We start from the raw sequence: 44,154 nt of genomic DNA, 5'->3' as shown, positions 1-44,154 counted from the left end.
TTTTTCCCGGGTCCCGGCGGGGGGCCCCCCGGCCCCCCGGTGGGGGGCTGGTTCCACTTACCCCACCATTCCCCCCGGGCCCCCTTCTCACCCGACCCCCGCCCCCACGCGCGTGATGGGCACAGGATCGATACATGCTGTGGTCAGATCCGCCCGATGAGCCTCCTGAGGAGCTGCGCGATGTGCAGGCCAAGCTCCGCCGGATGGGCATCGTGCTGGCCGTGGCCGTGGTGGTGCTGATGGTCCTGCTCGCGGGGCGGTAGCCGTCCCCGTACGCGGGCGCCGCGCAGTTCCCGTATGCGGGCATCGCGCAGTTCCCGCTGCCGGCGAGGCAACGCTCACAGTTCCCGACCGCAACCGCTTCCCCCGATTTCGCTTCTTTCTCTTTTGACAGCGCAATTCGGGCGTTCGGCCGCCCGTGTGGCAGCCGGACGGAGTGGGAGAGCGATGAACAGGCCGCTGAGGCATATAGCCGTCTTCTGCGGGGCACTGGTGCTGGCCCTGCTGGTGCGCGTGACATGGGTCCAGTTCGTCCAGGCCGACGAGCTCGCCAACGACCCGCACAACCGCCGCGTCAAGATCGAGGCGTTCTCCTACCCGCGCGGCAACATCATCGTCGGCGGCAAGCCGGTCACCGGCTCGGTGGCGACCTCCGGTGACTTCAAGTACAAGCGGACGTACACGAACGGCCCGATGTACGCGCCGGTCACCGGCTTCGCCTCCCAGGCCCAGGGAACGACCTTCCTGGAAGGCATCTACAACAAGGTGCTCAGCGGCAAGGACGACCGGCTCGCCCTCAAGAACGCCAAGGACATCCTCACCGGCGAGAAGCCGCGCGGCGGCGATGTGATCACCACCATCGACCCCAAGGCGCAGAAGGCCGCGTACAAGGGCCTGACCGACCTCAACGCCAAGGGCGCGGTGGTCGCGCTGGACCCGCGCAACGGCAGGGTCCTCGCGCTCGCCTCCACCCCCTCCTACGACCCGTCGGTCTTCACCGGCATCTCCAACGCCGAGGGCCAGAAGTTCAAGGCGCTGGACGCCGACAAGTCCAAGCCGCTGAACAACCGGGCGCTGCGCGAGACCTACGCCCCGGGCTCCACCTTCAAGATCCTCACCGCGGCGGCGGCCCTGGAGCACGGCGTGGTCTCCGACATCGACGCGCCCTCCGGGGCACCCGCCCCGTACCAGCTGCCGCAGAGCACCATGAAGGTCGGGAACGATGTCGCGGGCGCGCCCTGTGACAAGGCTTCGCTGAAGACCGGTATGCAGTGGTCGTGCAACAACGTCTTCCTCGACGCCGCGCTCAAGGTCGGCAAGGACAAGATGCGCGAGACCGCCCAGAAGTTCGGTTTCAACGAGAACGTCTACGACGAGGACCTCGGCGACCTGCTGGCCACCAAGAGCCTCTACCCGTCGAAGCTCGACAAGCCGCAGACCGCGCTGACCGGTATGGGCCAGGGCAGCCTCACCAGCACGCCGATGCAGATGGCGATGGTGGCCGCCGGCCTCGCCAATGACGGCAAGGTGATGATGCCGCACCTGGTCGACGAGGTGCGCGGCTCCGACCTGTCGACGCTGGAGAAGGCCGAGCCGAAGATGATGTCCCAGGCCGTCTCCCCCGACACCGCGAAGAAGGTGCAGGAGATGATGGAGTACACCGCCTCGGAGGGCACCGCCGACAAGGCCAAGATCCCCGGCGTGACCGTCGGCGGCAAGACCGGCACCGCCCAGCACGGCGTGAACGTCAACGACGAGCGCCCCTACGCCTGGTTCGTCTCCTACGCCAAGCAGAGCGACGGCTCCTCCCCGGTCGCGGTGGCCGTCTTCGTCGACCCCAAGGACATGGACATCCCCCGCGCCGAGATCGCCGGCGGCAAGCTGGGCGGGCCGATCGCGAAGTCGGTCATGCAGGCGGTGCTCAACAAGTAGTCCGGCGCCGTCGCGGCGGCGGGGGCTCCGTACGATGGCGGGCATGACCGAAGAGTCCCGCCCCCGCCGTCTCGTCCTCGCCTCCCAGTCCCCCGCCCGGCTGGCCCTGCTGCGCCAGGCCGGGCTGGCCCCCGAGGTCATCGTCAGCGGTGTCGACGAGGACGCGCTCACCGCGCCCACGCCCGGTGAGCTGGCCCGCGTGCTGGCCGAGGCCAAGGCCGAGGCGGTGGCCGGCCGCCCGGAGGCCGCCGGCGCCCTGGTCGTCGGCTGTGACTCGGTCCTGGAGCTGGACGGCCGGGCGCTCGGCAAGCCCGTCGACGCCGAGGACGCCACCGCACGCTGGAAGTCCATGCGCGGCCGCTCCGGCATCCTTCAGACCGGCCACTGCGTGATCGACACCGCGACCGGCCGCCGGGTGGCGGCCACCGCCTCGACCACGGTCCGTTTCGGCGAGCCGACCGACGCGGAGATCGCCGCCTACGTGGAGAGCGGCGAGCCGCTGTTCGTCGCCGGCGCCTTCACCCTCGACGGCCGCTCCGCCCCCTTCATCGACGGCATCGACGGCGACCCCGGCAATGTCATCGGCCTCTCCTTGCCGCTGCTGCGCCGCCTGCTCGCCGACCTGGACGTGGCCATCACCGACCTGTGGACCTGAGCGGCGCAGCCCGCGCCGGGCGGCTCACGGCGGGATACGGCCACCCGCGGCAAAAGGCGGGAACGCGCCGGCGTCCGGCGCCTACGCTGCCCCCATGGCAACAGTCGTCGAACTGATCAGCTACCCCGTCAAGGGCTGCGCGGGCGTCCCGGCGGCCGAGGCGGAACTCACCCCGGCCGGCCTCGCCCACGACCGCAGCTTCCTGGTCGTCGGCCCCGGAGGCGTCTTCCGGAGCCAGCGCAAGGACCCCCGGCTGGCGGTGATCCGGCCGGAGGTCAGCGCCGACGGGGCGCTCCTCACCCTGCACGCGCCGGGCAGCGCCCCCCTCCGCCTGGACATCGACCACGGCACCGGCTCGGCGGCCCGGTCCGAGGTCGAGATGTTCGGTGCGCCGTACCGCGCGGTCGACCAGGGGGACGGGGCGGCCGGCTGGCTGTCCGAAGTCCTGGGCGCGGAGAGCCGGCTGGTGCGCGTCCCGCCCGAGCACGACCGGGTGACCGACGGGCTCACCCCCGGCACCTCCGGCTTCGCCGACAGCAGCGCCCTGCACATCCTCTCCCTGGCCTCCTTCGACGACCTCAACCGCCGGATCACCGCCGCCGGGCGCCCACCGGTCCCGATGGACCGTTTCCGGCCGAACCTCGTGGTGGCCGGCTGGGAGACCCCGCAGACCGAGGACCGGGTGCGACGGGTCACGGTCGGCGGCTGCGAGCTGGGGTTCACCAAACTCGCCATCCGCTGCGCGGTCACCCTCGTCGACCAGACGACGGGCGGCAAGGCCGGGCCCGAACCGCTGCGCACGCTCGCCGCGTACCGGCGGGTGCCCGAGGGCGGGGTGGCGTTCGGATCGAAGTTCTCGGTGGTGGCGACCGGCAAGATGGCGGTGGGCGACGCATTCGAGGTCACCGAGTGGGGAACCGATTGATCCGAAACGACTCGATCGCCCCGGTCGGGTCCGTCATGAGGAGTCCGCACCATGCCGAAGATCCTGCTCATCGCCGGTGACGCCACCGAGGACCTGGAGTTCTTCTACCCCTACCAGCGGCTGCTGGAGGAGGGGTACGAGCCCCGGATCGCGGCCCTCACCCGCAAGAAGCTCCAGTTCGTCGTCCATGACTTCGTCGACAACTTCGACACCTACGTCGAACGCGAGGGCCACTCCTGGCCGTCCGACCTCGCGCTGTCCGAGGTCGATCCGGCCGACTACGCGGCGCTGGTGCTCCCCGGCGGCCGGGCACCCGAGTACCTCCGCAACGACGCCGACTACCGCCGCGTCGTCACCCACTTCTTCGACGCCGACAAGCCCGTCGCCCACATCTGCCACGCGGCCCTCTCCCTGGCCCCGCTCGGCGTCCTCAAGGGCCGCCGCACCTCCGCCTACCCGGCCTGCGCACCGGACGTGGAGCTGGGCGGCGGCACCTTCGTCGACGGCGCCGCGGTGGTCGACGGCAAGGTCGTCTCGGCCCGCGCCTGGCCCGACCACCCCGAGTGGATGCGCGCGTTCCTGGAGGTGCTGCGGGAGCATGCGCCGGTGAAGTAGCGGGCGGGGCGGGGAGGGCGGCGATGGGACGGCGGGGTCAGAACACCGGCAGGGCGTAGAGCGAGTCGTCGTTCATGGCGAAGACGCGGTTGCCGTCGGCCACCAGCCACTGGCGGTCGGCCTCGCCCAGTTCGTACTCCGACACCAGCTTGCCGTCCTCCGCGCTCACCGCGTTGACCTTGTACCCGACATACTCCTCGCCTTCGATCGTCCAGAGGCCGTTCCCCTGAACCACCACGGGCGCATCGACGTTGGAACTCAGCCTGAGGTCCATGACCTTGCTGCCGTCGCGGCGACTGAACTTGTCGGGATAGAAGGTGGGGCTGTCGGTGCTCCCCTCGGGTGTGGCATACACGGCGTCCGCAGTGGCGGTCACCGGGCTCCACTTGGCGATCGGCGACTTCTCGCCCTCGACCGGCAGCATGCGCCTCCTGACCGTCCACCGCTCCTTGCCGTCGGTGATCCTGCGGGCCGTCATCGACAGGCCGTTGAGGTAGACGGTGTCGCCGTAGAGGGCCGGTCGGACGAAGGTGTCGGAGAGGTCGCGCAGGTCCCATACGCGACGGCCGTTGGCGGTGTCGACGGCGAGGACACTGCCGTCGAGGGCGCCCATGACCAGACGGCCATGGGCGGCGATGCCGGGCGAACTGACCTTGGTGCGGAACGGCTTGTCGATCGGCGCGGTCCAGCGGATCTTCGCGTCGGAGCGGCCGACGGCGCGCAGCCGCCTGTCCTTGGTCACCAGGTAGACGGCTTCGTCGTCCGCGGCCAACAACTTCTCCGCCCCGGCGTCGGCGGTCCACCGGCGCTCCCCCGTGGAGGGGACGAAGGTGCGCAGCGTCCCCTTGCCGTCGACGGCGACGAGCAGGCGGTCCGAAAGGGAGAGATAACGGCCGGCCCCCTTGATCTCGGGGGCGGCCCAACGCCGTTTGCCGTCCACGACGTTGTGGGCGGCGATCCCGCCGCCGCGGGTGCCGAAGACGACGACGTCCCGGACGGGCAGGGGTGCGGGGGTGTCCTCGGCGAGGTTGTGCACGGCCCACAGCTCCTTCAGCGTCCCGCCGACGATGAAGTCGCCGTCGTCCGCGTTCAGCAGATGCGCCTCGGGCGTCTTGACGGCGGGCGGGTAGGCGAAGAGGTCGACCTTCTTCCTCCGTGGCTTCGGTGGCCGGGGCCACCAGGCGGCGGCCGCCCCGCCGCCCGCGGTGAGCACCACCCCGCCCGCCGCCAGGCCGGTGAGCAGCCGGCGGCGGGAGACCTGACCGGGGGCCGCACCGCCGTCGAGGGCGGTGGTCAGCTCGTGGATGCCGCTCTCCCGCTCCTTGATCGCCTGGCTCACCGGGCCGCGCCGCCAGGCCCGTTCGGCGCCGCGCGGCGGTGCGAAGTCCGCGGCGATCCGCGCGGGCGTGGGGCGGCCGGCCGGATCCTTGGCCAGGAGGGGGAGGATCAGCGGGCGCAGCGCCTCCGGGACGCCGGTCAGATCGGGCTCGTCGTGCACGACCTTGTACTGGAGGGCGGCGATATGGCTGCCGTCGAAGGCCCGCCGTCCACTGGCCGCGTGGACCAGGACGGCGCCCAGGGAGAAGACGTCGGCGGGGGCGGCGACCCGGCGGCCCATGACCTGTTCGGGGGCGCCGTAGCCCGGGGTCACCGGGACCTGTCCGGTGGTGGTCAGGGTCAGGCCGTGTTCGGGGCGGGCGATGCCGAAGTCGATGATGCGCGGACCGTCCGAGGTCAGCACGATGTTCGGCGGTTTGAGGTCGCGGTGGATCAGGCCGGTGGCGTGGATGTCCGCGAGGGTGTGCGCGAGCGAAGCGGCGAGGGCGCGGACGGCGGGCTCGTCGAACGGGCCGTACGCCTCAACGGCCTCGTCCAGGGTCGGGCCGGCCAGGAACTCGGTGGCGATCCACGGGCGTCCGCCCTCGGTGTCCGTGCCCAGCACCCGGGCCACGCCCTTGCCGGTCACGGCGGTCGCCGCCTGCGCCTCGCGGACGAAGCGGCGGGCGAGGTTCTCCTCACCGGTGAGTTCGGGCCGCAGGACCTTGACCGCGGCGACGGTGCCGTCGGTGTCCTGGCCGACGTAGACCTTGCCCATGCCGCCCTCGCCGAGCACGCCGAGCAGGCGGTACGGGCCGAGGCGGAGCGGGTCGCCGGTGCCGAGCGGTTTCATGGGGGGTGTCCTTCATACGAGTTCGCGGCCGGTGCGGGCCTCGGGGCAGGGGTGGCGGCTTCAGCGGAGCGGGAAGCCGGCGAGGAAGTCGGGGCCGGACGCGATGACCATCCGGCTCTTCTCATGGGCGAGGAACTTCTTCCCGCTGGTCTTGTACAGCTGCTCGGTGGTGTGCGAGGTGAGGCCGACGGCCCGGAGGAACTTGCCGGTGAGGCTGTACGAGTAGGCGTACTCGGAGCCGATCACGGGGCGGACGAGGTGGTCCGCCGACGTGCCCTCCCAGCTCTTCTCCGTCCACCGCGGCTTCCCGCCGCCGGTGTCGAACGCGACCAGTCCGAGGTCCTCCTCCACCGCGTACAGCACACCGTCTTTGAGGACCGGCGGCCCGTACGTCTTCCCGGGGCGGGTGCCGGAGGTGTCCCACACCTGGCCGCCGTCGCTCAGCCGCAGCGCCCGCAACGGGCCGTGGCCCAGGTAGAGATGCTTGTCATCGGCTGTCAACGGGTCCCGTACGAGCCGCCGGTCGACGCCCTTCCACGGCTTGTCCCAGACGGTCTTCCCGGTGCGGAGGTCGCGGGCGACGATCCGGACCTTGGCGTCGTTCATCTGCTGGAGGATCACCAGGAGGTTGCCGACGACCTTGGCGGACAGCACGTGGTGCTCATTGCTCTTGGCGGAACGGAACGGCAGTGGGTCCAGCCACTTCCGGCTCCCGTTGGCGAGGTCGAGTGCCATCACGAACCAGGGGAGCTCGCGTTCGTACCTCTTGACCTTGCCGCGGGAGACCGCCAGATAGGCCGTGTCGTCGGCGACGGCCAGCAGCCGGCTGATGAGGCCGTAGTAGTCCTGGTCGTCCGACACCGGGGCGAGGTGTCTGCCTTCCTTGCCCGTGGTCAGGTCGACGCGGGCGAGGAACCACGAGACGGACTGCGGGAAGGCGCTGCCCTCCGCCCCTTCCTCGGCCCGCGCGATCCGGTAGACGTGGGTGCCGTCCGAGGCGACCTCCCAGCTCTCGTCGTAGGACAGCGAGAACGTCCACCGCGTCGCACCGGACTTCGCGTCCACCCCGCGCGCCTCGGCGTCGGACACCATGACGACCTGGTCACCGGCCACCAGGGGCACGTCGGGATTCTGGTCGTCATCGGGACCACTGATCTGCTTCTGCCACAGCGAGTCCAGCTTTTTCTTCTTCACTGCGCTGACGCTCGGCCCCGGCTTCGGCTTGGTGTACCCCGGCCCGGTGGCCGGCCCCGGCGCCGCCTCGCCCCGCCCCAGCCAGGCCCACACCCCCGCCCCGGCGCCCGCGACGCCGAGTACCGAGCCCGCGCCCGCCGTCAGCAGCCCCCGGCGGGACAGCCCGCGGGCGGCGGGGACATCGGCGGACGGCACGGTCACCGGCTGGCCGGGCGGTGCGGGCAGCCGCTGCGGCACCAGCTGCCAGACCTCGCTCGCCCGCCGGCCGATCTCGGCGAGTACCACGTCCGGCAGATGGTCGGCGAACTCCCCGTCACCGTCGTGGAGTTGAGCCGCCAGCTCGGTGGTCGTCGGGCGCTCGGCGGGGTCCTTGGCCAGCGCGCGGGACAGGACCGGGACGAGAGCGGCCGGCAGGCCGGTGAGGTCGGGCTCGCGGTAGCGGACGCGGTAGAGGAGGTCGGCGGGCTGTCCGTCGCCGAACGGGCCGCGGCCGGTGGCGGCGAAGACCAGGACCCCGGCGAGCGCGAAGACATCGCCGGCCGGGGTGTGCTCCTGCCCGGTGGCCTGCTCGGGCGACATGAACGCCGGGGTGCCGATCGCGGCGCCCGTGTGGGTCAGCCGGTCGTCGCCGAGGGCGCGGGCGATACCGAAGTCGATGACCTTCGGGCCGTGCGCCGTGATCATGATGTTCGACGGCTTGAGGTCACGGTGCACGACCTCCGAGTGGTGGAGCTGGCCGAGCGCCCCGCACAGCGCCGCCCCCAGGGCACGCACCGACGCCTCGGGCAGCGGGCCGGCCGGCTCCACCGCCTCGTCGAGCGGCGGGCCGAGCACGTACTCGGTGGCCATCCAGGGGGTTTCGGCGAGCGGATCGGCCTCGACGACCTGGGCGCCGTATTGGCCGCCGAGGACCCGGGCGGCATCGGCCTCCAGCCGGAAGCGGGTGCGGAATTCGGTGGTGGTGGCGATCCGGGCGTGCATCGTCTTGAGTGCGACGGTCCGGCCGCCCGGGGAGCGGGCCAGATAGACGGTGCCCATACCGCCGCTGCCCAGCCGGGCGAGGAGGCGGTAGCCGCCCAGACCGGGCGGGTCGTCATGGGCGAGGGGGAACGGCATGGCGGGTCAGTCCTGTGGGACGGGCGGAACCGGGAGGGTGGCGGCGAGCAGCCCGGCCGACTGGCGGGCGAGCGCGGCGATGATCCGGCCGGGCAGCCAGCCGGGACCGAGCAGCGCGGCGGCACGGCCGGCCGGTTCCGCGGAGCGGAGGAGCACGGTGTCGGGGGACGGTCCGGAAGCAGGGGCGGGTGCGGACGGCGCGGGGGCCGGATCCCCGGAACGCAGGAGCACGGTGTCGGAGGGCAGCGGTCCGGAAGCCGGGGCGGGCGGCTCGGGGGCGGGGCCGCCCGCACCGAGGAGATCAAGCAGTTCGGCGGGGCGCGGGCGGGCCGCCGGGTCCCGGGACAGACAGGCCGTGACGACGGTCCGCAGGCCGGCCGGGAGCTCTTCCCGCTCGGGCACGGTGTAGCCGGTGGCGGCATAGGCGAGCGTCGCGCCGAGCGCGTAGACGTCGCCCGCCGGCTGCGGCCGCCCGCCCGCCGCCTCTTCCGGCGGCAGGCTGCCCGACTCCAGACCGGGCAGCCCGGAGCGCGCCGCGCCGTCCCCGGCGGCGGCCCGTACCGCCCCGAAGCAGGTCAGCCGGGGCCCGTCGGCCGCCAGCAGCACGGCCGCGGGTGACCCGCCGGCATGGGCCAGGCCCTGGCCGTGCCCGATGGCCAGGGTCTCCACGAGGGCGGCGCCGAGGGCCCGTACGGTGCCCTCGGGCAGCGGGCCGCCGTGCACGGTGAGCGCGGCGGGCAGCGGGAGCACGGGCACATACGGGCGGGCGTGCCAGGGCGCGTCACCGGGGGCGGCGACCTCGGTGGCCGGTGAGGACCAGGGGCCGAGCAGATAGCGCGAGGTCTCCGCCTCGGCCAGGAACCGGCCGGGGTCGGCGCCCGGCAGCGGCGCGCCGATCAGGACCGTACGGTCCCCGTCCGCGCTCCGTCCGATGAACCGCCGTTCCGGTACGGGTATGCCGGACGCTTCGTCATCCAGCCCCCTCAACACCGTGTAGGGCCCTATGACGCTCCCGCGCGCCCGGCCCCCCGCACCCGCGACAGATGCAGGCATGCACACCATCCCCCGTGTGTCTACGACATCGCCCGCAGAGCCTACCCGGGCGTGTCGCACGGCCCCGAGGGGAGTCGATCCGCCCCGGAACAAGGGGAGTTCGGGCCCGGCGGGACCGCTCGGCCCGCCGCCGGACGGGAAGCGAGGGGGTCAGGCGGACGTGGGAGCCACCGGCGGTGCGCCGTTCGGGGTGTTTTCGGCGTTTCCGTGCGCATCCCCCGAAAGGCCCTCGCCGTACGCCATCAGCGTCAGCACCAGCAGCCCCAGCACGACCATCATCGCGAGGAAGGCGACCCAGCCGACCAGGCCGACGGCGAAGGCGCCCAGCATGCCGTGCACCACCGCGCAGCTGATGAGGGCGATACGGGTGAAACCGCCGGGGGCGCGGTCGCGCAGCGCGCAGCGGATCAGGACGACCGCGCAGAACAGCAGGTAGAGGCCGAAGAGAATGCCCCCTACCCAGGAGCCGGTGGACATCGCGCGGGGCTGGAGCCCGGCCAGCGACATCTGCTGGCGGTCCACGACGATGCTCAGAATCCAGTTCAGCAGCACGATCCCGAACGCCTCCAGGATCAGTACCACCGCCGCGGCCAAGGCCACCGGCCGTCGTGCCACCCGCACCTCGTCCACCCACTTCCGCCGTTCGCCCCGCCCGATGCGCCATGTGGGCGCCTGTTGCCGCCGTTACCCCTGTTACCCATGGGTACCGAAGGACATCGGGCACGCTACTGGGGGTCCCCCCTGCTCGTGAAGAGCTCGGGGGAGGGTAATCGTGGGGCAAGGGTTGTGCGCGGGCCGGTGTGGACGACTGCGGCAGGAGGCGACGGCGCGCCGACGGACGGAGTCGACCGCAAAGTTTCCTTCGCCCATTCGTAGGGACTCCACAAAGAATTGACGATCCGCTGGACGCCCGAAGTTCGAGACCTAGGCCACACCAGGACCCGAGCCGGAGCCCAGGAATCCGGGCCTACCCTGGGATACCAGGGGACTTAGGTTCCTCACTGGCGCCCCGAGCACACTCCGTGTGGGCAAGCTCACCCCAGGGAACGGGTCGGCACGCGGTGTCGCCAGTCCCTAAAATCGCGGCATCCAATAGATGCGGCGAAGCGCCAAGGAAGGACCCATCGTGCGCAAGGTGCTCATCGCCAACCGTGGCGAAATCGCTGTTCGCGTTGCCCGTGCTTGCCGGGACGCGGGGATCGGCAGCGTAGCCGTCTACGCCGACCCCGACCGGGACGCACTGCACGTACGCGCGGCAGACGAGGCGTACGCCTTGGGCGGTGACACTCCTGCCACCAGTTACCTGGACATCGCCAAGGTCCTGGCGGCCGCCGCCGATTCGGGCGCGGACGCCATCCACCCCGGGTACGGCTTCCTGTCGGAGAACGCCGAGTTCGCGCAGGCCGTCCTGGACGCCGGGCTGACGTGGATCGGCCCGCCCCCGCAGGCCATCCGTGACCTCGGTGACAAGGTCGCCGCGCGGCACATCGCCCAGCGGGCCGGTGCGCCGCTGGTCGCCGGCACGCCCGACCCGGTCTCCGGCTCGGAGGAGGTCGTGGCCTTCGCCAAGGAGCACGGCCTGCCCATCGCGATCAAGGCGGCCTTCGGTGGCGGCGGCCGCGGCCTGAAGGTGGCCCGGACGCTCGAAGAGGTTCCGGAGCTGTATGACTCCGCGGTGCGCGAGGCGGTGGCCGCGTTCGGCCGCGGCGAGTGCTTCGTCGAGCGTTACCTGGACCGTCCGCGGCATGTCGAGACCCAGTGCCTGGCCGACAAGCACGGCAATGTGGTCGTGGTCTCGACCCGTGACTGCTCGCTCCAGCGCCGCCACCAGAAGCTGGTGGAGGAGGCCCCGGCCCCGTTCCTGACGCAGGAGCAGAACGCCGAGCTGTACCGCGCGTCCAAGGCCATCCTCAAGGAGGCCGGCTACGAGGGCGCCGGCACCTGCGAATTCCTGGTCGGTCAGGACGGCACGATCTCCTTCCTGGAGGTCAACACCCGGCTCCAGGTCGAGCACCCGGTCACCGAGGAGGTCACCGGCCTGGACCTGGTCCGCGAGATGTTCCGGATCGCCGACGGCGAGAAGCTCGGCTACGACGACCCGGCGGTCCGCGGCCACTCCTTCGAGTTCCGGATCAACGGCGAGGACCCGGGCCGCAACTTCCTCCCGGCCCCCGGCACGGTCACGAAGTTCGACGGGCCGTCCGGCCCCGGCGTCCGCCTGGACGCGGGCGTGGAGTCCGGCAGCGTCATCGGCCCGGCCTGGGACTCGCTGCTGGCCAAGCTGATCGTCACCGGCGCCACCCGTCAGCAGGCCCTCCAGCGCGCCGCGCGGGCGCTGGCGGAGTTCACCGTCGAGGGCATGGCCACCGCCATCCCCTTCCACCGCACGGTCGTCCAGGACCCGGCGTTCGCCCCCGAACTCACCGGCTCCGCCGACCCGTTCACGGTCCACACCCGCTGGATCGAGACCGAGTTCGTCAACGAGATCCCCCCGTTCGCCGCCCCCGGCGTGGACGAGGGCGAGGCCGACAGCCGCGAGACGGTCGTCGTCGAGGTCGGCGGCAAGCGCCTGGAGGTCTCGCTGCCGTCCTCGCTGGGCATGCCGCTGGCCCGGGCCGCGGTCGCCGGCGGTGCCAAGCCGAAGCGGAAGGCCGCCAAGAAGTCCGGCAGCGCCGCCTCCGGCGATGCGCTCGCCTCCCCGATGCAGGGCACCATCGTCAAGGTCGCCGTCGAGGAGGGCCAGCAGGTCACCGAGGGCGAGCTGGTCGTCGTCCTGGAGGCGATGAAGATGGAGCAGCCGCTCAACGCGCACCGCTCCGGCACCATCAAGGGCCTGACCGCCGAGGTCGGCGCGGCGCTCACGTCCGGCGCGGTGATCTGCGAGATCAAGGACTGACCGACGCCCGACGGCATTCCCCCAGACGGACGAGGGGCTCCCGGCACGCTGCCGGGGGCCCCTCGCGTCCGTTCAGGGCACGCGTCCGTTCAGGGCACACATCCGTCAGGGCACGCATCCGCCAGGGCCCCTACGAGTTCCCCACCACATCGTCCGGAAAGCTCAGCGACCGGCCCATCCATTCGAGCGCGGCGGGCAGTTCGCGTCGCCAGGTGGCGAAGTTGTGGCTGCCGTGGTTGAGGACGACGGATTCCGCCCGCATCGGCGGTTTGACGGCGGCGAGGAACTCCTTGGCCGCCGGATAGTTCTTCTCGCCGGTGCGGCTGGTGCCCACCAGAACGCTCACCCGGGGTGCCGGCAGATGCCGCAGACGCCACATCAGATCGTGCTCCTGGCGGCGGCGCACCCGGTCCCGTCCCTCCCCGAAGAGGTTGCCGGTCGTGGCGTCGTTGCTGACCCGGTAGTCGGGCGACAGGGCGGCCGCCGCGGTGTACGTACGGTCGTGCCGCATGGCGAGCTGGAGGGCGCAGCTGCCCCCCGAGGAGTAGCCCAGCAGGCCCCAGGCGCCGGGGTCGTGGCCGACGCGGTAGTGCGACCGGAGCGCGTCCGGCACATCGCGGGCGAAGAACGTCTCGGCCTGCGGACCGCCCGGCACATCGACGCACTGGGTGTCGCGCGGCGGGGCGATGGTGGGCCGCAGCATCACGATGACCGTCGGCTGCATCGTGCCGGCCCGGATCAGCCGCCCGGCGGTCTGCGGCAGCCGCAGATGCTGGCCCAGCAGGAAGGTGCCGCCGGGGTAGCCGCTGAGCGCGACGACGACCGGGAACCGCTGGCGGGCGTACCCCTGCTGGAAGTACTGCGGCGGCAGATAGACGTACGCCGGGTTCACCGCCCGGGTCCGCTTCCCGACGATCCGTACGGTCTCGACCTTCCCGGCCTGCTCCGGCGCCCCCTTCGGCAGACCGTGCACCTTGTCCAGCCCCTCCGGCCCCGAGGGCTGCACCAGGCCCTTCGACGGGTCGCCGACGGGCCCGGCCGTCCCCTGGTCGCCCCATTTGCCGACGGCGGCCGGGGCGTCGTCGTACAGGCCGAGCAGCTCGTGCCACGACCCGTAGAACTGGAAGTTGGCGTTCACCACGAGGCCGAGCGCCGCCACGATGGCCAGCTGGGTCGTGACGATCGAGCCGAGCCGCCCCAGCAGCGCCCGCGGCCCGCGCCCGGCGAACCGCGGCCACAGCCAGAGCGTGAGACCCACACAGACCACGGCGACCGCGATCATGGCGTACAACAGCGATCGGCTGGTCAGTCCCATGACGTTTTCCTCAGATGTCCCGCGCCGCGCCCGCTTCCCCGGCGGTTCGTCACGGCGTCCTCCCCGGTCCCCCGGAACACCCCGGAAGACCTCATTGCGCCTGGTTTGATGGCGCTTGCCGGCCCGGCGTTGCGGGGCCGCCGAGGTGTTCGGCCGCGTGCCCACCGGAGGATGCCGGGACTTCATCCCAGGTCTGCCGGACGGCCACCGGGCGGGCGCGGCGGGACCGTGCCGGCCATACGGAGGGGCGGTCCGGAAAGCCTTGCCCACCGCACCGGGACAGCCGCCGAGGACGCAATGGCATCCTGGAGCCACCGGGCCGCAACCGGCCGGGTCGAGGGAGGACGGCGATGGCGACCGAGACGGCAGGGCAGCCGCAGACGAGGGGCCCCGCGGCGACCGCACCGGCGCGGACGCCTGACGTACGCCCCATGCGGGCCGATGCCCGCCGCAACTACGAGCGGCTGCTGACCGAGGCCCGTACGGCCTTCACCGAGCACGGCACGGACACCTCGCTGGAGGACATCGCCCGCCGCGCCGGCGTCGGTATCGGCACCCTCTACCGCCACTTCCCCAACCGGACCGCCCTGATGGGCGCGGTCTTCCAGGGCGAGGTGGACGCCCTCTTGGCGCACGCCAGGGAGCTGGCCGACGCGCCGCAGCCGTGCGCCGCGCTGGTCGAGTGGCTGCGCGCGATCATCACCCACGCCACCACCTACCGCGGGCTGTCCCGTGCGCTGATGACGGCATCGGCGGACGACAGCTCGGGCATGGCCCGGTGCAGCGTGCCGATGCGGGAGGCCGGCGGGGCGCTGCTGACCCGGGCCCAGCAGGCCGGGGCCGTACGCCCGGATGTGAGCATCAGCGATCTGATGCAGCTGACCAACGGCATCGCCCTGGCCGCCGAGGAATCCCCGGACGACCCCCAGCTCGCCGACCGGCTGCTGACGCTCACGCTGCGCGGGCTGAAGGCGGACCACCGCTGACCAGCGGTCCGCTGCGCCGGGCCGGCGCGCCACGGTGACGCGCCCCCGACGTCTGCGCTCAGCGCCGCCGTGGTGCCAGATCGGCGACCCGGCCGCCGGCAGCCTCACTCAGGGACGGGGCCGAGCGGAGCTGTGGACCGCCGGCCCCGCCGCCCGGCGCATGGCTGCGCCGCTGGCCCGGGAGCGGGACGTCCCGCCGGGGCCCTCTGCGGTCCCCCTGGCCGGCGTCCCGCCCCGGCTGCCCGGGCCCGTGGCCCACGCCCGAGCCGTTGGCGACGGCGATCTGGACGCCCTGATCGGCCAGCGCCTGGAGTTCCGTGGCGGCGCGGTCGTCATGGCCCGGCGGCTCGTCCGTGACCAGCCGCGTGATCACATCCGTGGGCACGGTCTGGAACATGGTGTCGGAGCCGAGCTTGGTGTGGTCGGTGAGCACCACCACCTCCCCCGCCGCCTGCACCAGCGCCCGGTCGACGCTGGCGGAGAGCATGTTGGACGTGGACAGCCCGCGCTCGGCGGTCAGCCCACTGCCCGACAGGAAGGCGCGGGAGACCCGCAGACCCTGGAGGGACTGTTCGGCACCGCTGCCGACCAGCGCGTAGTTGGAGCCGCGCAGGGTGCCGCCGGTCATCACGACCTCGACGCGGTTGGCATGGGCCAACGCCTGGGCGACCAGCAGCGAGTTGGTGACGACGGTCAGGCCGGGGACCCGCGCGAGCCGGCGGGCCAGCTCCTGCGTGGTCGTTCCGGCGCCGACGACGATGGCCTCGCCCTCTTCGACGAAGCCGGCCGCGAGATCGGCGATGGCCGTCTTCTCCGCGGTCGCTAGATGGGATTTCTGTGGGAATCCTGATTCGCGGGTAAAGCCTCCCGGCAGGACCGCACCGCCGTGCCGGCGGTCGAGCAGTCCTTCTGCCTCCAGCGCCCGCACGTCCCGCCGTACGGTTACTTCGGAGGTCTGGACGACGCGGGCGAGCTCCCGGAGCGATACGGCTCCATTGGCGCGCACCATTTCAAGGATCAATTGGCGACGTTCTGCAGCGAACACGAAACTGACAGTAACGCCAACGACCGTCTGTTTTCAGCAGGTTGCACCAATTAACGGAAGTTGTACGCACCGCGGAGCGTGACGTGGTATGCGGTCTGCATATGTCGTGCGGATGTCGAACTACCGGGCGGGACGAGCCGCTTGACCGCTGGTCAGTCGCCTTGCCGGGGCCCGCGGCGGCCGGGACCGGAGCAGCCCGGTCCCGGTCCGATGCAGGGACGTTTCATCCCCAGTGCGCACGGCGGGCACGAACATTCGAATCGGCCGCCGCCGGTCCGGCACCCTCGGTTACTCGCTGGCGGCCTTGCGCGTGTGCAGCTGGCGGGCGACCTCGGCGATCGAGCCGGACAGCGACGGGTAGACCGTGAAGGCGTTGGCGATCTGCTCGACGGTCAGATTGTTGTCGACCGCGATCGAGATGGGATGGATCAGCTCACTGGCGCGCGGGGACACGACCACACCGCCGACGACGATGCCCGTACCGGGGCGGCAGAACAGCTTCACGAAGCCGTCGCGGATGCCCTGCATCTTGGCGCGCGGGTTGCGCAGCAGCGGAAGCTTGACGACCCGGGCGTCGATCCGGCCGCTGTCGACGTCGGCCTGGGAGTAACCGACGGTGGCGATCTCCGGGTCGGTGAAGACGTTGGCGGAGACCGTCTTGAGGTTCAGCGGGGTGACCGCGTCACCGAGGAAGTGGTACATCGCGATCCGGCCCTGCATCGCGGCGACGGACGCCAGCGCGAAGACGCCGGTGCAGTCGCCGGCCGCGTACACGCCCTGGGCGCTGGTGCGGGAGACCTTGTCGGTCCAGATGTGGCCGGAGTCGGTGAGCTTGACGCCGGCCGCTTCCAGGCCGATCCCGTCGGTGTTGGGGATGGAGCCGACCGCCATCAGGCAGTGCGTACCGGAGATCATGCGGCCGTCGGCCAGGGTGACCTCGACGCGGTCGCCGACCCGTTTGGCGGACTGGGCCCGGGAGCGCGACATGACGTTCATGCCGCGGCGGCGGAAGACGTCCTCCAGGACGGCGGCGGCGTCCGGGTCCTCGCCCGGCAGCACGCGGTCCCGGGAGGAGACGAGGGTGACGCGGGAACCGAGCGCCTGGTAGGCACCGGCGAACTCGGCACCGGTGACACCGGAACCCACCACGATCAGCTCTTCGGGCAGCTCGTCGAGGTCGTAGACCTGCGTCCAGTTCAGGATGCGCTCGCCGTCGGGGAGCGCGTCCGGGATCTCGCGGGGGTGCGCGCCGGTGGCGATCAGCACCGCGTCCGCGATCAGCCCCTCCGAGGTGCCGTCGGCGGCGGTGACCGTCACCTTGCGGGAGCCGTCCGGCGCTTGGCCCGGCTCCAGCCGCCCGCGGCCGCGCATGACCCGGCCGCCGGCGCGGGTCACGGACGCGGTGATGTCATGCGACTGGGCGAGTGCGAGGCGCTTGACCCGTCGGTTGACCTTGCCGAGGTCGACGCCGACGACCCGGGCGGGCCGGTCCACGTGCGGAGTGTCGTCCTCGACGATGATGCCGAGCTCCTCATAGGAGGAGTCGAAGGTGGTCATCACCTCGGCCGTGGCGATCAGAGTCTTCGACGGCACGCAGTCGGTCAGCACCGATGCCCCGCCCAGACCGTCGCAGTCGACGACGGTCACCTCCGCGCCGAGAGAAGCCGCCACCAGGGCCGCTTCGTATCCGCCGGGTCCGCCACCGATGATCACGATCCGAGTCACGTACTCCATTGTCCCGCACGCCGGTACGTCACTCTCGTCCGGGGGCATCCTCCGTGCCTGAGGGGCTCCGGAGCGCGCTCCACCTGGGCTACCGTCCGGACCTCCGCCACCACGAGCCCGAAGGGCAACCTCCCGTACCCTCGGAACCATGTCGCTCTACGCCGCGTACGCCGGCAACCTCGACGCGCGGCTGATGTCCCGCCGCGCACCGCACTCGCCGCTGCGCGGCACCGGCTGGCTCAGCGGCTGGCGGCTCACCTTCGGCGGCGAGCAGATGGGCTGGGAGGGCGCGCTGGCGACGGTCGTCGAATCCCCCGGCTCCCAGCTCTTCGTCGCGCTCTACGACATCGCGCCCATGGACGAGGAGTCCATGGACCGCTGGGAGGGCGTCGGCATGGACATCTACCGCCGGATGCGGGTGCGGGCGCACACCCTCGAAGGCGACGAGGCGGCGTGGATCTATGTCCTCAACGGCTATGAGGGCGGTCTGCCGTCGGCCCGCTATCTGGGCGAGATCGCCGATGCCGCGGAGTCGGCGGGCGCGCCGCACGACTATGTGATGGAGCTGCGCAAGCGGCCCTGCTGACGGGCGCCGGCGCGCCGACCGGGGCGGGCACGCCGCCGTACGGGTGCCGCGACGCGCCCGGGAACCTGCTTTTGGCAGATGCCACAACGATTCGATCCCAGCACCGTGAGCAGCGACATCTACGCGCGTAGGGGATTACCGGCTACCCTCGTCCGCGTGAACGCATCTGTTACTCCGGACATCGCGCGCGACCCCCAGGGTGCCGCCGCCGACGCCGCCGCCCGTCTGCGTGAGCTGACCGGCGCCGAGACCCATGACGTCGCCCTGGTGATGGGCTCCGGCTGGGCGCCGGCCGCCGAGGCCCTGGGCGCGCCCGAGCACGAATTCCCCATCACCGAGCTGCCCGGCTTCCCGGCGCCGGCCGTCGCCGGGCACGGCGGCAAGATCCGCTCGTACCAGGTCGGCGCGAAGCGGGCGCTGGTCTTCCTGGGCCGTACCCACTACTACGAAGGGCGCGGGGTCGCCGCGGTCGCGCACGGCGTCCGCACCGCCGCCGCGGCCGGCTGCAAGACCATCGTGCTCACCAACGGGTGCGGCGGTCTGCGCGAGGGCATGCGCCCCGGCCAGCCGGTCCTCATCAGCGACCACCTCAACCTGACCGCCACCTCCCCGATCGTCGGCGCGAACTTCGTCGACCTGACGGATCTGTACTCGCCGCGGCTGCGCGCGCTGTGCAAGGAGGTCGACCCGAGCCTGGAGGAGGGCGTCTACGCCCAGTTCCCCGGCCCGCACTACGAGACCCCGGCCGAGATCAAGATGATCCGGACCCTGGGCGCCGACCTGGTCGGCATGTCCACCGTCCTGGAGGCCATCGCGGCGCGCGAGGCCGGCGCCGAGGTGCTCGGGCTGTCGCTGGTGACGAACCTCGCCGCCGGCATGACGGGCGAGCCGCTCAACCACGAAGAGGTGCTTCAGGCCGGCCGCGACTCCGCGACCCGGATGGGCAGCCTGCTCGCCCAGGTGCTCGGCAAGCTCTGAGCCACCGCGGCGCCACGGCGCCGCGCCGGACGACGACGGCTGACGGCCACGGCGGGTGACCCACCCGCCGGGCCGCCCCGTCCGCACCGCACCGGGCCCGCCGGTCCACCCCACCGCGCGGCGCGGCCCTCCCCCGCGCGCTGCCATCCAGTGGCATTGGCCGGTTTCGCGGCTCCCCGTACCCGCGTACCGGGTATGCGTGACGAGCCGAGAGGGCCTGCCTCCTCAGCCGTCCTCAGCGCGCCCCACCCCCATCCACCGTCAGGAGCATCACGTGGCTACCGATCCCGCGGAGCTGACCCACCGGGCCCAGGCATGGCTGGCCGAGGACCCCGACCCGGAGACCCGGGACGAGCTCGCCAAGCTCATCGCAGCCGAGGACACCGCCGAGCTGGCCGCCCGCTTCGCCGGCACCCTCCAGTTCGGCACCGCCGGGCTGCGCGGTGAACTGGGCGCGGGCCCGATGCGGATGAACCGCTCGGTGGTCATCCGGGCCGCGGCCGGCCTCGCCGCGTACCTCAAGGCCCAGGGCAACGGCTCCGGCCTGGTGGTCATCGGCTACGACGCCCGCCACAAGAGCGCCGACTTCGCCCGTGACACGGCGGCCGTGATGGTCGGCGCGGGCCTGCGCGCCGCGGTGCTGCCGCGCCCGCTGCCCACTCCGGTCCTGGCCTTCGCGATAAGGCACCTGGGCGCGGTGGCCGGGGTCGAGGTCACCGCCAGCCACAACCCGCCGCGCGACAACGGCTACAAGGTCTACCTGGGCGACGGCTCCCAGATCGTGCCGCCCGCGGACGGTGAGATCGCCGCCGAGATCGACGCGGTCCGCTCGCTGGCCGACGTCCCGCGCCCGGAGGCCGGCTGGGAAACCCTCGACGAGACGGTCCTGGACGCCTATCTGGCGCGTACGGACGCGGTCCTGACGCCCGGCTCCCCCCGGGACACGAAGGTCGTTTACACGCCCATGCACGGCGTCGGCCGGGACACCCTCGTCGCCGCCTTCGCCCGGGCCGGATTCCCGGCGCCGACGGTCGTCGCGGAACAGGCCGAGCCGGACCCGGACTTCCCGACGGTCGCCTTCCCCAACCCGGAGGAGCCGGGCGCGATGGACCTCGCGTTCGCCACCGCCCGGAACACCGCCGGCGTCGACATCGTGATCGCCAACGACCCGGACGCGGACCGCTGCGCCGTCGCCGTCCCCGCCCCCGGCACGCCGGACGGCTGGCGGATGCTGCGCGGCGACGAGGTCGGCGCGCTGCTCGCCGCCCACCTGGTGCGCAAGCGGGCGGCCGGCACGTTCGCGACGACCATCGTCTCCTCCCAGCTGCTGTCCCGTATTGCGTCCGCCGCCTCGCTCCCGTACGAGGAGACGCTGACCGGCTTCAAGTGGCTGGCCCGGGTGGACGGTCTGCGGTACGCCTTCGAGGAGGCGCTCGGCTACTGCGTCGATCCGGCGGGCGTCCGCGACAAGGACGGCATCACCGCGGCGCTGCTGATCACCGAGCTGGCCGCGGAACTCAAGCAGTCCGGGCGCACCCTCGGCGACCTCCTCGACGACCTCGCGCTGGACCACGGGCTGCACGCCACCGACCAGCTCTCGGTCCGCGTCGAGGACCTGTCGCTGATCGCCGACGCCATGCGCAGGCTGCGCGCGCAGCCGCCGACCGCGCTGGCGGGCCTGACCGTGACCCGAGCCGACGATCTGAACCAGGGCACGGAGACGCTGCCGCCGACCGACGGGCTGCGCTACTACCTGTCCGGTTCGCCGGCGGCCGGGATCGAGGCCGCCCGCGTGGTGGTCCGTCCCAGCGGCACCGAGCCCAAGCTCAAGTGCTACCTGGAGGTCGTGGTCCCGGTGCCCTCGGCCGAAGCCCTGCCCGAGGCCCACACGAAGGCCACCACGGCGCTGGCGTCCATCAAGCGGGACCTGGCGGAGGCGGCGGGGATCTGAACCCTCCCGTACCCGCCCACCCCACCCTCCCGTACCCGCCCACCCCCCGAAGGGGGGTGGGCGGCGGGGAAACAACAACACCGGGGTGGGCGGCGGGGAAACAACAACACCGGGGTGGGCGGCGGGGAAACAACAACACCGGGGTGGGCGGCGGGGAAACAACCCTGGGGTGCGCTCAACTCCCCGGTCCCCACTACGGGCCGCAGGCCCGGGCCGGCTACAGCACTACGGGCCGCAGGGCCCGGGCCAACTACAGCGCCACCATCACGGCCAGCCCCACCGCGCCCACCACCAACGGCACGAGCACCGCGTACGACCAGCGCACCACCGGCTCGCCCTGGGCGCTCTCGCGGTGGGCGGCGCGCTCCTTGATCTCACGCAGTTCGTCGAGGGTCTGGTCGGCCATGGCGCGCGGTACCGGGCCGGCGTCGGCGTCGAGCCCGAACCGGGGCCGGGGCGCGGCGCCCCGCGCCGCCTGGCGGCTGACCTTCTTGCGCTGCCGCAGCGAGACCGGGACGGCCCACAGCTGGTACTTGCCGCCGCTGGTGAACACCTCCGCGGAGAACCCCGCCCGCAGGTCCTCCACCGCGCCCCACGGCAGCGTGATCGTACGGAACGGGTTACGCACCGTCAGCCGGTCCTCGCCCGCCCTGACCAGCGGCCGCAGGTTGAAGGCGACCACCAGCGGTACCCCGAGGACCAGCGCGAACAGCGCCGTCAGCTTGGTGTGCGCGTCGCCCCGCAGCAGTGCGTCGCCGCCGAGCCAGAGTCCGAGCAGGAGGAGCAGCGCGCCGCCGGCGAGGGCCGCGGGCGAGCGGTAGCTGCGCTCCGCGTACTGCTGCTGGGGCGGGGAGGTCCGGTCCTGGCTCGTCATGGGGCCGATTCTGCCTGACCGTCCGGATGCCGGACATTGCGTTACGGCATCATTCAGGCGCGCGCCGTGGGCAGGTCCGCGCCCCGGTGCGGGCCTCATCCGGCGCCCCCACCGGGCACGTTGCCGGCATCCGGCCCCGTCCGCCCGGCCGGATTCGGACGGCTGAGGGGGATGACATGGTGCTACGCGCGTAGATATGCTCCCCTCGTGACCATGCCCATCACTGTTCCCGCATACGGCAAGGAAGCCGCGGGGCGTCTGGCGTCAATGGCGGACGTGACCGCCGACGACGGTGCGCTGCGCCGCTTCCTGCACGGCCTCCCGGGCGTCGACGCGGTCGGCCTCGAGGCCCGCGCCGCCACCCTCGGCACCCGCTCGATCAAGACGACGGCGAAGGCGTACGCCATCGATCTCGCCATCTCGATGATCGACCTGACGACCCTCGAAGGCGCGGACACCCCGGGCAAGGTCCGGGCGCTGTGCGCCAAGGGTGTCCACCCCGACCCCACCGACCGCACCAGCCCCAAGGTCGCGGCGATCTGTGTCTACCCGGACATGGTCGCGACGGCCAAGGAGGCGCTCGGCGACTCCGGCATCCATGTCGCGTCCGTCGCCACCGCCTTCCCCGCGGGCCGCGCCGCGCTGCCGGTCAAGCTGGCGGACACCCGGGACGCGGTCGCGGCCGGCGCCGACGAGATCGACATGGTGATCGACCGGGGCGCCTTCCTCTCCGGCCGCTACATGGACGTCTTCGAGGAGATCAAGGCCGTGAAGGAGGCGTGCGCCCGGCCCGACGGGAGCGCCGCCCACCTCAAGGTCATCTTCGAGACCGGTGAGCTCCAGACGTACGACAACGTGCGCCGGGTCTCCTGGCTGGCGATGCTCGCGGGCGCCGACTTCATCAAGACGTCCACCGGCAAGGTCGCCGTCAACGCCACCCCGCCGGTCACCCTCCTGATGCTGGAGGCGGTGCGCGACTTCCACGCCGCGACCGGCGTCCAGGTAGGCGTGAAGCCGGCCGGCGGCATCCGGACGACCAAGGACGCGATCAAGTACCTGGTCATGGTCAACGAGACGCTCGGCGAGCCCTGGCTGACCGCCGACTGGTTCCGCTTCGGCGCCTCCAGCCTCCTGAACGACCTGCTGATGCAGCGCCAGAAGCTCAGCACCGGCCGCTACTCCGGCCCCGACTACGTCACGGTGGACTGAGGCTCCCATGACCTTCGATTACGCACCCGCACCCGAGTCCCGCGCGGTCGTCGACATCGCGCCGTCCTACGGCCTGTTCATCGACGGCGAGTTCGCCCCGGCCTCCGACGGCAAGGTCTTCAAGACCGTCTCCCCGTCGTCCGAGGAGGTCCTCTCCGAGGTCGCCCAGGCCACCGGCGACGACGTCGGCCGCGCCGTGACGGCCGCCCGCAAGGCATTCGAGAAGTGGTCCGCGCTGCCCGGCGCCGAGCGCGCCAAGTACCTCTTCCGGATCGCCCGGATCATCCAGGAGCGCTCGCGCGAGCTGGCCGTGCTGGAGTCGTTGGACAACGGCAAGCCGATCCGGGAGTCCCGGGACGCCGATCTGCCGCTGGTCGCCGCGCACTTCTTCTACTACGCGGGCTGGGCCGACAAGCTCGACCACGCCGGCTACGGCGCGAACCCCCGCCCCCTGGGCGTCGCCGGCCAGGTCATCCCCTGGAACTTCCCCCTCCTCATGCTCGCGTGGAAGATCGCCCCGGCGCTGGCGACCGGCAACACGGTCGTCCTCAAGCCCGCCGAGACGACCCCGCTGTCCGCGCTGTTCTTCGCGGACATCTGCCGCCAGGCGGGCCTGCCGAAGGGTGTCGTCAACATCCTGACGGGAGACGGTTCCACGGGCGCCGCGCTGGTCGCGCACCCGGACGTCAACAAGGTCGCCTTCACGGGCTCCACCGAGGTCGGCAAGGCCATCGCCCGTACGGTCGCCGGCACGGACAAGAAGGTGACCCTGGAGCTGGGCGGCAAGGCGGCGAACATCGTCTTCGACGACGCCCCGCTCGACCAGGCCGTCGAGGGCATCGTCAACGGCATCTTCTTCAACCAGGGCCACGTCTGCTGCGCGGGCTCCCGCCTGCTGGTCCAGGAGTCCGTCCAGGACGAGCTGCTGGACGCCCTCAAGCGCCGGATGCGGACCCTGCGGGTGGGCGACCCACTGGACAAGAACACCGACATCGGCGCCATCAACTCCGCCGAGCAGCTGGCCCGGATCACCGCGCTGGCCGACGCGGGCGAGGCCGAGGGCGCCGAGCGCTGGTCGCCGTCCTGTGAACTCCCCACCACGGGCTACTGGTTCGCCCCGACGCTGTTCACCGGCGTCACCCAGGCGCACCGCATCGCCCGCGAGGAGATCTTCGGCCCGGTGCTGTCCGTACTGACCTTCCGCACCCCGGCCGAGGCCGTGGAGAAGGCCAACAACACCCCCTACGGCCTCTCCGCCGGCATCTGGACGGAGAAGGGCTCGCGGATGCTGTGGATGGCGAACAAGCTCCGCGCGGGCGTCATCTGGTCCAACACGTTCAACAAGTTCGACCCGGCCTCGCCCTTCGGCGGCTACCAGGAGTCGGGCTACGGCCGCGAGGGCGGCCGGCACGGTCTGGAGGCGTACCTCAATGTCTGAGCTGACTGGCCGACTCTCCGTCTTCAAGACCTACAAGCTGTACGTCGGGGGCAAGTTCCCCCGGTCCGAGAGCGGGCGGGTGTACGAGGTGACCGACTCCAAGGGCACATGGCTCGCCAACGCCCCGCTGGCCTCCCGTAAGGACGCCCGGGACGCGGTGGTCGCCGCCCGTAAGGCCGTCGGCGGCTGGTCCGGCGCCACGGCCTACAACCGCGGCCAGATCCTCTACCGCATCGCCGAGATGCTGGAGGGCCGCCGCGACCAGTTCGCCGCCGAGGTCGCCGCGGCCGAGGGGCTGTCGAAGGCGAAGGCCACGGCCCAGGTGGACGCCGCGATCGACCGCTGGGTCTGGTACGCGGGCTGGTCCGACAAGGTCGCCCAGATCGCCGGCGGCACCAACCCGGTGGCCGGCCCGTACTTCAACGTGTCGGCCCCCGAGCCGACCGGTGTGGTCGCGGTCCTGGCCCCGCAGGAATCGTCGTTCCTCGGCCTGGTCTCGGTGATCGCCCCGGCGATCGTCACCGGCAACACGGTGGTCGTGGCGGCCGCCGAGAACGCCCCGCTGCCCGCCCTCTCCCTGGCCGAGGTGCTCGCCACCTCCGACCTCCCGGGCGGCGTGGTCAACATCCTCTCCGGCCGCACCGCGGAACTGTCCGCCCCGCTCGCCGCCCACCAGGACGTCAACGCCCTCGATCTCGCGGGCGCGGACGACGAACTGGCAGCGGCCCTGGAAACGGCCGCGGCCGACAACCTCAAGCGCGTCCTCCGCCCGGCCCCGGTCAACTGGACCGCCGACCCTGGCACCGCCCGTCTGCTGGCCTTCCTGGAGACGAAGACGGTCTGGCATCCCATGGGGGTGTAGGGCTCCTGCGACGCCGTTCAGGACTGCTGCGGCGTCCGTACGGCGTCCGTGCAACGACGGTGCGGGGTCTCGCCCATGGGGCGGGGCCCCGCACCGTTGTGGTGTACCGGACAGGGAAGATGAGGGCGTGAAACCTGATCACGTCACCCCCTGCCGCCAGTTCCTGCACCCCGGTGAGGTGTTGTGGGAGGCCAGGGAATACGCCGAGTACCCGGACCTGCCGCTGGTGCCCGCCCAGCTGCGGGCGCCCCGGAAGCGGCCGGCGCGCGAGAAAGGGATCCTGGGGGCGCTGAGCGAGGTGCTCGACAAGGCGTCGCGGCCGCCCAGTGCTACGGCCGGCAGCCGGCCCGGCGGCAGGCCGCTCGACAACCGGCTGGTCGGCAACCCGGTGACGCGCGCGGTCGGCACGGTCGCGGAGAACCTCAACGAGGCGCAGGAGAACCTCGCGGACGCCGTCGACGACGCCGCGAACCGTGCCCTGTTCGGCAGGACCATGGAGGGCGACTGGGCGAGCATGGCCGGCCGGTTCCTCGTTCAGGTCACCAACGCGGGCGGCTCGCCGCGGCACCAGGCACTCACCGACCGCCGGCTGTTCGTGCTGACGGACCATGCCTCCGGCTGGCGGGAGCGCCCGCCGGAGCTGGAGGTCGCCGCCCAGATCCAGCTGTCGAACATCGCGGAACTGCGGCCCAGGCCGCGCACGGTGTTCCCCCGCGGCCGCTTCGACCTGGTCTTCGTCGACGGCTCGTGGCTGGCGTTGTCCTGTTCGTTCCAGGAGGACATGGAGGCGTTGGTCGGGGCCTTCCGGGGGCGCTGATCCCGGGCCTGCCCGGGCCGTTCGAGCGTCGCGGCTCCTGCGGCGGGGCGCGAGCGGTCCGGGCGGTGGGAGCCGCCGAGGCAGCGCCCGCCGCGCCGGACCGCGGGCCGGCCGCGACCGCTCACCCCGGCAGCACCTTCGTCACCGTCCCCACCAGCGGCAGGTCCTTGAGCGCGGCGCCGTTCGAGAGGGCGCCGGTCAGCAGCGAGGTGCCCACCGGCTTGAAGTCGGCGATCTGGGTGCTCACGACGTTGGCGAGCGGGTCGACGGAGGTGTTGGCCAGCGGGTCCAACTGGAGTTTCTTGACCGGGCCGAGGCCGCCGGCCGCGGAGTGCAGCAGGGCGCCGGTCAGCCCTGAGGCCGCGGCACCGGTGTCGGTGGCGAGGTCCGAGGCGGCCGGCGCCGCGCTCGCCGTGGCCGCACCGCCCGCCGCGAGCGCCGCACCGGCGGCGGAGATCACCAGTCCCGCCCGCAGCAAGGCGCGCGGAACGCGGCTGGGCTTGGGACGCGCATGGGAGGGCATGTGCCACCTGCCTGTGGATCGAAGGGTTCGAAGTGCTGTGCGAGCCAGAGCATTCGGGTAATCAATTGACTGCGTAGCGTAGTTGAGGGGCGGGGGTCGATCCACCTCGCGCGCCAGGGGTACCCCACACGGCGCAATACGCGACAATGGGTGCCCGTGAGCTCCCACACCGCCACCCGGCCGTCCGCCGCCCGGCCCCCTGCTGCCCAGGTCGTTCTGCTGACCGGACCCTCGGGTTCCGGCAAGACGTCCCTGGCCGCCCGCAGCGGCCTCCCCGTCCTCAACCTCGACGACTTCTACAAGGAGGGGACGGACCCGACGCTGCCGCAACTGCCCGACGGCGGCGGCGCCGACTGGGACGCGCCGCTGTCCTGGGACGCCGGCGCCGCCGTCGCGGCCATCGACGCGCTGTGCCGTACGGGGCGGGCCGACGTCCCGGTGTACGACATCGCGAGCAGCGCCCGGGTGGGCGCGTCGGGGCTCGACCTCGGCGGCGCCCCGCTGTTCATCGCGGAGGGCATCTTCGCGGCCGAGGTCATCGCGGACTGCCGGGCCGCGGGGCTGCTGGCCGACGCGCTGTGTCTGCGCGGCCGCCCCACCACCACCTTCCGCCGGCGGCTGGCGCGGGATCTGCGCGAGGGCCGCAAGTCCGCCCCGTATCTCGTCCGTCGCGGCCTGCGGCTGCTGCGCGCCGAGCGGTCGGTCGTCGCCCGGCACACCGCCCTGGGCGCGCACGCCTGCGCCAAGCCGGAGGCGCTGGCCCGGATATCGGCCGCGGGGACGCCGGACGCGGTGGGCGCGGCCGTCCGTTCCTGACGGGGCGGAGGCGCGGCCGTCCGTTCCTGACCGGCCGGGCGGTGCCGCGACGGCGCCTGCGCGCACCCGGCGCAGACACGAAGAAGCGGGCTCGGACAGACCCCCCGGCCGTCCGAACCCGCTCTTCTCCCCCTGCTCCCCCGTATCCCCCGATACGCCCGGCCTCCGTGGATCACTCCGCTTCGGCCGGTTCCCCCGTATCCCCGTTCCCCCTCGGGCGTTCCCCCTGCCCCCCGGGCTCCCCCCGGTCCTCAGGCCACCAGCTCGCCGAAGGACTCCTCCTCGTCACGGCCGAAGCTGAGGACCTCGTCCTCACGCAGCCGGCGCAGGGCGCGCCAGATGCTCGACTTCACCGTGCCGACACTGATGTTGAGAATGTCCGCGATCTCCGGGTCCGTACGGCCCTCGTAGTAGCGCAGCACCAGCATCGTGCGCTGCGTCTCGGGCAGCCGGACCAGCGCCTGCCACAGCACGGCCCGCAGCTCGGTGCCGCGCATCGCGTCCACGTCACCGGCCGTCTCCGGCAGCTCCTCGGTCGGGTACTCGTTGAGCTTGCGCCGGCGCCAGGCACTGATGTGCAGATTGGTCATGGTGCGGCGCAGATAGCCGCCGAGCGCCGCCTTGTCACTGATCCGGTCCCACGCCCGGTAGGTCGAGAACAGCGCGCTCTGGAGCAGGTCCTCGGCCTCGTAGCGGTCGCCGGTCAGGTGGTAGGCGGTGGCGTACAGGGAGGCGCGGCGCTCCTGGACGTAGGCGGTGAAGGCCGCTTCGGCCTCGGCCGCCTCCGACGCGGAACGCCGTTCCCCCGTGGCCTCCCCGTACTCCGCTCCCCCGGTGTTTCCCCCGTTTTCTCCCCCGTGGGCGGCCTTGCCCCCGTGCCCCGGGTCGATTTCCACCCTCATCGCGTCGATGGCCACCGTGAAGGGCGGCCGCTGACGCCCGGTGCTGCGGGTACAGCCCCGTACGGCACCGGACTTCTCGCCGGTCCGGACGACATCGTGGAGTCGCGTGATAACTGCGCTGGAAGTGCTGCCGTGCAGTGTGTTCATCTCGCGCCCCCCGTCGTAGAGCCAGCTCGTTCGGTGTCTACCGGGTGTTGATCTCTCCCGGTGCCCAAAAGACTGCCAAGCCAGTTTCATCGCGTTGTCCGCCGACTGTCACAGCCCTGTCACAGGGCTCTGGGCGGCGCGTCGCGGGCGCCTCACGCGGTGGGCCTTGTGTACGAGAGCGCCACTTGTCGATGTCCCGGCGTCCCATGGGCCAGAATGGCTGACGTGCCTTTCCTGTTGCTGATCGAGGACGACGACGCCATCCGCACGGCCCTCGAACTCTCGCTGTCCCGCCAGGGTCACCGTGTGGTGACCGCGGCGACGGGCGAGGACGGCCTGAAGCTGCTGCGTGAGCAGCGCCCGGACCTGATCGTGCTGGATGTGATGCTGCCGGGCATCGACGGTTTCGAGGTGTGCCGGCGGATCAGGCGTACGGACCAGCTGCCCATCATCCTGCTCACCGCGCGTAACGACGACATCGACGTCGTGGTGGGGCTGGAGTCCGGCGCCGACGACTATGTCGTCAAACCGGTCCAGGGGCGGGTGCTGGACGCCCGGATCCGGGCCGTGCTGCGCCGCGGTGAGCGGGAGTCCAGTGATTCGGCGACGTTCGGCTCGCTGGTGATCGACCGGTCGGCGATGACGGTCACCAAGAACGGCGAGGATCTGCAACTGACACCGACCGAGCTGCGGTTGCTGCTGGAGCTGAGCCGCCGGCCCGGTCAGGCGCTGTCCCGCCAGCAGCTGCTGCGGCTGGTGTGGGAGCACGACTACCTCGGCGACTCGCGCCTGGTGGACGCGTGTGTGCAGCGGCTGCGGGCGAAGGTGGAGGACGTGCCGTCCTCGCCGACCCTGATCCGTACGGTCCGTGGCGTCGGCTACCGGCTGGATTCGCCGCAGTGAGGGAACGTTCCGCGGGCGCTACGGCGGACGAGAGCACGGACGACAGCGCGGGCGCCGAGGCCGGGAGCGCGTCCGGGCCCGCGGCGGGCCGGCGGACGCAGCGGGTGCTGCGGGGGCTGCGCCGGGCGTCGGGGCTGCTGCGCTGGACCAGTCTGCGGCTGCGGCTGGTCGTGGTCTTCGGGCTGGTGGCGCTGACGGCGGCGGTCTCGGCGTCGGGCATCGCGTACTGGCTCAACCGCAACACCGTTCTGGAGCGCACCCAGAACGCCGTCCTCAACGACTTCCGCAAGTCGTTGGAGGACAGTACGCGGTCGCTGCCGCTGCGGCCGCGGTGTGCCGAACTCCAGGACGCGGCACGGCAGATGGCGGCCGGTCCGCAGGACTACGCGGTGCTGCTGATCGGGGTCGACCGCGAGGGCAAGGCGTGCGCGGCCACCACGAACAAGAATCTGCTGACGCTCAACAGCGTGCCCCTGGCGCTGCGTACCGCGGTCGACGAGGTGCGCACGGTCGACGAGTCCAACCGCTACGCGCACCACTTGTACTGGCAGCGCAAGGAGGTCGGGGACGCCCCCTATCTCGTCGCCGGGGCGAAGGTGATCGGCGGCGGGCCCACCGGCTACATGATGAAGTCGCTGGCCACCGAGCGGCAGGACCTCAACTCGCTGGCCTGGTCGCTGGGGATCGCGACGGCGCTCGCGCTGGTCGGCTCGGCGCTGCTGGCGCAGGCCGCGGCGACGACCGTGCTGCGGCCCGTACAGCGGCTCGGGCATGCCGCGCGGCAGTTGGGCGAGGGGCGGCTGGACACCCGGCTGCGGGTGACCGGCACGGACGAACTGGCCGATCTGTCCCGGACGTTCAACCGCACGGCGGAGCGTCTGGAGCACCGGGTCGAGGAGCTGAGCGGGCGGGAGGCGGCGTCCCGGCGGTTCGTCGCCGATATGTCGCACGAGCTGCGGACGCCGCTGACCGCGATCACCGCGGTCTCCGAGGTGCTGGAGGAGGAGGCGGACTCCCTCGATCCGATGATCGCGCCGGCGGTGCAGCTGGTGGTCAGCGAGACCCGGCGGCTGAACGATCTCGTGGAGAACCTGATGGAGGTCACCCGCTTCGACGCGGGGACGGCCCGGCTGGTGCTGGACGACGTCGATGTCGCGGACCAGGTGACCGCCTGTGTCGACGCCCGGGCCTGGCTGGACGCGGTCGAGCTGGACGCGGACCGCGGCATCGTGGCCCGTCTGGACCCGCGGCGGCTCGATGTGATCCTGGCGAATCTGATCGGCAACGCCCTCAAGCACGGCGGCTCGCCGGTGCGGGTCTCGGTGCACACCGAGGAGGTGCCGGGTGACGGCGCGGGCGGCAGGACGGGCAGCACGGCGGTGACCGGCGGTCCGGCCGCGCCCCATGGGTCCGGCGGTCCGGAAGCCGGCACGGAGCAGGAGGGTCCGGAGCGGTCCGGGCCGGAGTCGGACGCGGGGCGGCCCGGGGGCGGCGAGCTGGTGATCCGCGTACGGGATCACGGCCCCGGCATCCCGGAAGAAGTCCTTCCGCATGTCTTCGACCGCTTCTACAAGGCGAGCGCGTCCCGGCCGCGGTCGGAGGGCAGCGGTCTGGGCCTGTCGATCGCGCTGGAGAACGCGCATATCCACGGCGGGGAGATCACCGCGGCCAACCTCCCCGAGGGCGGCGCGGTCTTCACGCTGCGGCTGCCGATGGACGCCACGCCGCTGACGGACGGCGAGCGCAGGGACCGCGGCACGGCCCGCGCGGCCGACGAGGGCACGGAGGACGGGCGATGACGCCGATCAGGCGGAGGGGGCGGCGCACCGCCGCCGTGGCGGCGCTCACGCTCGTCGCCGCGGGCTGCGGCATCCGGGGCACGTCGGTACCGGTCGACGCGGGGGGCGCGCCCTCGCGGGTGAGCTGCAAGGCCCCGGCGAGCGAGCCGGCGCCGAACCCGCCCGGCCGGTCCCAGGCCACCGTCTATCTGGTGTGCGGTTCGGCGCTGGCCCAGGTGGAGCGGGCGGTATCGCTGCCCAAGGGCTCGGCGGACACCGATCCACGGCTGCCGACCGCCCGTGCGCTGCTGAAGGAGCTCCAGCGGCAGCCGTCGTCCGACGAGGACCGGGCCGGCTTCAGCACCGCGCTCCCCGAGGACCTGAAGGTCACGGCACCGCGCTCGGGCGATCCCGCGGACACCCTGCGGCTGAGCATCCGGCCGGAGGATCTGCCGTCGTTCGCACTGGCACAGCTGGTGTGCACCTACGGCGCGAGCCCGGCGCTGGGCAAGCAGCACGCGGCCGTGCTCGGCGGACCGGGCGAGACCACCGCGCACCGCTACGACTGCTCGGACGATGTGCTGGCCAATCCGGACATAGCGGAGAACGCCGGGTGGGGCGACCCGTTGGCGGAAGAGGACTGACCCGGCGGACCGAGCCGGGCTCAATTGGGCGGAACCGCAGCCACCGCCGGCCGCGTCCTGGCCTGTGTGCAGCGTCATGGCCCCGGCACCACCGCCGTTCCCCGTATGCGCGTCACCGGACTTCTTCTCCTTGTGGCGCATCTGCTGATCGTCGCCTGGCTGACGTTGCGTCCCCGCACGGTGCCCTGGGTGTCCGCGACGAATCTCGAACCGCTGGCGACGATCCGGGCCGAGCTGGCGCACGGCCTGTCGTGGGAGGCCGTACAGCATCTGGGCGGCTCGGTGCTGCTGCTGGCGCCGCTGGGCGTGCTGCTGCCGCTCTCGGCCGGCCGACTGAACGTTTCGCCACTGGTGTCGCTGACCCGCACGGTGTTCGCCGGCGCGATGATCTCGCTGGCCATCGAGCTGCTCCAGTCAGGGGTACCCGGCCGGGTCCCGGACATCGATGCGGTGCTGCTCGGCTCCCTCGGTGTGGCCCTGGCACACCTGTCGGTCGTCCCCGCGGCCCGGCGCCGGCTGCGTCGCCGGTACGGGGTTCTCAGGGAGGTAACCCCGAGGATCCCCAGGGTTGAACTGGCCCCGCAGGCTGATGTTCTCTCCGGCAGCCGGCCCTACCTTTGAGACATCGGGGCAAACGTCCCACCGAGTCGCAAAGGAGCCGCCGTCATGGCCGCCGCACTGGTCCGCCCCAGCAACAACCGAATGATCGCCGGAGTGTGCGCGGGCCTGGCCCGTCGCTTCGGTATGACGCCGAAGACGATGCGGGTGCTGTTCGTGGTGTCGTGCCTGCTGCCCGGCCCGCAGTTCCTGGTCTACCTGGCGCTGTGGATACTCCTCCCCTCCGAGGGGAAGCCCGCCACCGGCGCCCCCGCCTGGTGACCCGGCCGGCCGCCCGTCCGCCCGGCCCACGACCCGGCCCGGCGCCCCGCCGCCCGGTTCCCTGACGGCACATGACGATGCCCCGGCCGTACGCACGAGGGCGTTCGGCCGGGGCACGGTGCAGAAGGCGTCCCTAGGGGACGAGCCGCGCGGCGGGATCAGCCACCCAGGGGGAGGGTCTTGGTGACGGCGCTGGTCGGCAGGCCGCCCAGCAGCTTGTTGCCCTGGGAGTTGAGCTTGGTCTTGACGTCGTTGCCGGCCGGCTTGGACTTGGTGAGCCCGGAGACGGTCTTGGTGGCGTCCTTCACCGGCAGGCTCTTCAGCACCCCGGTGGTGTCGACCGACGGGGCCGCGCTGGCGACGCCCGCGGCGGTGACGACAAAAGCGGCACCGAGCGCGACGGTACCGAGAGTCTTGATGGTTCCCTGCTTCATCGAATTACGTCCTCGTGATGGGGGCTTGACCGGCAAATCAACCTACTGAGGCGGCAACCGGCGCCGCAAACAGCCACGACGAAAGAAAAAACGGCCGGTGGACATTCCACCGGCCGTTGCGCTATAGGCTCGCGCCAGTCCTCACGCAGAGTCAGAACCACTGTTCACAGCGGGCGTTGTGGACGCCGGACGGAACAGCCATTCGGCCCGGAGTTCCGCGTAACCGGGCTTGATGACGTCATTGATCATGGCCAGACGTTCATCGAAAGGAATGAACGCTGATTTCATCGCATTGACTGTAAACCACTGCATGTCATCGAGCGTGTATCGAAATGTCTTGACCAGGTGCTCGAATTCCTGCGTCATGTTCGTGTGGCTCATCAGCCGGTTGTCGGTGTTGACCGTGAGCCGGAACTGAAGCCGGCGCAGCAGGCCGATGGGGTGCTCGGCGTAGGAGGGGGCGGCGCCGGTCTGGAGGTTGGAGGTCGGGCACATCTCCAGCGGGATGCGCTTGTCCCGTACGTACGAGGCGAGGCGGCCGAGCTTGACCGAGCCGTCGTCGGCGACCTCGATGTCGTCGATGATCCGGACCCCGTGGCCGAGGCGGTCGGCGCCGCACCACTGGAGGGCCTGCCAGATCGACGGCAGACCGAAAGCCTCACCGGCGTGGATGGTGAAGTGGTTGTTCTCCCGCTTGAGGTACTCGAACGCGTCGAGGTGGCGGGTGGGCGGGTAGCCGGCCTCGGCGCCCGCGATGTCGAAGCCGACGACGCCGGTGTCCCGGTAGCGGTTGGCGAGTTCGGCGATCTCCAGGGCGCGGGCGGCGTGCCGCATGGCGGTCAGCAGCGCGCCGACGCGGATGCGGTGGCCGTTCTCGCGGGCCCGCCGCTCGCCCTCGCGGAAGCCCTCGTTGACCGCCTCGACGACCTCTTCGAGGGTCAGGCCCTGCTCCAGGTGCTGCTCGGGCGCGTACCTGACCTCGGCGTAGACCACACCGTCGGCGGCCAGGTCCTCGGCGCATTCGGCGGCCACCCGGGCCAGTGCGTCGCGGGTCTGCATGACGGCGCAGGTGTGGGCGAAGGTCTCCAGGTAGCGCTCCAGCGAGCCGGAGTCGGCGGCCTCGCGGAACCAGACCCCGAGCTTTTCCGGGTCGGTCTCGGGCAGTCCCTCATAGCCGTTCTCACGGGCCAGCTCGACGATGGTGGCGGGGCGCAGGCCGCCGTCGAGGTGATCGTGGAGCAGCACCTTGGGGGCGCGGCGGATCTGTTCACTGGTCGGCAGGGTGGTGGTCTCGCTCGTCATCTCGGCACTCTAGCCCCTACGCGCGTAGATCTCACCGAACGATACATAACAGTGACCCGTCCGCGGGGTGGCCGGCGGGCCACCTTCTGCCATCGTTCTGCTCATGGCGCAGCAAGCACTGCCGGTGCGTGAGGCCCGGCTGGGAAAACCGCTGGGAACGGCCGGCAAGGAAGGGGCGCGCGAAGCGCTCCGGTGGAGAGGCGGGAGGCGGGGCGCCGGCCGGGAGGTGAGCGGGGTCGCGCTTTTACTGCCCGGCGGCGGACCGACCGGGGTACGGCGCCCGTCGCCGGTGGCGGCACTGGCGGTGCGCCCGCTGGCGGTCCGGCTGGCGAAGGCGGGGCGCCCTGAGGGCCTGACGGCCCATGTCGTGCGCTACCGCTGCCACGGCTGGAACGGGGCCGCGGCCCATCCGGTGCGGGACGCGGACTGGGCCCTGGAGGAGGTGGTCCGCCGCTACGGCGATGTCCCGGTCTGCCTCGTCGGCACGGGCATGGGCGCCCGCGCCGCCCTGCACGCCGCGGGTCATCCGGCCGTCAACTCCGTGCTGGCGATCGCCCCTTGGCTGCCCGACCCGCACGGGGACGGCGAGCAGCCCGATCCGGTGAAACAGCTCATCGGCCGCCAGGTCCTGCTCGTCCACGGCACCAACGACGAGCGCGCCGACCCCGATCTCTCCTACCGCTACGCCGAGCGCGCCAAGAAGGTCAACCGCGACATCTGCCGCTTCGAGGTGCACTCCGACGGCCACTCGCTGCATCAGCACCGTGCCGAAGTCCTGGCCCTGGCGGCCGACTTCATGCTCGGCTCGCTGTTCGCCCGGGGCTATGCCCGGCCGGTGAAGGACGCGCTGGCCGCGCCGCCGCCGCTGGGCCTGCGGATGCCGCTGGCGGCGGGGTTCGGGGCGTCGTTGCGGCAGTGAGGGCCGGGGCGGCGGCCCGGCGGCCCCGTCACCTCGGCAACAGCCGTCCCCGCCGGCTCAGCAGGAACTTCTTGAACGCGGCCACCGGTGGGGTGTCCGGGTGGCCGTCGAGCCAGGCGACGCCGATCTCGCGGACCGCGCGCGGTGCCGTCACGGTGAGCTCGGCGACGCCGGGGCGGGGGACGGCCGGCGGCGGGAGCAGGGCCACGCCCAGCCCGGCCGCGACCAGCCCGCGCAGCGTCTCGGCCTCCTCCCCCTCGAACGCGACCCGTGGGGTGAAGCCCGCCTCGGCGCACAGCGCGTCGGTGATCCGGCGCAGCCCGTAGCCCGGTTCGAGGGTCACGAACAGCTCGCCGGCGGCCTCCGCGAGCCGGATCCGCTTCCGGGCGGCCAGCGGATGGTCGTCCGGCACGACCAGCCGCAGCTTCTGCTCGTCGAGCCGGCGGGCGACCAGGTCCGGGTAGTCGGGCACCGGCGAGGTCAGACACAGGTCGAGGTCGCCGGCGCGCAGCCGCTCGATCATCGCCTCGCCGTAGTTCTGGACGAGCTGGAAGCGGACGCGCGGGTGGTCGGCGCGGAAGCTGCGGATCAGGCCGGGCACGGTCTCCGACCCGAGGGTGTGCAGAAAGCCGAACGCCACCTTCCCGGCCGCGGGATCGACATCGGCCCGTACGGACTCCGTCGCCCGCTCCAGGTCCGTCAACGCCCGCTCCGTGGCGGCGAGAAAGGCGCGGCCGGCGGGGGTGAGGGAGAGGGTGCGGCCGTGCCGGGCGAAGAGGGCGACGCCGAGGTCCTCCTCCAGACGGACGAGGGCCCGGCTGAGCGTCGGCTGCGGCATGCCGAGCTCCTGCGCGGCGCGGGTGACGTGTTCGTGCCGGGCGACGGCGGTGAACTGGGCGAGCCGCGGAGCGAGCGTCACCGCCCAGGAGTCGGCGCCGAGCTCGGCCACCTCGCCCGTGTCCACCCCGGCCCGAGCCGAATCGGCGGTGTCTTTTCTGTTGCGACCTTGCAACAGAGGCCCTTGCGACCTGGGATCATGTGCCACAGCATCGATTATGCCGTTTCTATGCATTGGACGCATGAAACACGGAGCTCTACTTTCGAAACATGCCTCCCGCTGATACCGGGGCGTCCGTCACCGAACGTGCGGCCGCCTCTCCCCAGTCGTCCCCCGACTCCTCCACCACCGCCGCGACCGACCCCGAAGCGGGCAAGCTGCGGCCGGGCGGCCCCGGCTACCGCCGGATGAGCTTCGCCCTCTTCGCCGCCGGAGTGGCCACCTTCGCCCTCCTCTACTCCACGCAGGCGCTGCTGCCCGCGATCTCCGCCGACCTCGGGGTGAGCCCGGACCAGGCGAGCTGGACCGTGTCGGCGGCGACCTTCGGCCTGGCGCTCGGCGTGATCCCGCTGAGCGCGGTCTCCGAGCGCTTCGGCCGCCGCACGCTGATGATGTGGTCCCTCGCGGTGGCCGCGCTGATCGGGCTGCTGGTGCCGTTCGCCCCGTCGCTCGGTGCGCTGATCGCGCTGCGCGGCATTCAGGGTGTCGCGCTGGCCGGGCTGCCGGCCTCGGCGATGGCGTTCCTGGCCGAGGAGGTACGCGCCAAGGCGCTGGTGGCGGCCATCGGACTGTTCGTGGCGGGCAACAGCATCGGCGGGATGTCCGGCCGGATCGTGACCGGCTGGGTCGCCCAGGCGTGGGGCTGGCGGGCGGCGCTCGCCGCGGTGGGTGTGCTGGCCGTGGTGTGCGCGGTGACCTTCCGGCTGCTGGTGCCCAAGGCCCGGCACTTCGTGTCCCGTTCGGTGGGCCCGCGAGCGCTGGCCCGTACGCTCGGCAGCCACCTCGCCGACCCGCTGCTGCGCCGTCTCTACGCCATCGGCGGGCTGTTCATGACGGTCTTCGGCGCGGTCTACACGGTCATCGGCTACCGCCTGGTCTCCGAGCCGTTCAACCTCCCGCAGGGCATCGTCGGTTCGATCTTCGTGGTCTACCTGGTCGGTACGGTCTCCTCGGCCGCGGCCGGGCAGCTGGTCGCCCGGGTGGGCCGCCGCGGCGCCCTGTACCTGGCCGTCGGCACGACCTCCACGGGTCTGCTGCTGACGCTCTCCGACTCGGTGGGCGCGGTGCTGGCGGGCCTGATCCTGATCACCGCCGGTTTCTTCGCGGGCCATGCGGTGGCCTCGTCCTCGGTCAGCCGCACCGCCAAGACGGCGCGCGCCCAGGCGTCGGCGCTGTACCAGTGCGCGTACTACGTGGGCAGCAGCCTGGGCGGCGCGCTCGGCGCCGCCGCGTTCCACGCCGTCGGCTGGGAGGGCACCGTCCTCCTCGGCCTCGCCGCGATGCTCGGCGCCGCCTCGATCACCCTCTACGCCACCCGCAAGGCCGTGGCCGAACGCCGCCTCCTCCACCTGGAGAAGGCCGCGTAGCCACCCGCAGTCCGAAGGGCCCGCCCCTCCACCTGTCCTGGTGGGGCGGGCCTTTCGTCACTCCGGGGGATCTCCACCGTCCTGGTGGAGGCGGGTGCTGCGCCGCCAGACGACGCCTAGGGCGTGTCCGCAAAGTCCCGTCGTCCGCCCGTAGGGCGGGGCTCGCGGCGTCTGGTGCACTTCACTCGCTGCGCTCGCTTCGTCTCGGCTCTTCAAAAGAGCCACCGGATGCCGAGCGCGCTCGCAAGGCGGAGGGGCGTCCTCGTAGTGGGTCTACGTGGACGATCCCGACAACGCAGCATGGGGGTCCCCGCGCCGTTCAGGCGTGGGGGAGTGCGTGCCAGACGCCGCGAGCCAGGCGGGACTTTGCGGACACCTAGAGGGAAGACGCCTGCTCGACGTTGAGGCCGAAGCGCCCGGGGAGGTTGCCGCGCAAGCAAGCGGTGGCGGGGCCGGCACCCTGCACGGCTCTACCCACCTGCTCGTTCGGGTCACCCGCGCGTCAGATCCGGTTCAGGCGGTCTCGCGGTGGTCGTGCCAGGTGGCCGCGGCGGTTGCCAGGCGCAGGGTCCACGGGTCGGGGTCGGCGGTGCTGATCTCGTCCCAGATATTGCGGTTGGCGGCGGCGAAGGCGGTGATGCCTTCGGCCGGTGCGGTGTGCCACGCGGGCATCTCTGCGGCCCAGCGTTCCGCCGAGGCGGGCGTGTGGCCGGAGGCGACCAGCCAGATGACCCAGTACCCGGCGTCGAGCCAGGAGGCTCCCCGGGTGGCCCAGGCCCAGTCGACGAGGCGGGCCCGATCTCCTTGTGGGGCACGGTCGTTGACGAGCACGTTGGTGTTGTTGAGGTCGGTGTGCAGGAGGTGGTCTCCCGCGAAGAAGCGGAGGTCCTCGGGGCGGGCGGCGTAGCGCTCCAGGCGTTGCTCGGCGTGCCGCAGTTCGATGTCCGGGCGGGGGGTTGCGCCGAGACGGTGCAGGAGGGCGGCGACTTCCGGTAGGTCGGGGGAGCTGGGGCGGTAGTCGGCGTGGTGGCCGTCCAGGGCTTCGAAGCCGAGGAGGTCCCATCCGGCGGCTTCGACGCGCCAGTGGAGCGTGGGAGCGACTCCGGTGAGAAAGGGGGCGACGGCGGCCTCCCGGCGCTGGGTCCAGGCGCGGGGGTGGTCGGTGCGCAACCCCTTGATGTGCCAGGCCCCGTTGGCGGAGGTGACGCGGGCGGCGATCTCGCTGTTGAAGCCCTCGGTGGCTTTCACGATCGTGAGCAGGGGACCGGTGTGCTCTTCGATGGCGGCGCGCGCGGCGGCGGGCAGCCGGTCGAGGCCGATGCGGATGGTCGCCATGGAACTCACTCTTTCACGGTGCAGTGGTGCGGGGGCTTCGGACGGAGAACGCCACGAAGCCCCCGCGGTTGTGTACGGCTGGATGACTACCGGTACGGGTTGTCTTCGTTGCAGCCGGGGACGGTGCCCTCGGTCAGCATCTCGAGGTCCTCCAGGAGGACGACTCCCTCGGGCTCTTCCTGGGCCTGGGGCCGGGGCGTGATCTCCACCATGACAGTGGTCATTGCGCTTCCTCGCTTCCGTGTTGGCAGTAGGTGTTCAGTGGTGCCTTCGCCTCCTGGTACGCCTTGGCGAGAGGTCGGCAGACCCGGCAGGTGCCGGAGAGCTGACAGCCGCCGCAGCCACCGGTGCGAAGCATCTGGGCATCGGCGATGGCGGGCAGGCGGAGGAGTCCGTCCAGGCCCTCAGCCATGAGGTCGATGGGGTTGTCGCGGCCGACCTTGCACATGGTCGCCAGGCCGTGCGGGTCGACGTGAAAGAACGTGTGGCCGGCGGGGCAGCCCTTGAAGACGCTGGTCTTGTCCAGGAAGCCGGGGGCCTGTGCAGCCAGGGGCTCGGGAGCGCCCGAGTACGTCGGGGAGATCGTCCCGTACTCCGTACGGCTCGCCCCATAACGGTCGGCGAGAGCCCGCATGGCGTCCAGCTCGTGCACATTGTGCTTGGTGATGATCAGCGCCAGATCTAGCGCGATCCCGGCCTCTCGCGCGGCGATGAGCCCTTTCTCTACCAGCTTGAACGCCCCCGGCTTGCGGGTGAGGGAGTCGAAGCTGTCCGGCGTCGCGCCGTAGAGGGAAACGGTCACCTTGTGCGGCGGCAGCTCCCGCAGCATCCCGATGACCTCGGGCCGGTGAAGCCGGGAGCCGTTGGTGAGGATCTCGATCAGCATGCCGAAGCGGTAGGCGAGCACATACGCGTCCATGAAGTCGCGGTCGATCAGCGGCTCGCCGCCGGTGAACTGCAACCACAGCACCCCGGCGTCCCTCAGCAAGCGCAGGAGCCGGGCCTTGCCCTCCCACGGAAGCCCCTCGAATTTCCGCTCCGCGAGGTAGCAGTGCTCGCAGTTGAAGTTGCAGCCCTTGTTGATCTCGTAGGTGGCACGGCCGTAACCGAGACGGGTCTGTGGGCGGACCAGGACGGCGTCCCGTGTGGGCACGCCCGTCAGGTCCAGGTCCCAGGCGGTCCGGGCGCCATCGAGGAGCCAGGCCGGCAGGGGGCCGCTGCTCTCGGCGATCGAGGCGAGCTGCCCGTATAACGTTCGCGGGATCTGCATGCCTGCCCGGTCGCCGGGCCGGGCGACGAGGAACGCGCCGTTGTGCGGACTCACGATCAGCTGGTGCACGGGACGTCCTCCACGGGGTGGACCTCTTCCCAGGTGTGCTGTTGGGCGTGGTCGGCGAACAGGCAGCAGCCCTCCTTGTCGGGCCCCTGGCCGGCCACCGGGCAGTCCGGCAGCACGACCAGCTCCACGACGGAGCCGCCCCACCGGAACCACAGCGCGGTGCCGTATTCCAGATCGTCGAGGAAGCCGTAGTGCTCACCGTCCTCGTGTGCGGACAACTGGCACTGAACGACATGGTCAAGGCATCCTGAGGCCGACCTCTCCCGCGCTTCCCGCGCCAGGTTCAGCGGCAGTCGGCGCCCGTGCGCGCACCTCATCACGACACCCCACGGAGGGGGCCGGCGGGGTTCCGCTCCGTGCACCGGCGGCACGCACACGGCGGTAAGGCGCCGAGGGTGTGGGGGGCCATTGATTGCGCGCGCACGCGTACCTCCGTGAGGGGCCCCCACGTTCGGCCGGAGTCGCGCGACACCTGAAGCGTCATCCGTACGTCGTCCTGTCCTTTTGCCATGGCCAGGAGCATCGCAATCTGCGGTGCGGCCAAAAAGGCCAAGCGGATTACCCAACTCGGGTAACATTACTTACAGTTGGCGATCGGTAGCGATCAGTAGTCCTAGCGCCGGAGCGTGCCCGATGCCCGAGCCACCCCGCCCGAAGGAACTCCCGGTCAGCCTGCTCACGAACCCGGTGATGATCGAGGCATGCCGGGTCAGGGACTTCGGCCGCATCTTCCAGCTGGTCAAGACCCGAGCAGGCATCTATCCGTCGATGATCGCGAGACGCTGCGACCTGACCCCCAGCCGCGTCGGCGAGGTGATCGCCGGACGCCGACAGCTCTCGCACATGGACGTGATCGAGCGGATCTCAGACGGCCTGCGCATCCCCGGACACCTGCTCGGCCTGGCCCGGCGCGCGTGGGAGACCCCGCAGAACCTGGCCATCACGCAACGAGAACCGATCGAAACGCCGCCACCGGTGGACGAGCCGTTGACTGCGGGGTTGCCGGGAGCGGACGTGGACAGCATCCTCGCCCTGGCGGCCGAGCGCGATCTCAGCCCCTCAACGCTGAGCGCGCTGCGCTCGTCGATCGCGGACTACTGGCGCCGGGACGACGAGCACGGCGGCGAGACCTTACGACCGGCGGTCGTCGGTCAACTCCGCTACGTCGTCGATCTCCTCAAGGAGCAGCGCCACACCCCCATGCGAGACGGCCTGCACAGCATCGCGGCCGAGCTGGCCCGGCTCACCGGGTGGACCTACTTCGACGCCCGCCAGTACAACCAGGCACGCGCCTACTTCACGGAAGCCCTCGGGCTGGCCAAGGCCATCGACGACCGCCAGTTCATGGCCAACGTACTCGCCTGCATGAGCCTCCAGGCCACCTACCAGGACAAACCCGGGGACGCCCTCGCACTCGTCATGGCGGCCGAGGACCAGGCCCGAGACGCAGAGGGAACGACGCCGCGCGTGCTGGCCATGCTCGCAATGCGGGAAGCTTTCGCTCACGCCACCCTCGGGAACCACAGCGCCACCCACGGCGCGATCTCGGAGGCCCACACCTGCTTCAGCCGGATCAGTGCCGACGATCCGGACCCGGCCTGGGTGGCCTACTTCGACGAGCCCAAGCTCATCGTGGACACCGGCATCGCCCACGGCCGTCTGGGCGAAGCCGCCCTCGCTGAACCCCTGATCGCGGACGCCCTGCGCCGCGAACACCGATCGAACCACCGGGGCCGCGCCTTCCACGCCATCTGGCTGGCCCGCACGCAGCTGCAACGCGGGAAGCTCGACGAGGCGTGCCACACGGCGATGGACGCGCTGGCCCCGGCGGCGGCCGTCAGCTCGCAGCGAGTTGCCGGCCACCTCCGGGAGTTCTCGCAGCAGTTGGAACCCTTCCGCCGGGAGCCGGCCGCAGTGGCTTTCGAGGCCCTGCTCCGGGAGGTCATGCCCCGTCAGGTCAGCGGATCGCCTCATCCATGAGCACGTAGAGCAATCCGACGAGGGAACCGCTGCTGACGATCTCACGCCGGTCGATCATGCCTCGGACCTCGGCCAGCGGAATCCACTCGATCCGGTCCGACTCGTTCTTCTCGGTCGGCGGGCCCTCGTACGTCGCCCCGTCGGCCCGGAAGACGTAGTGCTGGGAGTCGGTGATGCCGTTGGCCGGCTCGGCGTAGATCAGCGGCTTGACGGGATCGGGGCGCCAGCCGGTCTCCTCCAAGACCTCACGGGCCGCCGCATCGGCCGGCGTCTCTCCCTCCTCGACCAACCCCATGGGCAGCTCCCACGCCCAGGTGTTCGTGATGAAGCGGTGGCGCCACATCATCAGAACCTCACGGCGATCATTGACGACCGCGGCCACGGCCAGGTGGCGGAGCTTGACGACGTGGTGTTCCCAGCGGTGTCCGTCCGGTGTCTCGACGTCGGTGAGCCACAGGTTCACCCACTTGTTCTCGTAGATCGGACGTTCCCCGTGGATCTTCCACTGCATCGCTGCGGCCCCTCTCGATCGGCCTCCAGCATCGCAGAGCCAGGCTGAACTTCAGCCGGATTCCGGCGAATTCATGTCACAGTGACGAATACAGTGATGGCTTGGAGCCGATCAACGGCGGTGCGAGCCGAGCACGGTGCGAGCGTTCCGAGGGCGCGCTCGGCGCCGCCGCCTTCCACGCCGTCGGCTGGGAAGACACCGCCCTCCTCGGCCTCGCCGCGATGCTCGGCGCCGCCTCCATCACGCTGTACGCCACCCGCAAAGCCGTGGCCGAACACCGCCTCCTCCACCTGGAAAAAGCCGCGTAGCCGCCCTCAGTAGGGCCGGCCCGAGCGGGACCGGCGCCGGTCCACCGGTCCCGTTCACCCCTCCGAGCCGCGTCATCAGCGGCGTCCGGCCGCGGCGGGCACAGGTCAGGCGATGCGTTCCAGCACCACCGGAGTGGCCGCGAACGCCGCGTCCTCGGGGCCGACGAGGACGCCGCCGTCGAGGGCCTCCAGGGCGTAGGGGAACTTCTCCGGGGTGTCGGTGTGCAGGGTCAGCAGGGGCTGGCCCGCGGTGACCGTGTCGCCGGGCTTGGCGTGGAGTTCGACGCCCGCGCCCGCCTGGACCGGGTCCTCCTTGCGGGCGCGGCCGGCGCCCAGACGCCAGGCGGCCAGGCCCACCGCGTAGGCGTCGAGGGTGGTGAGGGTGCCGGAGGAGGCGGCGGTGACGACATGCTGTTCGCGGGCCACGGGGAGGGCCGCGTCGGCGTCGCCGCCCTGGGCCGCGATCATGCGGCGCCAGTGATCCATGGCGGAGCCGTCGGCCAGCGCCTTGGCCGGGTCGGCGTCCTTCAGACCGGCCGCGTCCAGCATTTCGCGGGCGAGGGCGAGGGTGAGCTCGACGACGTCCTGGGGGCCGCCGCCGGCCAGCACCTCGACCGATTCGCGGACTTCCAGGGCGTTGCCGGCGGTGAGACCGAGCGGGGTGGCCA

The 44,154-nt window shown here is 71.9% G+C and carries 43 protein-coding genes (1 of these 43 running past the window's edge); 24 read left to right on the top strand and 19 right to left on the bottom strand.

What is annotated here, in order from left to right:
- Positions 1-134 precede the first annotated feature (134 nt).
- The 5 genes from mmpB (at position 135) to ACFWJW_RS01285 (ending at position 4,127) form a co-directional block, all read left to right on the top strand.
- The gene (gene mmpB, locus ACFWJW_RS01305; protein ID WP_275451766.1) at positions 135-263 is read left to right on the top strand and encodes a morphogenic membrane protein MmpB; all 129 of its coding nucleotides are present in this window, start codon (positions 135-137) and stop codon (positions 261-263) included.
- Positions 264-447: 184 nt separating this feature from the next.
- Positions 448-1,932, top strand: coding sequence for a peptidoglycan D,D-transpeptidase FtsI family protein (locus ACFWJW_RS01300; protein WP_387233123.1), 1,485 nt, complete (start codon positions 448-450; stop codon positions 1,930-1,932).
- A gap of 43 nt (positions 1,933-1,975) precedes the next feature.
- Positions 1,976-2,587, top strand: a complete 612-nt coding sequence (locus ACFWJW_RS01295; protein ID WP_387233120.1) for a nucleoside triphosphate pyrophosphatase — start codon at positions 1,976-1,978, stop codon at positions 2,585-2,587.
- A 94-nt stretch (positions 2,588-2,681) separates the two neighbouring features.
- Complete coding sequence (locus ACFWJW_RS01290) at positions 2,682-3,512, top strand: MOSC domain-containing protein (RefSeq protein ID WP_387233118.1); 831 nt, start codon at positions 2,682-2,684, stop codon at positions 3,510-3,512.
- A 51-nt stretch (positions 3,513-3,563) separates the two neighbouring features.
- Positions 3,564-4,127, top strand: coding sequence for a DJ-1/PfpI family protein (locus ACFWJW_RS01285; protein WP_387233116.1), 564 nt, complete (start codon positions 3,564-3,566; stop codon positions 4,125-4,127).
- Positions 4,128-4,164: 37 nt separating this feature from the next.
- Here the strand turns inward: ACFWJW_RS01285 and ACFWJW_RS01280 are convergent, their stop codons facing one another.
- The 4 genes from ACFWJW_RS01280 to ACFWJW_RS01265 all read right to left on the bottom strand — a co-directional run bounded on the left by ACFWJW_RS01280 (position 4,165) and on the right by ACFWJW_RS01265 (position 10,275).
- Positions 4,165-6,297, bottom strand: a complete 2,133-nt coding sequence (locus ACFWJW_RS01280) for a protein kinase (RefSeq protein ID WP_387233113.1) — start codon at positions 6,295-6,297, stop codon at positions 4,165-4,167.
- 60 nt (positions 6,298-6,357) lie between these two features.
- Positions 6,358-8,607: a protein kinase gene (locus tag ACFWJW_RS01275; protein ID WP_387233110.1), complete on the bottom strand. Its 2,250-nt coding sequence runs from the start codon at positions 8,605-8,607 to the stop codon at positions 6,358-6,360.
- 6 nt (positions 8,608-8,613) lie between these two features.
- Complete coding sequence (locus ACFWJW_RS01270) at positions 8,614-9,660, bottom strand: serine/threonine protein kinase (protein ID WP_387233107.1); 1,047 nt, start codon at positions 9,658-9,660, stop codon at positions 8,614-8,616.
- A gap of 150 nt (positions 9,661-9,810) precedes the next feature.
- A complete protein-coding gene (locus ACFWJW_RS01265) occupies positions 9,811-10,275 on the bottom strand; it encodes a hypothetical protein (RefSeq protein ID WP_387233104.1) in 465 nt (154 codons plus the stop codon).
- A gap of 511 nt (positions 10,276-10,786) precedes the next feature.
- Here ACFWJW_RS01265 and ACFWJW_RS01260 point away from each other — a divergent pair.
- Positions 10,787-12,556, top strand: a complete 1,770-nt coding sequence (locus ACFWJW_RS01260) for an acetyl/propionyl/methylcrotonyl-CoA carboxylase subunit alpha (RefSeq protein WP_387233101.1) — start codon at positions 10,787-10,789, stop codon at positions 12,554-12,556.
- Positions 12,557-12,686: 130 nt separating this feature from the next.
- On the opposite strand, the gene ACFWJW_RS01255 is transcribed toward ACFWJW_RS01260, so the two are convergent.
- On the bottom strand, positions 12,687-13,871 hold the full coding sequence (locus ACFWJW_RS01255; RefSeq protein WP_387233098.1) for an alpha/beta hydrolase: 1,185 nt from the start codon (positions 13,869-13,871) through the stop codon (positions 12,687-12,689).
- Positions 13,872-14,221: 350 nt separating this feature from the next.
- Between ACFWJW_RS01255 and ACFWJW_RS01250 the strand changes: the two genes are divergently transcribed.
- Positions 14,222-14,857 carry a TetR/AcrR family transcriptional regulator gene (locus ACFWJW_RS01250; RefSeq protein WP_387233097.1) on the top strand — a complete coding sequence of 212 codons (636 nt, stop codon included), beginning with the start codon at positions 14,222-14,224 and terminating at the stop codon, positions 14,855-14,857.
- A gap of 58 nt (positions 14,858-14,915) precedes the next feature.
- Here ACFWJW_RS01250 and ACFWJW_RS01245 read toward each other — a convergent pair whose 3' ends face one another.
- Both ACFWJW_RS01245 and ACFWJW_RS01240 read right to left on the bottom strand, forming a co-directional pair.
- Positions 14,916-15,902, bottom strand: a complete 987-nt coding sequence (locus tag ACFWJW_RS01245; protein ID WP_387233094.1) for a DeoR/GlpR family DNA-binding transcription regulator — start codon at positions 15,900-15,902, stop codon at positions 14,916-14,918.
- Between the two features lie 288 nt (positions 15,903-16,190).
- Positions 16,191-17,636: an NAD(P)H-quinone dehydrogenase gene (locus ACFWJW_RS01240; RefSeq protein WP_327224872.1), complete on the bottom strand. Its 1,446-nt coding sequence runs from the start codon at positions 17,634-17,636 to the stop codon at positions 16,191-16,193.
- 139 nt (positions 17,637-17,775) lie between these two features.
- On the opposite strand from ACFWJW_RS01240, the gene ACFWJW_RS01235 reads away from it, so the two are divergent.
- The 3 genes from ACFWJW_RS01235 (at position 17,776) to ACFWJW_RS01225 (ending at position 21,142) form a co-directional block, all read left to right on the top strand.
- Positions 17,776-18,213 carry a gamma-glutamylcyclotransferase gene (locus tag ACFWJW_RS01235; protein WP_085924734.1) on the top strand — a complete coding sequence of 146 codons (438 nt, stop codon included), beginning with the start codon at positions 17,776-17,778 and terminating at the stop codon, positions 18,211-18,213.
- 156 nt (positions 18,214-18,369) lie between these two features.
- On the top strand, positions 18,370-19,191 hold the full coding sequence (locus ACFWJW_RS01230; RefSeq protein WP_387233090.1) for a purine-nucleoside phosphorylase: 822 nt from the start codon (positions 18,370-18,372) through the stop codon (positions 19,189-19,191).
- Between the two features lie 274 nt (positions 19,192-19,465).
- Positions 19,466-21,142 (top strand): phospho-sugar mutase, encoded by a 1,677-nt coding sequence (locus ACFWJW_RS01225; RefSeq protein ID WP_387233087.1) that lies wholly within the window; start codon positions 19,466-19,468, stop codon positions 21,140-21,142.
- Between the two features lie 250 nt (positions 21,143-21,392).
- Here ACFWJW_RS01225 and ACFWJW_RS01220 read toward each other — a convergent pair whose 3' ends face one another.
- On the bottom strand, positions 21,393-22,016 hold the full coding sequence (locus ACFWJW_RS01220) for a PH domain-containing protein (RefSeq protein ID WP_387233084.1): 624 nt from the start codon (positions 22,014-22,016) through the stop codon (positions 21,393-21,395).
- 213 nt (positions 22,017-22,229) lie between these two features.
- On the opposite strand from ACFWJW_RS01220, the gene deoC reads away from it, so the two are divergent.
- From deoC to ACFWJW_RS01200, 4 genes are all read left to right on the top strand, one after another.
- Positions 22,230-23,225 carry a deoxyribose-phosphate aldolase gene (gene deoC, locus ACFWJW_RS01215; RefSeq protein WP_340487612.1) on the top strand — a complete coding sequence of 332 codons (996 nt, stop codon included), beginning with the start codon at positions 22,230-22,232 and terminating at the stop codon, positions 23,223-23,225.
- 7 nt (positions 23,226-23,232) lie between these two features.
- Entirely contained in the window at positions 23,233-24,663 is a 1,431-nt protein-coding gene (locus ACFWJW_RS01210) for an aldehyde dehydrogenase family protein (RefSeq protein ID WP_387233081.1), read from the top strand.
- Positions 24,656-25,525 (top strand): aldehyde dehydrogenase family protein, encoded by an 870-nt coding sequence (locus ACFWJW_RS01205; protein WP_387233079.1) that lies wholly within the window; start codon positions 24,656-24,658, stop codon positions 25,523-25,525. The genes ACFWJW_RS01210 and ACFWJW_RS01205 overlap by 8 nt, the downstream gene beginning before the upstream one ends.
- A gap of 127 nt (positions 25,526-25,652) precedes the next feature.
- Positions 25,653-26,342 (top strand): hypothetical protein, encoded by a 690-nt coding sequence (locus ACFWJW_RS01200; RefSeq protein WP_387233076.1) that lies wholly within the window; start codon positions 25,653-25,655, stop codon positions 26,340-26,342.
- A gap of 121 nt (positions 26,343-26,463) precedes the next feature.
- Here ACFWJW_RS01200 and ACFWJW_RS01195 read toward each other — a convergent pair whose 3' ends face one another.
- Complete coding sequence (locus ACFWJW_RS01195; RefSeq protein ID WP_387233073.1) at positions 26,464-26,865, bottom strand: hypothetical protein; 402 nt, start codon at positions 26,863-26,865, stop codon at positions 26,464-26,466.
- A 156-nt stretch (positions 26,866-27,021) separates the two neighbouring features.
- Between ACFWJW_RS01195 and ACFWJW_RS01190 the strand changes: the two genes are divergently transcribed.
- Positions 27,022-27,681 (top strand): uridine kinase, encoded by a 660-nt coding sequence (locus ACFWJW_RS01190; RefSeq protein WP_387233070.1) that lies wholly within the window; start codon positions 27,022-27,024, stop codon positions 27,679-27,681.
- A gap of 251 nt (positions 27,682-27,932) precedes the next feature.
- Here ACFWJW_RS01190 and ACFWJW_RS01185 read toward each other — a convergent pair whose 3' ends face one another.
- Positions 27,933-28,730 carry a SigE family RNA polymerase sigma factor gene (locus tag ACFWJW_RS01185; protein ID WP_387233067.1) on the bottom strand — a complete coding sequence of 266 codons (798 nt, stop codon included), beginning with the start codon at positions 28,728-28,730 and terminating at the stop codon, positions 27,933-27,935.
- Positions 28,731-28,955: 225 nt separating this feature from the next.
- On the opposite strand from ACFWJW_RS01185, the gene afsQ1 reads away from it, so the two are divergent.
- The 5 genes from afsQ1 to ACFWJW_RS01160 all read left to right on the top strand — a co-directional run bounded on the left by afsQ1 (position 28,956) and on the right by ACFWJW_RS01160 (position 32,934).
- The gene (afsQ1, locus tag ACFWJW_RS01180) at positions 28,956-29,633 is read left to right on the top strand and encodes a two-component system response regulator AfsQ1 (protein WP_026169550.1); all 678 of its coding nucleotides are present in this window, start codon (positions 28,956-28,958) and stop codon (positions 29,631-29,633) included.
- Positions 29,630-31,432, top strand: coding sequence for an ATP-binding protein (locus tag ACFWJW_RS01175; RefSeq protein WP_387233064.1), 1,803 nt, complete (start codon positions 29,630-29,632; stop codon positions 31,430-31,432). Before afsQ1 ends, ACFWJW_RS01175 begins: the two co-directional genes overlap by 4 nt.
- Entirely contained in the window at positions 31,429-32,055 is a 627-nt protein-coding gene (locus tag ACFWJW_RS01170; protein ID WP_387233060.1) for a hypothetical protein, read from the top strand. The genes ACFWJW_RS01175 and ACFWJW_RS01170 overlap by 4 nt, the downstream gene beginning before the upstream one ends.
- 66 nt (positions 32,056-32,121) lie before the next feature.
- Positions 32,122-32,676 (top strand): VanZ family protein, encoded by a 555-nt coding sequence (locus ACFWJW_RS01165; RefSeq protein WP_387233440.1) that lies wholly within the window; start codon positions 32,122-32,124, stop codon positions 32,674-32,676.
- Positions 32,677-32,721: 45 nt separating this feature from the next.
- Complete coding sequence (locus ACFWJW_RS01160; protein ID WP_387233058.1) at positions 32,722-32,934, top strand: PspC domain-containing protein; 213 nt, start codon at positions 32,722-32,724, stop codon at positions 32,932-32,934.
- Positions 32,935-33,092: 158 nt separating this feature from the next.
- Here the strand turns inward: ACFWJW_RS01160 and ACFWJW_RS01155 are convergent, their stop codons facing one another.
- On the bottom strand, positions 33,093-33,368 hold the full coding sequence (locus ACFWJW_RS01155; RefSeq protein ID WP_387233056.1) for a hypothetical protein: 276 nt from the start codon (positions 33,366-33,368) through the stop codon (positions 33,093-33,095).
- A gap of 141 nt (positions 33,369-33,509) precedes the next feature.
- On the bottom strand, positions 33,510-34,670 hold the full coding sequence (locus ACFWJW_RS01150; RefSeq protein ID WP_387233054.1) for an adenosine deaminase: 1,161 nt from the start codon (positions 34,668-34,670) through the stop codon (positions 33,510-33,512).
- 103 nt (positions 34,671-34,773) lie between these two features.
- Between ACFWJW_RS01150 and ACFWJW_RS01145 the strand changes: the two genes are divergently transcribed.
- Positions 34,774-35,589, top strand: coding sequence for an alpha/beta hydrolase (locus ACFWJW_RS01145; protein ID WP_387233051.1), 816 nt, complete (start codon positions 34,774-34,776; stop codon positions 35,587-35,589).
- Positions 35,590-35,617: 28 nt separating this feature from the next.
- Here ACFWJW_RS01145 and ACFWJW_RS01140 read toward each other — a convergent pair whose 3' ends face one another.
- Complete coding sequence (locus ACFWJW_RS01140; protein WP_387233048.1) at positions 35,618-36,601, bottom strand: LysR substrate-binding domain-containing protein; 984 nt, start codon at positions 36,599-36,601, stop codon at positions 35,618-35,620.
- A gap of 95 nt (positions 36,602-36,696) precedes the next feature.
- Between ACFWJW_RS01140 and ACFWJW_RS01135 the strand changes: the two genes are divergently transcribed.
- Entirely contained in the window at positions 36,697-38,013 is a 1,317-nt protein-coding gene (locus ACFWJW_RS01135) for an MFS transporter (protein WP_387233045.1), read from the top strand.
- Positions 38,014-38,526: 513 nt separating this feature from the next.
- Here the strand turns inward: ACFWJW_RS01135 and ACFWJW_RS01130 are convergent.
- From ACFWJW_RS01130 to ACFWJW_RS01115, 4 genes are all read right to left on the bottom strand, one after another.
- Positions 38,527-39,348 (bottom strand): aminoglycoside phosphotransferase, encoded by an 822-nt coding sequence (locus ACFWJW_RS01130; protein WP_387233043.1) that lies wholly within the window; start codon positions 39,346-39,348, stop codon positions 38,527-38,529.
- A gap of 86 nt (positions 39,349-39,434) precedes the next feature.
- Positions 39,435-39,572, bottom strand: coding sequence for a hypothetical protein (locus tag ACFWJW_RS01125; protein ID WP_387233040.1), 138 nt, complete (start codon positions 39,570-39,572; stop codon positions 39,435-39,437).
- Positions 39,569-40,687, bottom strand: a complete 1,119-nt coding sequence (locus ACFWJW_RS01120) for a radical SAM protein (RefSeq protein WP_387233038.1) — start codon at positions 40,685-40,687, stop codon at positions 39,569-39,571. Before ACFWJW_RS01120 ends, ACFWJW_RS01125 begins: the two co-directional genes overlap by 4 nt.
- A complete protein-coding gene (locus ACFWJW_RS01115; protein WP_387233035.1) occupies positions 40,675-40,905 on the bottom strand; it encodes a hypothetical protein in 231 nt (76 codons plus the stop codon). Before ACFWJW_RS01115 ends, ACFWJW_RS01120 begins: the two co-directional genes overlap by 13 nt.
- A 415-nt stretch (positions 40,906-41,320) precedes the next feature.
- Here ACFWJW_RS01115 and ACFWJW_RS01110 point away from each other — a divergent pair, with 415 nt between their 5' ends.
- Positions 41,321-42,667 carry a hypothetical protein gene (locus ACFWJW_RS01110; RefSeq protein ID WP_387233033.1) on the top strand — a complete coding sequence of 449 codons (1,347 nt, stop codon included), beginning with the start codon at positions 41,321-41,323 and terminating at the stop codon, positions 42,665-42,667.
- Here ACFWJW_RS01110 and ACFWJW_RS01105 read toward each other — a convergent pair.
- Positions 42,645-43,178: an NUDIX hydrolase gene (locus tag ACFWJW_RS01105; RefSeq protein WP_387233030.1), complete on the bottom strand. Its 534-nt coding sequence runs from the start codon at positions 43,176-43,178 to the stop codon at positions 42,645-42,647. The genes ACFWJW_RS01110 and ACFWJW_RS01105 overlap by 23 nt on opposite strands.
- A gap of 101 nt (positions 43,179-43,279) precedes the next feature.
- Here ACFWJW_RS01105 and ACFWJW_RS01100 point away from each other — a divergent pair, with 101 nt between their 5' ends.
- On the top strand, positions 43,280-43,486 hold the full coding sequence (locus ACFWJW_RS01100; protein WP_387233027.1) for a hypothetical protein: 207 nt from the start codon (positions 43,280-43,282) through the stop codon (positions 43,484-43,486).
- 105 nt (positions 43,487-43,591) lie between these two features.
- Here ACFWJW_RS01100 and ACFWJW_RS01095 read toward each other — a convergent pair whose 3' ends face one another.
- On the bottom strand, positions 43,592-44,154 hold the 3' portion of the coding sequence (locus ACFWJW_RS01095; RefSeq protein ID WP_387233025.1) for a thymidine phosphorylase. The gene runs 715 nt beyond the window's last position; the window shows 563 of its 1,278 coding nt (coding positions 716-1,278); its start codon lies off the right edge, out of view; the stop codon is at positions 43,592-43,594.

Source organism: Streptomyces sp. NPDC127097 (genome assembly GCF_042724075.1).
Lineage (GTDB): Bacteria > Actinomycetota > Actinomycetes > Streptomycetales > Streptomycetaceae > Streptomyces.
This window is presented reverse-complemented; position numbering and strand designations above follow the sequence as displayed.

Excerpts from the sequence above, each read along its gene's own strand:
- mmpB (WP_275451766.1), top strand. The coding sequence starts at position 135 with ATGCTGTGGTCAGATCCGCCCGATGAGCCTCCTGAGGAGCTGCGCGAT.
- ACFWJW_RS01300 (WP_387233123.1), top strand. The coding sequence starts at position 448 with ATGAACAGGCCGCTGAGGCATATAGCCGTCTTCTGCGGGGCACTGGTG.
- ACFWJW_RS01295 (WP_387233120.1), top strand. The coding sequence starts at position 1,976 with ATGACCGAAGAGTCCCGCCCCCGCCGTCTCGTCCTCGCCTCCCAGTCC.
- ACFWJW_RS01290 (WP_387233118.1), top strand. The coding sequence starts at position 2,682 with ATGGCAACAGTCGTCGAACTGATCAGCTACCCCGTCAAGGGCTGCGCG.
- ACFWJW_RS01285 (WP_387233116.1), top strand. The coding sequence starts at position 3,564 with ATGCCGAAGATCCTGCTCATCGCCGGTGACGCCACCGAGGACCTGGAG.
- ACFWJW_RS01280 (WP_387233113.1), bottom strand. The coding sequence starts at position 6,297 with ATGAAACCGCTCGGCACCGGCGACCCGCTCCGCCTCGGCCCGTACCGC.
- ACFWJW_RS01275 (WP_387233110.1), bottom strand. The coding sequence starts at position 8,607 with ATGCCGTTCCCCCTCGCCCATGACGACCCGCCCGGTCTGGGCGGCTAC.
- ACFWJW_RS01270 (WP_387233107.1), bottom strand. The coding sequence starts at position 9,660 with ATGCCTGCATCTGTCGCGGGTGCGGGGGGCCGGGCGCGCGGGAGCGTC.
- ACFWJW_RS01255 (WP_387233098.1), bottom strand. The coding sequence starts at position 13,871 with ATGGGACTGACCAGCCGATCGCTGTTGTACGCCATGATCGCGGTCGCC.
- ACFWJW_RS01250 (WP_387233097.1), top strand. The coding sequence starts at position 14,222 with ATGGCGACCGAGACGGCAGGGCAGCCGCAGACGAGGGGCCCCGCGGCG.
- ACFWJW_RS01240 (WP_327224872.1), bottom strand. The coding sequence starts at position 17,636 with ATGGAGTACGTGACTCGGATCGTGATCATCGGTGGCGGACCCGGCGGA.
- ACFWJW_RS01235 (WP_085924734.1), top strand. The coding sequence starts at position 17,776 with ATGTCGCTCTACGCCGCGTACGCCGGCAACCTCGACGCGCGGCTGATG.
- ACFWJW_RS01220 (WP_387233084.1), bottom strand. The coding sequence starts at position 22,016 with ATGACGAGCCAGGACCGGACCTCCCCGCCCCAGCAGCAGTACGCGGAG.
- deoC (WP_340487612.1), top strand. The coding sequence starts at position 22,230 with ATGCCCATCACTGTTCCCGCATACGGCAAGGAAGCCGCGGGGCGTCTG.
- ACFWJW_RS01210 (WP_387233081.1), top strand. The coding sequence starts at position 23,233 with ATGACCTTCGATTACGCACCCGCACCCGAGTCCCGCGCGGTCGTCGAC.
- ACFWJW_RS01205 (WP_387233079.1), top strand. The coding sequence starts at position 24,656 with ATGTCTGAGCTGACTGGCCGACTCTCCGTCTTCAAGACCTACAAGCTG.
- ACFWJW_RS01195 (WP_387233073.1), bottom strand. The coding sequence starts at position 26,865 with ATGCCCTCCCATGCGCGTCCCAAGCCCAGCCGCGTTCCGCGCGCCTTG.
- ACFWJW_RS01185 (WP_387233067.1), bottom strand. The coding sequence starts at position 28,730 with ATGAACACACTGCACGGCAGCACTTCCAGCGCAGTTATCACGCGACTC.
- ACFWJW_RS01170 (WP_387233060.1), top strand. The coding sequence starts at position 31,429 with ATGACGCCGATCAGGCGGAGGGGGCGGCGCACCGCCGCCGTGGCGGCG.
- ACFWJW_RS01160 (WP_387233058.1), top strand. The coding sequence starts at position 32,722 with ATGGCCGCCGCACTGGTCCGCCCCAGCAACAACCGAATGATCGCCGGA.
- ACFWJW_RS01155 (WP_387233056.1), bottom strand. The coding sequence starts at position 33,368 with ATGAAGCAGGGAACCATCAAGACTCTCGGTACCGTCGCGCTCGGTGCC.
- ACFWJW_RS01150 (WP_387233054.1), bottom strand. The coding sequence starts at position 34,670 with ATGACGAGCGAGACCACCACCCTGCCGACCAGTGAACAGATCCGCCGC.
- ACFWJW_RS01145 (WP_387233051.1), top strand. The coding sequence starts at position 34,774 with ATGGCGCAGCAAGCACTGCCGGTGCGTGAGGCCCGGCTGGGAAAACCG.
- ACFWJW_RS01135 (WP_387233045.1), top strand. The coding sequence starts at position 36,697 with ATGCCTCCCGCTGATACCGGGGCGTCCGTCACCGAACGTGCGGCCGCC.
- ACFWJW_RS01130 (WP_387233043.1), bottom strand. The coding sequence starts at position 39,348 with ATGGCGACCATCCGCATCGGCCTCGACCGGCTGCCCGCCGCCGCGCGC.
- ACFWJW_RS01125 (WP_387233040.1), bottom strand. The coding sequence starts at position 39,572 with ATGACCACTGTCATGGTGGAGATCACGCCCCGGCCCCAGGCCCAGGAA.
- ACFWJW_RS01110 (WP_387233033.1), top strand. The coding sequence starts at position 41,321 with ATGCCCGAGCCACCCCGCCCGAAGGAACTCCCGGTCAGCCTGCTCACG.
- ACFWJW_RS01105 (WP_387233030.1), bottom strand. The coding sequence starts at position 43,178 with ATGCAGTGGAAGATCCACGGGGAACGTCCGATCTACGAGAACAAGTGG.